We start from the raw sequence: 57,671 nt of genomic DNA, 5'->3' as shown, positions 1-57,671 counted from the left end.
CGAGATCCTCAACCTGCGCGCCAGCGCCTATAACGCGATGGAAGTCTGGGATCGCGATAGCTTCGGCAAAATAGCCTTCCGTGGTGACGAGTGCGGCTTCAGTCATCTCGGTCATATCATCGAGAACTCGGTGATCCAGCAGGCGTTGTGGAAACGGGCGGAAAGCCTGAGCGACGTTACGCTGATTACCCCGGCGGCGCTCAAGCAGGTAGCCTGGGGCGAAAACGACGCTTTTATCACCCTGGAAGATGGCCGCATGCTGACTGCCCGGTTGGTGATCGGGGCCGACGGTGCCCATTCCTGGCTGCGTCAGCATGCCGATATCCCGCTAACCTTCTGGGATTATCGCCACCATGCGCTGGTGGCCACTATCCGCACTGAAGAACCGCATTTGGCAACGGCGCGGCAAGTGTTCCACGGCGATGGCATTCTGGCGTTTCTGCCATTCAGCGATCCGCATTTAAGCTCGATCGTCTGGTCGGTGGCGCCGGAGGAGGCGGAGCGGCTCAAGCAACTGGAGCCGGAGCAGTTTAACCGCGAGCTGGCGATGGCTTTTGACCTGCGCCTCGGTGCCTGCACGGTGGAAAGTGAACGTCAGACCTTCCCATTGACCGGGCGTTATGCCCGCAGCTTTGCCGCGCACCGGCTGGCGCTGGTAGGCGATGCAGCACATACCGTGCATCCGCTGGCGGGTCAGGGGGTGAATCTGGGCTTTATGGATGCCGCCGAGTTGATCGCCGAACTGCGCCGTTTGCAACGCCAGGGCAAGGATATTGGCCAACATCTGTATCTGCGTCGTTACGAGCGTCGCCGCAAACACGGCGCGGCGGTGATGCTGGCCAGCATGCAGGGGTTCCGCGAACTGTTTGATGGCAACCATCCGGCGAAAAAGCTGCTGCGTGATGTCGGGTTACGCCTGGCCGATAGCCTGCCGGGCGTGAAGCCCAGATTGGTACGCCAGGCGATGGGCCTTAATGACCTGCCGGAGTGGCTGGCCTGACCGCTGTCTGAGAGAGGTGTCAGGCCTCTCTGCCTTATTTCCCCGAATTAACCTCGATCCCAAAGGCGCACCCCTGCGCCTGAGACCCATGGCTTTTCCTTATAAAACCCTTCATTTGAAAAAATCTAATTTCAGGTTGATTTTGTCATTAGTTTTTCTAATTCCATGTTCGGTTATCAAAAGTCGAAATTCCGTATCCTGGCTTGGGTTTGTTATATAACTTCGGATTTTTGGTGCTCTAATTGTTGGTTTTGTGCCTTAAAGCGCATTTTTCCAGTCAAAAACTCTGCACACTAGCCCGGCAATTTACTGGCTTTGAGCGACGCCAAACCTATTTTTACTTATGGTTAATGAGGTCGTTCGGTGATAACGTCAGGGTAAAGGTATCGTTTGCGTCGCGGCGGTTAGCCGCAGTTTTTGCACGTTTCGGCGCAGCGTTTCTGTTGGGCAGTCAGTGCACTATGCAATCCGGCCGCGAGCCATTATCTGATGTATTGCGTAGCAGCACCCTATCTTCAGCTTCTGAGTGAAATGAGGGAAAAGATGGCAAAGCAAACCCCACTGTACGACCAGCACGTGGCGTGCGGTGCGCGCATGGTAGATTTTCATGGCTGGATGATGCCGCTGCATTACGGCTCCCAGATCGATGAGCACCACGCCGTGCGTCAGGATGCCGGTATGTTCGACGTCTCCCATATGACCATTGTGGATCTGCGCGGTGCCCGCACCCGCGAGTTCCTGCGTTATCTGCTGGCGAATGACGTCGCCAAGCTCACTCAACCTGGCAAAGCGCTGTACACCGGTATGCTGAATGCGTCCGGCGGCGTGATTGACGACCTGATTGTTTACTTCCTTACCGAAGACTATTTCCGCCTGGTGGTGAACTCCGCCACGCGCGACAAAGACCTGGCCTGGATCGAAGAACACGCAGCCCCTTACGGCGTAGCCCTGACGGTGCGTGACGATCTGGCGCTGGTTGCGGTGCAGGGCCCACAGGCCAAAGAACGCGCCGCCACCTTATTTACCCCGGAGCAAAAAAACGCGGTTGAAGGCATGAAGCCATTCTTCGGCGTACAGGCCGGGGATCTGTTTATCGCCACCACCGGTTATACCGGTGAAGCAGGCTATGAAATCGCCCTGCCGAAAGAGCAGGTGGTTGATTTTTGGCAGAAACTGCTGGCCGCAGGCGTTAAGCCGGCCGGTCTGGGCGCACGCGACACCCTGCGTCTGGAAGCGGGTATGAACCTGTACGGGCAAGAAATGGACGAAGGTATTTCGCCACTGGCCGCCAACATGGGCTGGACCATTGCCTGGCTGCCGGAAGATCGTCAGTTTATCGGCCGCGAAGCGCTGGAAAAACAGCGTGAGGTGGGCACCGAACAACTGGTCGGCTTGATCATGACGGAAAAAGGCGTATTACGTAATGAGCTGCCGGTGCGTTTCACCGATGAAGCTGGCCAGACGCATGAAGGGATTATCACCAGCGGTTCATTCTCACCGACCCTGGGCTTCAGTATTGCCCTGGCCCGTGTGCCCGCCGGTATCGGTGAGCAGGCCATCGTACAGATCCGTAACCGCGAAATGCCGGTCAAGGTGACTAAACCAGGATTCGTTCGTGCCGGTAAGCCACTGACCAATTAATTTTTTGTTTATTGATTCTTTATTTCTTCGAAGGAGTAGCTGGCGATGAGCAATGTGCCAACAGAATTGAAATACGCATCTTCCCATGAGTGGGTGCGCGATGCAGGTAATGGCGAATACGTGGTAGGTATTACCGAACACGCGCAGGAACTGCTGGGCGATATGGTGTTTGTCGACCTGCCGGAAGCGGGCCGTGAAGTTGCCGCTGGCGAAGATTGTGCAGTAGCGGAGTCGGTGAAAGCCGCTTCCGATATCTATGCGCCAATCAGCGGCGAAATCATCGCCGCCAACGATGCGCTGGAAAGTTCCCCGGAGCTGGTCAACAGCGATCCGTACGGTGAAGGCTGGCTGTTCCGCATCAAGGCTTCCGACAGTGCCGAACTTGGCAAGCTGCTGGATGCCGGTGCGTATCAGGCTTCTATCGACGAGTAAGCGTTGCAACGCCCCGGGCCGATTGGCCGGGGCGTTTTAGTTATAGATCAGGCTATATCCCGTACCCCGTAAGCATTCAGGAATTTGTAGCAATGACTCAGACACTCAGCCAACTTGAACACAGCGAAGCGTTCATCGAACGCCACATCGGCTCTTCTGCGCAGCAACAGCAGCAGTTGCTGGAAGCGGTGGGTGCACGCTCACTCAGCGCGCTGATCCAACAGATTGTGCCGGCAGACATTCAACTGCCTGCGCCGCCGCCGGTGGGCGATGCGGCTACTGAACATCAGGCGCTGGCCGAACTGAAGGCGATTGCCTCGCAGAATCAGCGCTACAAATCCTATATCGGTATGGGCTACAGCGCGGTGCTGACGCCGCCGGTGATCCTGCGCAACATGCTGGAAAACCCAGGCTGGTACACCGCTTATACTCCTTATCAGCCGGAAGTGTCGCAGGGCCGTCTTGAGGCACTGTTGAACTTCCAGACCGTGACTCTCGATCTGACCGGTCTGGATCTGGCCTCCGCTTCATTGCTGGACGAAGCCACCGCGGCAGCCGAAGCGATGGCGTTGGCCAAACGCGCCAGCAAGCTGAAAGACGCCAACCGCTTCTTCGTGGCTGACGACGTGCATCCGCAGACACTGGACGTAGTACGTACCCGCGCCGCCACCTTCGGTTTTGAAGTGATTGTCGATAAAGCCGAGAAGGTGCTGGAACTGCAGGGCGTGTTTGGCGTGCTGCTGCAACAGGTTGGCACTACCGGTGAATTGCACGATTACAGCGCACTGCTGGCGGAACTGAAAAACCGTAAAATCGGCACCAGCGTGGCTGCCGACATTATGGCACTGGTGCTGTTGACCGCACCGGGCAAACAGGGCGCCGACGTGGTATTCGGCTCCGCGCAGCGCTTTGGCGTGCCGATGGGCTACGGTGGCCCACACGCCGCCTTCTTCGCCTGCCGTGACGAATTCAAGCGTTCGATGCCGGGTCGCATCATCGGCGTTTCCCGCGATGCCGCCGGTAACACCGCGCTGCGCATGGCGATGCAAACCCGTGAGCAACATATCCGTCGCGAAAAAGCCAACTCGAATATCTGTACCTCGCAGGTACTGCTGGCCAACATCGCCAGCCTGTATGCGGTGTACCATGGCCCGCAGGGCCTGCAGCGCATTGCCGGGCGTATCCATCGCCTGACCGACATTCTGGCCGCCGGGCTGCAACAGGCCGGGCTGCAATTGCGCCACAAAACCTGGTTCGACACCCTGACGGTGGAAGTGAAAGACAAGGCCGCAGTGCTGGAACGTGCGCTGAGCTTTGGCATCAACCTGCGCACCGACATTCACGGTGCGGTAGGTATCACGCTGGACGAAACCACTTCACGTGAAGACGTACAAACGCTGTTCGCCTTGCTGGCGGGCGACGATCACGGTCTGGACATCGACGCACTGGACGTAGCGGTAAGCAAAAACAGCCAGTCGATCCCGGCGGGCATGCTGCGTCAGGATCCGATCCTGACCCACCCGGTATTCAACAGCTATCACAGCGAAACCGAGATGATGCGTTATATGCACCGTCTGGAGCGCAAGGATCTGGCGCTAAACCAGGCGATGATCCCGCTCGGTTCCTGCACCATGAAGCTGAACGCCGCGGCTGAAATGATCCCGATTACCTGGCCTGAATTTTCCGAGTTGCACCCGTTCTGCCCGCCAGAGCAGGCAGCAGGTTATCAGCAGATGATCGGCCAGTTGTCACAGTGGCTGGTGCAACTGACCGGTTACGACGCGGTTTGCATGCAGCCGAACTCCGGCGCGCAGGGTGAATACGCCGGGCTGCTGGCGATCCGTCATTACCATGAAAGCCGTAACGAAGCCGGCCGTCATATCTGCCTGATCCCAAGCTCCGCGCACGGTACCAACCCGGCTTCTGCCCAAATGGCAGGGATGAGCGTGGTGGTGGTGGCCTGCGACAAGAACGGCAACATCGATCTGCACGATCTGCGCGTCAAGGCAGAGCAAGCGGGCGAAGAGCTGTCTTGCATCATGGTGACTTACCCGTCGACCCACGGCGTGTATGAAGAAACTATCCGTGAAGTGTGCCAAATCGTTCATCAGTTCGGCGGTCAGGTGTACCTCGACGGTGCCAACATGAATGCTCAGGTGGGCATCACCACGCCAGGCTATATCGGTGCGGATGTCTCACACCTTAACCTGCATAAAACCTTCTGTATCCCGCACGGCGGCGGCGGTCCAGGCATGGGGCCAATCGGTGTAAAAGCGCATTTGGCACCGTTCGTTCCAGGCCACAGCGTAGTGCAGATCGACGGTGTGCTTACTCAGCAGGGCGCAGTATCCGCTGCACCGTTCGGCAGCGCCTCGATTTTGCCAATCAGCTGGATGTATATCCGCATGATGGGCGCGGAAGGGCTGAAGCAGGCGAGCCAGGTGGCAATTCTTAATGCCAACTACATTGCGACCCGTCTGAAAGACGCTTACCCGGTGCTGTATACCGGTCGCGATCACCGTGTGGCGCATGAATGTATTCTCGACATTCGTCCGCTGAAGGAAGAGACCGGCATCAGCGAAATGGATATTGCCAAACGCTTGATTGACTACGGTTTCCATGCGCCGACCATGTCGTTCCCGGTAGCGGGCACGCTGATGGTTGAGCCAACCGAATCGGAAAGCAAAGTAGAACTGGATCGCTTTATCGACGCGATGCTGGCTATCCGCGGCGAGATTGATCGGGTGGCGAAAGGTGAATGGCCGCTGGAAGACAACCCATTGGTGAACGCGCCGCACATTCAGGCGGAACTGGTCAGCGACTGGCAGCATGCTTACAGCCGCGAACTGGCGGTATTCCCTATCGCCGGTGTGCGCGAGAACAAATACTGGCCGAGCGTTAAGCGTCTGGATGACGTGTATGGCGACCGTAACCTGTTCTGTTCCTGCGTACCGATGAGCGAATACGAATAAGCTCTACTGCAATTATATGTTCAAGAGGCAGCGCTTTATGCGCTGCTTTTTTTTGCCCGCCACGCCATATGCTTTTCTTGCTTATATATTTGATATATTGCTAATTATCTTATTTTTTGTGCAGCTCTCCGCAGTTTGTTTCCAATCGGGTTCAAGACGCTTTCCGGTATACATTCCGTTTAAACTCGCGTGGTTAAATTGACATCAGCAAAATATTTTGCAGGGAAAATTTACTCACAAGGAGTGTCCTATGAAAAGGTTGGCTATCGCAATCATTGCGGCTTTACCCTTCTGCTCCGCGCAGGCGGTTGAAAGTTATGAAGTGAGAAATAACAGCGGGCAAACGGTATTTAAACTGAATTTCTATACTCCCACCGATGACGGCTATTTTACTGATGAAGGTGTTCCCCAGCACTCATCCTGGGTATTGGACGAGGCGCAAAAGGCGCAGGTCATCAGCGCCGCACAGCGCTGGGCCGATATTATCAAGCCCAAGCCAGGCCAATTGCCGGGGGTGATCAACGTCGGTACTTTTGACGAAAAAAATGCCGGCGCGATGAGTCAAAACGTCAGTGACGACACCTTTAGTCTGACCCAACTTCAGGCCGTGCTGCAGGGGCAAGAAGCGGGCGAGTTGGACAGTGGTGCTCACGCCATCGTCCGCATTGGCAAGCTGGATTTTACTCCTTCACAGGCTTTACCAGCACAGATCCCGACCGATCACCGTACCGATCTGGAAGTCACCCTATTTCATGAAATTGCCCATGCGTTGGGAATTAGTAACGAGGCCGCGGTAGTCGATGGTGTGACCCAGTTCGGCCCGACGCAAGGGAGCTGGACATCGCATCTGTTTGACGACAACGGCAACCCTGCCCAGCCGGGGCAGGCTATTGTGTGCAAAGCTTGCGAGGGGCCGGACAATCCTTCCGCTTTTGACGTGCGCAAGGATCAGGGTTATTTCGCTGGCAGCCATGTCAAAGAGGTGCTGGAAGGTGCGATGCCAGGGGTTCCGGTGCGTATCCTCGACGTATTTGGCGATTTGGATGACGATTACATGTCCCACATCGAGCTGGATCGCAGCCTGATGAGCCACCAAAACTACCGCAATTACACCTCAATGATGGAAGCCGAATTGGCACTGTTGCAGGACATGGGGTACGACATCGACCGGCGTAACTTTTTTGGCCGCTCGGTTTATGGCAGTGGTCTGGATGTGGTTAACCAGCAAGGGTATTTCGCGCGTAACGCCGCAGGCACTGCGTATATCGATGGTGAAGCCAATACCGCAGCCCGGGGCGTCGGGTTGCATATCTACGGCAGTAACAATCGGATAGAGCAACGTGGCGACCTGCTGGCCGATGGCGTGGCCGCCGCCGGTATTCGCGTCGACGGTGCGGGCAATACGCTCAGCATCGCGCCGGGTACCCAGGTGCAGGCCAACGGTGACTACGGCACCGGCTTGTTGGTGGCTTACGGCGATCGGCACAATATTATTCAACGTGGCAGTTTGGAGGCGATCGGCAAAGAAGGGGTCGCTACGCGTCTGGATTTTGGCAACAACCTGTTGGGCAATGACGCCGAATACCGCGGCTCCTATATCTGGCAGTGGGGCGGGCTCGACTTGTCCAAATACCGGGCGGCACCGCTGGTGTCCAATTTTGATATCACCGGCTCGCTGAAGGGCAGTAAAGCGGCTATCTACCAGTCCGAGAATGCATTGGCCAGCGCAATCAACGTGATGCGCGGTGCCGATATTCAGGGCGATATCATTTCTGACTATGCCCAATGGGACGAAAATAATCAGGCGCGGCTTACCCGTTTAACCTTTGGTCTGCAGCCGGATGCGCTGGGGCAAGTGACCGCTGTGGCGGATAGCGGTTTTGATTTTACCTATAACGGCAATATTCGCGGTAAGGATAATTTGGCGCTGGTGGCCGAGGGCGGGAAAACCACTTTAAACGGCGATCATCAGGTGTATAGCGTGGACATTGAACCGGGCGCCCAGTTGGCGGGCAATAGCCGTTATGAGCTGTCGGATGCCGGGTTGTTCACCAATAACGGCTTGCTGACTACCGGTTCGCCTTTTGGCCTGGTTTCTATCATTGGTGATTACCTGCAGGGGCCACAGGGGCGTTTGCAACTGATGTTCGACAATCTCGGGCGTGGTGATCGGGTGCAAATCAGCGGAACGTCCAGTTTGGGGGGGACCTTGACGTTGATGCCGGTAACGGGCTGGTATGCATCCGACTGGAAGTTGAACAGCGCTTCTCTGCTGCAAATGGGGCAGGTCAGCGGTGAGTTCAGTCAAATCAGCGTGCAGACGCAATCACCGACGTTGAGCTTCAATGCAGCGCCGTTAGCGGCCGGGGAATATCAAATCAGTGCGACCCGCGGGGCATCTGCCTACAGCCAGTATGCGCAAAGTGCGAATGAGCGAAATGTCGGGCTGGCGTTGGCCCGCGCGGCGGCGACAGCGGGTGATGATATGCGTCCGTTGCTGACAGCGCTGGATTTCTCCACCCCTGATGGCAAGCAGGTTAACGGCGCTTTGGCGCAACTGGAGCCGTCGGCCTACAACAGCCTGATCCAGGCCTCTTTTGATCGTGAGCGTCAGTTAACCCGTGCGTTGACGGCGCCGGAACGTAATCTGACTTTGCCCCCGGTCGACGACGAGCAAGACTGGATAAGCTTTGCTCTGCCTTATGGGGGCGGGAACTGGCAGCGCAATGCGGGCAATATCACGGGTTATAACGCATCGCGTTATGGCGTGCTGTTTGGGGCAGAGAAACGCAACGTACTGGTTCCAGGGCTGACCACCGGTTTCCATGCGGCGGTTGGCGGGCAAACCGTCAATGCCAAAAGCGCCGATCGGGCGCGAACGCACAGCACGTCGTTTGATGTCGGTCTGCAGTTCAGCTTCGCGCAGGATCCCATGACCGGGCCGTTTGCCTATGGCCTGGGGCGTTTGGGGGCTGAGGATAATCATATGAAGCGTCAGTTTGATGTTGCCGGTATAAGCGGAACCAGCAAGAGTGACTGGACTGCCTGGAACGGTTCATTAACCCTGGGTGGCGGCTATCACTTTGCATTGACCGAGTCGTTTAGCTTCGGCCCGGTGGCGGCTTTGGATTATACCGCCACCAAGCATCGTACAATTAAAGAGTCCGGCTCTGGCACTGTGCCAATGCAGATGAAGGGCCGTTATGCCGATTCACTGCAAAGTACGCTGGGCGTTGAGGCGTTGTATCAGGGGACTCCGGCTTTGTCTGCCACCCTGCGTCTTGGTTGGCAGCATGAGTTGTTGAGCAACAATGTCACCCAACGTGCACAGTTCGCTGGTTATGACGCCTCTGCTTTTGATAGCAAAAGCACTTTGGCCGGGCGTGATGGGTTGGCGGCGCAGGCGGGTGTGCAATATCAGCTTACTAAAGATGTTTCTGTCGGGGCCGGCCTTTCCAGCGAGCTGTTCCGTCAGGGCAGCAATTCGTTAGAGGGCAATCTGTCCGTGAACTGGCGCTTCTGATTTCTTCAGCAGGTTGCCGCTGAGTAAAACCCCATAACACATTCGGCAAAGCGTGTTATCAAGGGACACTGCATGATGCTGTGTCCCTTTTTTATTGTCGCTGCATAGCAACCCACACGGAATAAGGAGCAATGATGAGAGCTGCAATAGTGAACGCGTTAGGTCAGGCACCGGTATTTGGCCATGCGGATGAGCCGCAAGCAAAAGAGGGGGAAACCCTGATAGAGGTGATTGTCGCCGGTATCAAACAGTTGGATCGTGCCATGGTAGCGGGAACCCATTACTCCAGCCCGAAAGTTTTACCCATCGTGCCCGGTACCGATGGCGTTGGCTATGCGCCGGATGGTCAGCGGGTTTATTTCGCCTCTTTCCGGCAGCCGCACGGTGCTCTGGCGGAGCGCACCGTCGCTTCCTGGACTGTGCCGGTGCCGAAGGGGGTGGATGACGCTACCGCTGCCGCATTGATTAACCCGGCATTCGCCGCCTGGCTGCCGCTGCACTGGCGTGCCGAGCTTCAGGCGGGCGAAACGGTGCTGATTATTGGCGCGACCGGCACCTCTGGCAAGCTGGCGGTGGCGGCGGCTCGTCAGGCTGGCGCAGGGCGGATTGTCGCTGCGGGCCGTCGTCAGAACGTGCTGGATGCGTTGGATGTCGATGCTACGGTGGACCTCAGTCTGGAAGGGGATGCATTGGTGCAGGCTTTTGCTGCTGCCGCAGGGCCAAAAGGCTATCAGGTGATTGTCGATTACATCTGGGGTACGGCGACCGAAGCGCTGCTGGCTACGCTGAGCAACCACGACCTGTCTTCCTATGCCGGGGGACGCGGCATTCGCCTGGTCAATGTAGGTTCAATGGCCGGGCCAGACATTCGCTTGCCGGCGGCAGTTCTGCGCAGCAACCAACTGCAGATTATGGGCAGCGGTACCGGCAACTTCCCGCCGGTGGCTGAGATGCAGAGATATGCCAGTGAGATCCTGGCGTTGGCGGCTACCGGGCAGATTTCGGTCGAAACACAGGAACACAACTTGTCCGAGATTGCCGAAGTGTGGGATCTGAACAAGAAAAGCGACGTGCGCTCGGTGATCCGCATTGCCGGATAGCTATTTTCTGTTAATGGGCAAATAGGATTTTGCCCATTAACTATGATTATTAAATCAATATGATAGCGCGGTGCTAACACGGGCGATGTTGGTTTAACTCTCCGATGACGCCAGGTAATTCTCCGGCAGATCAATAACGAACCCGATACCGCGTTCATCAAGCCCTTCGGCTACCCGCAGTTGCGCACCGATTTTATCCGCCAGATTTTTGGCAATCGCCAGCCCCAGACCGCTACCGATTTGCAGAGTACCGGGCACGCGATAAAAACGTTCGAATAACCGTTTATGGTATTCAGGGTTAATACCGGGGCCATTGTCTCGCAGAGTAATATAGCAACCCAGTGGCGATAGCGAACGGATGTTGGCTTCGATTCGGCCACCCTCAGGTGCGTACTTGATGGCGTTTTCCAACAGGTTGGTAAAAATGGTAATCAGTGAGTGACGATCGGTATCAATCATCACATTTTCACTGCCATCCAGCGAGAGTTCGACGTTCTTCTCCAGCGCATAGGGTACATGCTGGGCAATGCATTTACTGATTTCCGCGTGGATATTCACTGTTTCAATCTTCAGCGGGAAGTCTTCCGACTCCAGTTTGGCCAGGTCAATCAGCTGGCGCGAAAGCGATGCGGCGCGATCCAACCCCTGCTGCATGTCTTCAATGATTTCCTGCCGTTCGGTTTTATCCGCCACCTGGGTCAACAGGTGCAACTGTGCCAGCACGGCGGCGATCGGGGTGCGCAGCTCATGCGCCGCATCGGCCATAAAGCGCTTTTCACGTTGATTGGCAGCATCGATGCGCGCCATCAGCTTATTGATTTCCAAAACGATTGGCCGGATTTCTTGATATTGTTCGGCCGCATTGATTGGAGACAGCGTACCGGGCTTGCGATCAGAGATCATTCTGGCAATTTGCCGCAGTGGCCGCAGGCTGAAATAGGCGGTGAACAGCAAAGTGACAATGATGGCTGCCAGAGTGACCAACAGCGGGATCGCGGTGCTTTCTGCCGGGTTGCCGAAAATAGTGGTGCGGTTGTCAAAGGATTCGCCGACGATCACCCTAAATTGCTGTTTATCGCTCCAACTGCCGGCAATATGCCATTTCACATTGGCGTAGCTGATGGTGCCTGACAGCACTGATGGGGGCAGGAGCAGCGGTTTTTCCTGTGACGGTGAGGCGTAAAGCATCTGGTTGTTGCTATCGTAAACCACAAATAGCGGACGGTAGTCTATTTCGTCCTGCATGCCGTTTTTGATCGAGTCGATATACATGACTTCGATATCTTTAATCACCTCAAGATAACTGCGGTTGGTCACATCGGTCTTATCGAGAATATTGGCGATGCCGCGTGCGACAATGCGTTGCTGATTATCTAAATACTTTTCCGCGTCGGGGTAATATGAATATTTTACCCAACCTACTAATGCGGCCCAGAGCAGTAATATGGCTAAGACCTGAAAAATAATGGTGCGCATAAAAAAGGATTTAAAACTTATCATCCCAGAATCTCTTTTTTTAATAAATAGCCGATGCCACGCACGGTGATAATTTTTTCCTTGCCAATCTTGCGCCGCAAGTTATGCATATGCACCTCCAGAGAATTACTTTCAACGCTGTCGCCATGGCCGAACAGGCTCTGCTCCAGTGCGGTTTTACGCACCACGGTGCCGGCGCAGCGCATCAGTTCATGCAGCAGCCGGTACTCCTTTTTCGATAACAGCAGCAGTTCGTCATCCAGCGTCACCTGGTGATTGATGGGGTCCAGATACAGATTGCCCAGGCTCCAGGTTTGGGAGGCAAACCCGGCCATGCGGCGGTTAACCGCCTTCACGCGTGATATCAACTCGGGCAAGGCGAAAGGTTTGGCCAGAAAGTCGTCCGCGCCGGAGTCCAGGCTATTGACCAGGCTTTCGATACGGTCGCGGGCGGTCAGAATAATGATCGGGATATTTTGTCCGGCTGCTCGCCACTCGACCAGTTTTTTTAATCCATCCCCGTCAGGCAGGGTCAGGTCCAACAGCATTAAATCGAAACTGCCCTGTGAGAGCCTGGTTTGCGCATCATGCACCAGCCGCACCCAGCATAGCTCAAAGCCCGCCAGCTCTAATGCACGGCACAGGGCCTTGCCCAATTGCAGATCGTCTTCCACTAACAATATGTTCACGGGGTATCCGGTTTATGTCACGGCGCTGGCGGCTATATAACTACAACCATCATGGGAAGACAACGGCGTCATCCTTTTAGCACCATCGTTCTTAAGCAAACCTTAATCTGGGATTAATTTGGCGTTAAGGGAACGTCGATATATTTCGCGTACGCTGACTCCTGCATAAATCATCAGGGGAGGGAAACATGCGTGTCGACAACTTTTCAATGGTGGTTACCTGTACAGGCGCAATTTTATTGTTGGCGTTGGTCACTATGCCTGCCCACGTTGGCGCGCAAGGGGGGAATCATCCCACCCGAATTTCCTCGCCCTTGCCGCATATTCAGCATGCGGCATCCCTGACTTTTTATAAAAGCTTAAAACCACGAATTAAAAAACAACTGCGTCGTTGGGTGCAGTTATAAGGTTTATTTTAATAGGGAAACAAGTGGAAAATACCTTTGGATATTCTGCAGCATGAATATCTATACTCTGTTGGATAAGGTGGCTGAGCGTCAGCTATCGCTTTTGACTTCCCAACCAGAGAAAGGAACAGCATGACTAAAGTTGCATTGGTCACCGGCGCCAGCCGGGGTATTGGCCGCGCTACGGCTCTGCTGCTGGCCCGTCAGGGTTATGCAGTGGGCGTTAACTATCTGAAGGATGAAGTTGCAGCGCAACAGGTGGTCGCGGAGATAGCATCACTGGGCGGTCGGGCGCTGGCGCTGCGGGCCGATATTGGCGATGAAAACCAGGTGGTGGCAATGTTTAGCCAACTGGATGCTACCCTTGGCCCGATTGACGCACTGGTCAACAATGCCGGTATTCTGTTTCAGCAGTCGAGCATTGAGCAACTGACCGCCGAGCGTATCAACAAGGTCTTGACCACCAACGTCACCGGCTATTTTCTCTGTAGTCGTGAGGCGGTGATGCGTATGGCGCATCGTCATGGTGGACAGGGCGGGGCCATCGTCAACGTTTCTTCCGCCGCCGCTCGTTTAGGGGCTCCGTGGGAGTATATCGACTATGCCGCATCAAAGGGGGCCGTCGACACCCTGACCACCGGACTGGCGCTGGAGGTGGCGGCACAAGGTATTCGCGTTAACTCGGTGCGGCCGGGGTGCATTTACACCGAGATGCATGCCAGTGGCGGTGAGCCGGGGCGCGTTGACCGGGTGAAAGGCAACCTGCCGATGCAGCGCGGCGGCACCCCGGAAGAGGTGGCAGAAGCCATCGCCTGGCTGCTGTCCGATGCCGCTTCTTACGTCACCGGCAGCTTTATCGAGGCCGCTGGCGGCCGTTGACAGCGCATGCAGGGAAAGTACTGTGGGACGTACTTTCCCTATTTGCAGGACTTAACCAATAAATGCCGGCTCTTGCATGGTTTCGGTCGCCCCACTGATTTCAATTTTGGGAGGAGTATAGTGCGCAAGTTTAAGGGCGTCGTTGACGGCAATATTTCCCAGAGAGAAAACGATGTCGTCATGATCGAAAGAGTGATTAGCGTTGTTGTCGATAATGATAAAACTGCTTTGGCCGAGCTTCAGTATGCCAACGTCACTAAGGTGATCCTGGCTGGCGCCTTGCGTTGCAGCAGACAATGATTGACTAAACAAATCAAACGCGTTGGCAGTGGAGCCTAGATTTAATGAGGCAAATAACTCTGCAGCTTCATCTTGTTCCGAGTATTCACCGTAAAGGGCCATGACATGATCCCCCTGAGATGAGAATATCCACGGATTACTACTATCGCCGACGATGATTTTATCACCGACCCTGATAGTTGGGAGGGCACTGCCACCTGGATCGTTAGCATTTAATGTCACCATGCTGTTAATGGTGCTGTTTTTAAAAATGATGGTGTCGCTGCCGATCTGTTTTATGATATCTCGAGTGATGGTTGTGTTCCCCACAACGTTAATCGTGTCACTTTCAAGCGAGTCTGTAATTTTTAATTGATATCCTGATAACTCACTACGAATTGCCGAATATTGGCCGAAAGGCAATAGTTTGAATAATTCCCCACCGCCTGTTCCACCTTTTTCTGCTAACAAATTCAGTGAACCATGAGCACTCATTTCATTTCTGATCATGTATAAATGTGTGCTGAAGTCATCTTTGATAACCAGGTTTAATTTTTTGTCGCCGGAAATATCAATGGCTTCTATAGCATTTTGATCGCCAGTCAGCCGGAGCGTGTTTTCCGCCGAACCGGATGAGTCGATAGTAATAGCTTCAACAATTCCTTCATCGCTTCCATTTGGGAACTTTATGGCGAAACTGAGAGTGCCGGCATCAATTTTATCGATGTTCTGACCGTTGAATCGTATGTCCATTACCGGTGTTGTACGAGTATAACGGTCGTCTTCGATATAATCGAAATGAATTCGGCTGTTGGCTGTAGCATCTCCAAGCACATTTAACGTGCGGAACGAGTAAGTTGTACCCCAGTCATCAACTGGCATATTAATTACTGTAACGTTATCGGCAAAGCCTGTAAGAGCCAGCCCGGCATCGCCAGTTGCATAATTCCATGTGCTGCTCGGAGGCGGGGTAGCCTGTGTCAGGTGATCAACATTGGCGTAATCGGCATTATGAATACTGGCCACCTCACGGATGACCCCGAAATCAAATACGTTCTTCCCTTCAGTTGCTACCAGTTTCCCATCCAGGTAAATGGAACCCGTCCCTTTATAGTGGGCTAAGTCGATCATCGGAAAAAGTAAGAAGTTATTGATGTTACTTTCTATAACGCCATTTACTCCTCCATTTTCATTGGTCGTCAGATAAATATTTTTAGTCAGGAAATTTGCTGAAATTACATTGTTATGATTTTTGTCCTCAGAGTCATAATGCGCTGCAGCCGCTTTAAATTTATCACTGACAACGTTGGCACGATCAATTCCAGCATTGCCTTGCCAAAGTAACCAGTCATCACCCAGCCCCAGTTGAATTTGAGCCTCAGCATTTATCATATCGGCATTAGGCGCTATGATGACTCTATCGTCGCCGCTTGAACCAATAAAGGAAACAAGAGTATTTTCAATAATAACTTTTGTAGTGATATGAGGATACGCCGAGTTTGTTCCAAAATCAGTTGCGGAATTTTTACTAAAGTCTAATGTGGCTTTTTTATCACCCGTAATCCTCAGTGTCTCAAGGTTGGGGGTGAAATTTATTGTGATGTTGGCTTCATGATCGACTTTTATTTGAGCATTTCTCAGTGCGTAAATTTCGATATCGGAGAGTCTGTGAGCTGAGCTATGATTTATTTCACCAATTAACTCACCGGAATCATTGATGGTCAGGGTTGCATGGTCGGTGTATCCCAATATGTTGGAGATGGTGTCATAGCTTTTGGCATTATACGTCCAACCCCAGGCACGATCACTCTCTGGTTGTCCCCCATTTAAAAGTTTATCAATAATTAAACTGGTGGCTTGGTAAGCATCATTGCCGCTAAGTTTCCTGATATTATTTACATCGGAGGGGTACAGGAAATTATTCAATAAATTCTGGTAGGTTTGCTCCCAGTTCTGAGTATTGGAAAAAGCCGGTGCTGTTGCCAGTTGATGCAATAGGTCTGCCGTACTCATACCTGCAGCTAATTGTTTGCTATAAACGTCCAGAGCAGTAGCATCCACCTTATATCCAGCCACACCATAGAAAAGTGCTGCAACCGTTTCCTGGTACTTGTTTTCTGGCAATTCTCCTGGTTTATAGACATGAGTTGCTAATAGGAAGCTTTCTTTTGCCGAGGAGTTTTCGCTGGATGAGTCATTCCTGATATCATTTATCATATTGACGACAACATCGCCACGAGATTGCGAGTGATTATTTAAACCAATAATGTATTTATTTATATCACTTTCACTTGGTGGTTTTTTGAATGTCTGTTCAAATATGATTTTCACGAAATCTTGATTGTTTAATAGTGTTAAAGAAGCTTTATTTTTAACAAATGCATCGGCAATGTAATTTATTGTTGCCTGGGAAGTATCCAACTTGCTTCCCCAATAGTTAATGCCTTGCGGTACCATAGTCGAATGTAATACGTAATAAATTGCTTGTATGTCAGCAGCACCTGAATTTTCTGTAGGGCTTCCTGCATAGGATGGGAACAAGCTTTGCTGAATAGTGGTGTCCAGCACTGTCTGTTGCGACAGAATTTCGGTGTTATCTCCTTGATAGCTGCGTAATGTGTTGGTTAATTCGGCGGTAATCTGGCCCAGAGTCATCCCGTTATGGAGTTGGTCTATCAATACTGAAAGCTGTTCTTCGCTGGCATTGACACCATGGATATTATGATAAATATACTGGATTTTATTAGCGTCATCCAGGGCGGCCAACCGGTTTTGCCCATCCTGTGAATTTATGAAAAGGTCAGCCATATTACCGATAGAGAGCTTACCGTTCTGAAGGTTTTTTGCGAAGTATTCGAGAGCGGCTCTGTCTGCCTGTTTTCCTAAAACGCCATAGAAGATTGCCGCCACATCACGCTGCAATGTTATGAAATTCATGCTTTTTATCCCCAGAAAAAGAAATGTGCCAATCATTATTTAAGCTCAAAATAATAGGATGGCAAGAAGGCGGGTAAATATTTAATGGTATTGATAAAGCATTGGATAGCGGCAGAGGATCTGAAAGGCGTATATTATTTTATTTTTAATAATACAAATTGCACATAGTATTTATGTTTATGAGAGCAATAGACTGATAAATATATGAATAGTCGATTATTCGTATAATGATGCAAACGATCACGGGAAAGAGCGTTTGCATATCAAAGTGTTCGGTGTCAGCCATGCATGCAAGATAGGTATGTCAGCCCTCATGCAGCAGCGCACTGCGGAAAGACAGAATGTGCGCTTCTGCCGCATTGGCGGCTGCGTTGTCATCCTGTGCGGCCAGTGCAGCGATAATCGCCCGATGTTCTTCGATCACTTCTCGCATATGACCTTCGCGTGACAGCGTACTGGCCCAAAAGCGTTGCGCCCTGGCGTGCAGCACGCTCAGGATGTCCGCCAGCATATTATTCCCGGCGATCTGCGCCAGCTGCTGGTGGAACTGGTGATCCAGCGTCATCATCTGCACCCGATCGCGACGCTGGCTGGCGGCTTCGATTTGTTGATTGAGGGCCGTCAGTGCGGCAACCTGTGATTCGGTAATTCGCTTGCTTGCCAGCCGCATACACAGCATTTCATTGGCCAGGCGGACTTCAATCAGTTCCAGCGCGTCATCCATCGACAGCGGTGAGACCATCACCCCTTTACGCGGGATCACCTGTAGCAATCCCTCATTGGCCAGCCGGTGGATCGCCTGATTTATCGGCGTTCTGCCCATATCCAGCTCACTCATTACCTGCGCGGTATTGAGATATTCACCAGGTTTATAGCTTAACGTCACCAGTGCCTGCTTAAAGCGCCGGTAGGCCAGTTCATTCAGTGACATTCCGGCTTCCTCTGCCGTCGGGAGTTCCTGGCTCTCTGCGTCAAGGCTCATCACGTTCTGCTCCTGCAAGAAGAAAGTTTTTAGACATAGTACACAAAAACATGGCATGGAAATCGCTTATTTGGTAACTAAAGATATAGTGAAATTTCACAGTATTTTAACCAAAGAGGCACAAACGCCATGAGACTGACCTTCACTTTACCTGAATCCAGCGGTGCCGGGGTGCTGGATGTTGAGATTGACCATCTGGTGATCGCCGGCTGGACCGGTCGCGATCGCGAGGCCATCCTGCACCATATTAGGGAATTGGCGGAGCTGGGCGTGCCCCAACCCAGTGCAGTTCCGCTGTTCTATCGGGTAGCCGTTAATCAGCTCAGTCAGAGCGATTGCATAGAAGTGATCGGCAATGCCAGCTCCGGCGAAGCGGAGCCGCTGATCTTTACTCATCAGGGGGAACTGTTTGTTTCGCTGGCCTCAGATCATACCGATCGTCAACTGGAGGCGCATAGTGTCGCGCTATCCAAACAACTCTGCGTCAAACCGGTCGCTCGCGCCGCCTGGCCACTCCGGGAAGTGATTGCCCACTGGGATTCACTAATCCTGCGCTCCTGGATCAAAGAGAACGGTGAGTTCCGGCTTTATCAGCAGGGTTATCTTGCCAATCTGCGTACTCCCGACGATCTGCTGGATCATTATCTGAGTGGTCAGCAGGTGCCAGAGGGCGGGTTGACGGTTCCTCAGCCGCGAGATGGCCTGGCGATGGCCTGTGGCACGGTAGCGGCGATTGGCGGTATCCGTCCGGCGGCCGAGTTTCGTATGGAACTGGTGGATGAAGTGCTGGGACGTACCATCAGCCACGGCTATCGCAGCATAGAACTGCCGGTGGTGGCGTGATGAAAAAGCTGACTTTAACGCAGGTCACCACCGGTTTGGCCAGTGGTGAATTCACTGCTGTGCAACTGACCGCCACCGCGCTGGCGCAAATCGCCGACCCACAGGGGGAGGGCGCACGCACTTTTACTCATGTTTATAGCGACTGGGCACAGCAGCAGGCATTGGCGGCCGATCGGCGGCGTGCGGCGGGCACCCCTTTGTCGGCGCTGGACGGTGTGCCGGTATCGGTCAAAGACCTGTTTGATGTCGCCGGGGAAGCCACCGCTGCCGGTTCGCGGGTGTTGGCCGATGCGCCGGTAGCTAACACCCATGCCACCGTGGTGGCGCGCTTGTTGCAGGCTGGCGCAGTGGTGATCGGCAAAACCAACATGACCGAGTTTGCTTATTCGGGCCTGGGGATCAATCCCCACTATGGCACACCCGCCAACCCGTGGGATCGCCCAGCAGGTCGTATTCCCGGTGGTTCGTCTTCCGGTGCGGCGGTTGCGGTGGCCGATGGCATGTGCTTTGGCGCGATAGGCAGCGATACCGGCGGCTCGGTACGTATTCCGGCGGCCTTCTGCGGCCTGACCGGCTATAAACCCACTGCCCGGCGCATCAGCAGTCGTGGTTTGCTGCCTTTGTCACCCTCACTGGATTCGATTGGTGTGATTGCCCATGACGTTGCCGGTTGCATCGCGCTGGATGCGGTGATCGCCGAACAGCCGCTGCACCCGCAGCAGAAAGCGCTGAGTCAGGCGCGCTTTGCCGTGCCACAAACGCTGGTGCTGGATGGCCTGGATGATGAAGTCACCGCCGCCTTTCATCTCAGCGTCCAGCGGCTGGTGCAGGCCGGGGCACAGATTGAATCTATCCCCTGTCATGAGTTCGCCGAGCTGGCAGCGATCAACGCCGCCGGTGGTTTCACCGCACTGGAGTCCTGGCGCTGGCACCAGCCGCTGATTAGCGAGCATGCCGAAGACTATGACCCACGGGTGCTGTCACGTATTCGTCGCGGCCAGTTGCTCGATGAGCAGGATCTGCGGCAATTGTGGATGCAGCGTGCCGATTGGCAACGGCGGGTGAGCGCGGCAGTAGAAGGATTTGACGCGTTATTGATGCCAACCGTGCCCTTCGTTGCGCCGACCATTGCCGAACTGCAGGAGGATGAAGACGCCTATTTCCGTATCAACGGTGCCGCGTTGCGTAACCCTTCGGTGATCAACTTCCTCGATGGTTGTGCGCTGTCTCTGCCTTGCCAGCGGCCCGGTACGGCACCAGTGGGGCTGATGGTGGCCGGGCTACCGCTGCATGACGAGGCGCTGCTGGGTTGGGCGCTGGCGATCGAACGCTGCCTCGCCGAGGCGTGATTTTCCGGCGGGATGTCGCCCGCCTTACTTTGAGCTAACAGGAGAGTACCCATGACCGGTTCCCCAAACGGAATGCTGTTTGTCGCAACAGATGTCGCCGCGCAGGACGAGGCGGATTTCAATAAGTGGTACGACCGCGAGCACGTGGAAGAGCGAGTGCGAGTGCCTGGTTTCTTGTCGGGCACGCGTTATCAGGCACTACAGGGCGGGCGCAAATACCTCGGGCTGTATAAAACCGAATCCCTGGCCAGCTTTACCTCGGCGGCCTACCGCGCCGCGTTTACCGAACAGACCCCCTGGTCGGTGGCGAGTCTCGATAAAATGTGCGATCCGATGCGTCGTGTCTGCGCGGTGGAGGCGGTGATCGGTCAGGGCTGCGGCAGCCATCTGGCTATCCTTACCCTCGAACCGGCGGAGCCGCATGTGCTGAAGGCCTGCATCAATCATTTGGGGAGCCTTTTGGCGGAACAGCCCGGTTTTGTACGCAGTAGCCTGTTGTCACCGGACGCAGATCTCAGCTCGCCGCTGCCGAAAGAGTCGCGGGAAAACCGCCGGTTACTGCCGATGATGCTGATCGAAAGCAGCAGCGCCGAAGCCAGCCAGCGGCTGAGTGAGTTGGCTTGCAGCCAACTGAAAATCCCCGCCACCGATGCCCTGCATTATGCCCTTGGCTGGCAACTGACCACACAGGAGCTTTCATCATGAGCACTTCAACCACGGAAACACCGATCGCGGATGTATCTGCTGGCGATACTGCCGCCCATCCGCCGAATACCGGCAAGCTGGCGGCGGCCAGTTCGATTGGCACCGCGCTGGAATGGTATGACTTCACCGTCTACAACATCATGGCGGCGCTGATTTTCAACCACGTGTTTTTCCCCTCTTTCGATCCGCTGGTGGGCACCATTTTGGCGTTTTCCACTTACGCGGTCGGTTATGTTTCGCGGCCGATCGGCGGGATCGTCTTTGGTCATCTTGGTGACGTGCTGGGTCGACGTTTTGTGTTGGTGACCACGCTGGTGATCATGGGGGTGACAACCGCGTTGATGGGGCTGCTACCCGGTTATGCCAGTTGGGGGATTTGGAGCCCACTGCTGCTGGTGACACTGCGCTTTATCCAGGGGATCGCTTTGGGAGGAGAATGGGCGGGGGCAGTACTGTTGTCGATGGAGCACGGCAAGCCTCATCAGCGCGGGCGCAACGCCTCGTTTGCTCAGGTTGGCCCTTCCTGCGGAACGCTGATCGGCACCGGGCTTATCACGCTGGTGACGGTGGCGATGACGGCGGAGGATTTCCAGCAGTGGGGCTGGCGTATTCCCTTCCTGCTTAGTTTGGTACTGGTAGTGTTTGGCCTGTGGCTACGCCGTGGCGTGGGGGAAACGCCCGCGTTTCTGAAACTGGAGGCATCGAAGGACGTTACCCATTCCCCGATCCGCGAAGTTTTCACCCAGTATCGACGTCCGCTGCTGATCGCCGGCGGTTCGCGTATTGGTTCCGACGTGCTGTATGCGCTGGTGGTGGTTTTTACCCTGACTTACGTCACCACGGTATTGAATCTGCCGCGCCCGCTGGCGTTGGCCGCCACCATGTTGGGGGCTATCGGTAACGCGATTACCGTGCCGATGTTCGGCGCATTGTCCGATCGCTTTGGCCGTCGACCGGTGTATATCGGTGGGGCATTGGCGGCGATAGTTTGGGCATTTGTGTTCTTTATGCTGCTCGACAGCAGCCAGCCGGTGCTGATTTGTCTGGCGGTGGTGGTGGGGTTGTTGATCCATGCGGCAATGTATGGCCCACAGGCGGCTTTTATTACCGAACAGTTTCCAACCCGGGTGCGCTATGCGGGATCGTCATTGGCTTATACGTTGGCAGGGATTATCGGCGGTGGCTTTGCGCCGCTGATCATCGCCTCGTTGTTCAAGTCTTACGACAGCACGCTGGCGATCTCGGCCTATGTGGTGCTGGCTTTGCTCATCACGCTGTGGGCGGTGATTGCCGCCAGGGAAACGGCACACAAGCCGTTATGAATGGCGTGCCGGGTGAAGGGATCACCCGGCGTGTCACAAGAGCAACGGCGTTACTTCAGCCAGCCTTTGCGTTGTGCGTCATGCAGGTGTTGCAGCAGGTACTTCCACAATTCCGGCTGAACATCGGCGATGGTGGTGTTGCGCGCCAGTACCTGTTCCAGGCTGATACCGTTCTCGACCCAGCTTTGGCCCTGGTTGTGCAGGTTCATCAGCATTGGCATGGTGCGATCCAGTACCAGTGCAAAGCGCGCGTCGGCACTCTCGCCATCTTCATATTCCTGCCATAAAGCGGTGAAATACTCGCGCTGAGTGTCCGGCAGCATCCCGAACAACCGGCGTGCCGCCGCCACTTCCACATCATGGATCGCTGCGCGGGCCGCCAGATCGTAGACCAGTACGTCACCGGCATCGATCTCAACGATGTCATGCAGCAGCGCCATCTGGATCACTCGCTGGATATCTACGCCTTCACCGGCATAGGGGGCCAGGCTCATGGCAGCAATAGCAAAGTGCCAGCTATGTTCGGCGGAGTTTTCCTGGCGTTGGGTGCCCAGCACTTTGGTGCGGCGTTGCACGCTTTTCAACTTGTCGATTTCCATCAGGAACTGGATGACCTGGGTCATGGAGCCGAAATCTAACGCGGGTACAGCGGATGACATGGTGTAAACCTCAAGGTAGATGGGTTGAAGCCGAACGATTGTAGACCAGCGGGCGAGGGATTTCGATGGTTACACGCGCACACAGTTTTATTTTAGCGTACACGTGTACACTGAAATTATTCTCAGTTAAGCTGCTTTGCGGTAATTTCGAACAATGTTGGCTGTTTTGAGGGGTTGTGTGTAATGGGAAAAACGGGCGTAGTGAAAGCCGGTACTGAAAAAATGGCCACCACGGCCTATCCGTGGGCGGAAGAAATCGCGAACAGCATCAGTCACGGCATAGGGTTGGTTTTTGGTATTGTCGGCCTGGTACTGTTGTTGGTTCAGGCGGTAAATACCGGCGCTGACGTGACGGCCATCGCCAGCTACAGTCTTTATGGCGGCAGTATGATCCTGCTGTTCCTTGCCTCCACGCTGTACCATGCCATTCCCCACCAAAAAGCCAAGCACTGGCTGAAAAAATTTGACCACTGCGCCATTTATCTTTTGATTGCCGGTACCTACACGCCGTTTTTGTTGGTGGGGCTGAACTCGCCGCTCGCCAAGGGGTTGATGGCGGTAATTTGGGGTTTGGCACTGCTGGGTGTGCTGTTCAAACTGGCGTTCGCCCACCGTTTTGAAGCGCTCTCGCTGGTGACCTATCTGACCATGGGTTGGTTGTCGCTGATCGTGATTTATCAGTTGGCGACTCGTCTGGCGCTGGGCGGTGTGACGCTGCTGGCGGTCGGTGGCGTGGTTTATACCCTGGGCGTGATCTTCTATGCATCGAAGCGTTTCCGCTTCGGCCACGCGATTTGGCATGGTTTCGTGCTTGGCGGCAGCCTGTGCCACTTTATGGCGATTTATCTGTACGTCTGATATCCGCTGATATCTTTCACACTGCAGCGTTGTTGGCTGCGCGTGCCCACCCCAGGAACGATCTTGAGTAAGCTCCTGGGGATGTGCCCGTTTGCCGCCTAGCTGCAGTGCGAAATCTATTGCGGATAGATTAGGAAGTTCTGACGGCTCCCACTTTTTATTTTTCTTCCGCCAGTGAATATGGCAGCGGTTTGATGGCCAGTTGGCTGGCGGCATCGTCGCGAACCCGCAGCTTGCTGTCGGCATCCAGATCGTTATTGAGCACCACTTGTACCCACAGCGTGCCGTCGGCCAACCTGGCGGCGCTCAACACCGTACCGGTACGGCGCCAGTTTTCACCCAACTGCAACTCCACGTCCTCAGCGGCCTGCGGCACTCGCCCGGCCTTGCCTTCCAGCCAGTACAATGCCCGTTTGTTGGCCCCGCGGAACTTGGCGCGCGCCACCATTTCCTGACCGGTGTAGCAGCCTTTGCTGAAGCTGATGCCATCCAGCGCCTGCAGGTTGGTGGCCTGTGGGATCAACTGTCCGCTGTTGGCGGCGTCAATCACCGGGTAGCCGGCTTCGATATCCAGCGTCAGCCACTGCTGGCTGTCGTTCAGTTCGGCCTGTTCGTGCAGTTTGCCAACCAACTGTTCGGCAACGGCGGCGGTGGTGACCAACAGAAAACGTTCTGCCGGTAGCGAGAAGTGCAACAGGGTTGTTTCACCGTCCTGCACGACCTGATGTTCAGCATCCGGCAGGCTATTGAAAACGCCAGCCAGCGCCGCGCGTGCCTGAAAACCGGCCACGCCCAGCAACACCGCTTCGTTGTCGGCGGCAATGGTGAGTTTGGAGAATACCGCGTACTTCTTGATTTCGGCCAGTTGGCTGTCCAGCACGCTGCGGCGTTCCAGATAGGCAAAGCCTTCACCGCGATGGAATAAACGCAGATTGCTCCACATTTTGCCCTTGGCGTCGCAGTGACCGCACAACACGTGGCTATCGGCCGGCAGCGCTTCGATATCGGCAGTCACCTGACCCTGAAGGTATTTCACCCGGTCCGGCCCGTTCAATGTCACCAGCGCCCAGTCTTCCAGAGAGATCAGGGTCAGGGGCAGATGGGAGGAAGCGGAAGGTTGACGGGGTGGAAATGGAATTTTATACGCCATAGTAAGATCCTGCTTAACGTTTAGCTTACCTGAAGGTGTGTTGGCCCCATGGTAAAAGAGGTGGCGGCCTTTGCAAACTGTTATTCACGCTTGCCTCCCTGACAGCGCTTTTTTTGACATTTAGCGCTTTATTACGCTTTACACAGAGAACGTCCTTCCCGGCGAGTATGTCAAATTGTTACTCTATAGCCTTGCGGCCAAAGGTAACCCTTGCAGACAGATCTTTGGCTGATGGAATTATATCGCGCCGGTGTTGCCATACAGTGTGTCAGTTGAACCCTGCGATGGCGTTGCCACGCTGAAAAGAGGTTAGTCATAACAACATGGATATTAATAATAAAGCACGTATCCACTGGGCTTGTCGCCGCGGTATGCGTGAGCTGGACATCTCCATCATGCCCTTCTTCGAGTATGAATATGACCTGTTGAACGATACAGACAAAGCGCTGTTTATTCGTCTGCTGGAGTCTGACGATCCCGATCTCTTCAATTGGCTGATGAATCATGGCGCTCCGCAGGACAGTGAACTGCGGAGAATGGTGACACTGATCCAGACGCGAAATAAAGACCGTGGCCCAGTGGCGATGTGACGTCCGTATTTCCTGGCGCACCCAGTTATTTTCGCTGCTGACACATGGCGTATTGATCCTGCTGATCCTGATTTCACCCTGGCCGGAAGGCTATGGCCCGATCTGGCTGGTGTTACTGACGCTGGTGGTGTTTGAGTGCATTCGCAGCCAAAAGCGTATTGCGTCGCGGCAGGGCGAGTTGCGCCTGCTGGAGAACCAACGCCTGGGTTGGCATGGGCAGGAGTGGCAACTAGTAAAGCAGCCCTGGATGCCACGTTACGGCATTTTGTTGACGTTACAGCCGGTGGGGGGCAAAAAACGCCGTCGGCTGTGGCTGGCTTCCGACTCTATGGCTAAAGCCGACTGGCGGCATTTGCGCCAACGGTTGCTGTATCCGCCCGCCAGTGATGACGAGGAACTTTGATGAAGCCGACGCTCTGGCTGGTGGAAGATGAACCCAGCATTGCCGACACGCTGATTTATACTCTGGAGAGCGAAGGCTTTCAGGTGCGCTGGTTCGAACGCGGTGAACCGGCATTGCAGGCGTTGGCGCAAGGGGCACCTGCGCTGGCGATCCTCGATGTGGGTCTGCCGGACATCAATGGTTTTGAACTCTGCCGCCGGTTGTTATCGCAGTCGGCGGATTTGCCTATTTTGTTCCTCACCGCCCGCAGCGATGAGCTTGATCGCCTGATTGGGTTGGAAATCGGTGCCGATGATTACGTCGCCAAACCCTTTTCCCCGCGAGAAGTCAGCGCCCGGGTGCGCACTATTCTGCGCCGTTTGCAAAAACAGCAGCGTCTGCAGCAACCGGCACTGTACCACTTCGGCCCTTTTAGCCTGGATGAACAGGCCGCAGCCATCCATTACCATCAGCAGCCGTTGCTGCTGACCCGTTACGAGTTTTTGCTGTTGAAAACGCTGTTGCTGGCCCCCGGCCGGGTATTTTCACGCCAGCAACTGATGGAAAGCGTCTGGGCGCTGGCCGAAGAAAGCCTGGATCGCACCGTCGACACCCATATCAAAACGCTGCGTGCCAAGCTGCGCGCCATCAATCCCGCTGAACCCCCGATCCACACTCATCGCGGCCTCGGCTACAGCGTGAGTCGCCAGCCATGAGAATAGGCCTGCGCCTGCTGTTGGGGTACTTCCTGATTGTGGCGGTGGCGGGCTATTTCGTACTGAGCATTTTCGTACAGGAAGTGAAGCCCGGTGTGCGGCGCGCGACCGAAGGCACACTGGTGGATACCGCCAATCTGCTGGCGCAGATTGCGCGTCTGGACATGCAACGCGCCGATGTGGCGCATGGGCAACTGGCTCAAGCTTTCTCTCAACTCAATCAACGCCCCATTGGTGCCAATATTGGCGGTATCCGTAAGGATCGCAGCGAATATCACGTTTATCTTACCGATCAAAACGGCAAGGTCATTTTTGATTCCAGCGGCAAGGCGCTCGGCCAGGACTACTCGCGCTGGAATGACGTTTATCTGACGCTGCTTGGTCAGTACGGCGCGCGCAGCACGCGCAGCGATCCGCAGGATGAAAACAGCTCGGTGATGTACGTTGCCGCACCCGTAATGGAGCAGGGGAAAATCATCGGCGTGCTTAGCGTCGGTAAACCCAACAGCACCATGACACCGGTGATCAAGCGCAGCGAGCGCCGTATTCTGTGGGCCGGTGCGCTGCTGTTGGGCATTGCCTTGCTGATCGGCCTGGGCTTTGTCTGGTGGATCAACCGCTCGATTGGGCGGCTGGTGCACTACGCTGACGGCGTGGCGCAGGGCGAAAGCCTATCGTTGCCGAAAATGGGCGGCCACGAATTGACCCAGTTGGCACAGGCGCTGGACAGCATGCGGGTGAAGCTGGAGGGCAAAGCCTACATTGAGCAGTACGTACATACCCTGACCCATGAACTGAAAAGCCCGCTGGCGGCGATCCGCGGTGCGGCGGAACTGTTGCAGGAACAACCACCGGCGGCCACTGCCCAGCGTTTTCTGACCAATATCGAACAGCAGAGCGCACGCATTCAGCAACTGGTGGATAAACTGCTGGTACAGGCGCGGCTGGAGAGCCGGCCAGTCCTGGAACGGGTGCCGCTGGCAATGGCGACGCTGGTGCGTCAGGCCGTGGCAGGCAAAGAGGCGCAGGCAGTGCGGCGTGGCGTTTTGCTACAGGTTGAGGCAGTGGAAGATATCACCCTGAGCGGCGATGGGCTGCTGATTAGCCAGGCGTTGACCAACCTGCTGGACAACGCACTGGACTTCACCCCAGCAGGCGGCACCATCAAGGTGCGCGGTGAACGCCACGAAGGCCACTACCAGGTCACCGTCAGCGACGACGGCAGCGGCATTCCGGATTATGCACTGGAAAAAGTGTTTGAACGTTTCTATTCGCTGGCCCGTTCGGATAAGCCGAAAAGCAGCGGTCTGGGGCTGAATTTTGTGCAGGAAGTGGCACGTTTACACCGTGGCAGCATCCAGTTGAGCAACCGTCAGCCGCACGGCGTGACGGCTATTTTTACCTTATCGCTCTGACTTCACCGTCCCTTCACATAACCACATCCTGTTTTCACTTGAGACTTTTATCGTGACTTCATTAACTACATGGAGCGCGCGATGATGAAATCGGTACTGTTTTGGAAAATAACCACTCTGCTGGGATTAATGATTTTAATGATCATCCCGGTAACGATGTTGATGAATGTGATTGATGAGCGCAGCGGTTATCGCCAGAGCGTGGTCGGGCAGGTCAGCGAAAGCACCAGCCGGGCACAGCGCATTTTGGGGCCGTTGATCGTCATCCCTTACAGCGAGCGGGAAGAGAAGACGGACGACAAGGGGCAGAAGGTGGTGCAGATAGTTCGGCATCATCGCTATCTGCTGCCCGAGACTTTGCAAGTCAGCGGCAAGCCGAACGTGGAGGTGCGCAAGCTGGGCATTTACCAGACTCAGGTCTATCAGGGACCGTTGCAGTTTAAGGTGAAGTTTGGCCAGCCGGATGTGACAGACTTGCAGCGCAGCAACGTGACTATGGGTCAGCCGTTTCTGCTGGTTTCGCTGAGCGATTCACGCGGCATCAAGAGCATCTCGCCGCTTGGCAGCGCAGAGTCTCAAACGGTGTTTGAGCCGGGTACCCAGGTAAACGTGTTACCTCAGGGTATTCATGCGCCACTAGCGCTGACCACATTGCAAAAAGCGGGGCTGGATGCCGAGTTCACCCTGACGCTGGCCGGCACCAGCAGCCTGTCACTGGTCCCGCTCGGGCGTAGCAGTGAATTGACGTTGCAGAGCAATTGGCCACACCCGAACTTCCTCGGTAACTTCTTGCCGGACGAACGCAAGGTGACGGAGAAAGGCTTCAGTGCCCGCTGGCGCAGCACCTGGTTTGCCAACAACATCAACAGCGCTTTCCATTACGACGACGAAATTCTTGGCGAAGACAAGCTGCCCACCTTCAGTACCAGCCTGATTGAACCGGTCGATCACTATCAACTGACTGAACGCGCGGTGAAGTATGCGGTGCTGTTTATCGGCCTGACGTTTATGGCGTTCTTCCTGTTCGAAACCCTGACCGGTTTGCGGGTGCACCCGATTCAGTACCTGCTGGTTGGCGCGGCGCTGGTGCTGTTCTACTTGATATTACTGGCATTCTCCGAGCATTTTGGCTTTGGCACCGCTTATCTGCTGGCCAGCATCGCCTGTAGCGGACTGATCGCCTTTTACCTCAGTGCGGTACTGCGCGGCAGGTTGCGGGCGGCGCTGTTCGCGGCCAGTCTGTTGATGTTGTATGGCGTGCTGTATCTGTTGCTGCAGTCGGAAGATAATGCGTTGGTGCTGGGGGCAGGGCTGCTGTTCGCAATTTTGGCGGGAATTATGCTGCTGACGCGTAAATTGGACTGGTATCAGGTGGCCGATCCGGCGCGCATGAACGGCGAAACGCCAACCGGCGAAGGTGAGAAACGCTTCCGGTTGTGGAAATAAGCATCGGATTGGGCGCGGTCACCGCGCCCATGGGCACTACAGCAGCGGTTCCATCTCCAGCAGGATCTGTTCGCACCATTGTTGCAGCCGCTCTTCACTCATGTCGTATTGATTCACATCATCCAGCGCCAGGCCGACAAAGTGTTTGCCGTCGGCGCTTAGCGGTTTCGGGCTGGTGAATTCGAAGCCGTCGATCGGCCAGAAGCCAATAAACTGGACGCCCAGCGGGGCAATGTGATCGTGCAGCATGCCGAGTGCATCGAGGAACCATTCACCGTAACCGAGTTGATCGCCCATGCCATACATGGCGACGATTTTCCCCTGGAGATCCAGCGTGGTCAACTGTGGCCAAATCGCTTCCCAGTCTTCCTGAAGCTCACCGAAATCCCAGGTTGGCATGCCGAGGATCAGGATGGAATAGTCTTCCATCAGCTTGGGGGAAACGTCTTTCAGGTTGTGCAGGTCGACCAGGTCTTCACCTAAAATCTCACGGATTTTTTCTGCCGCCATTTCGGTGTAGCAGGTGCTGGAGCCGTAAAACAGACCAATCTTCATGTTTAAACCGTTTATATTGCCGTAGGTAGAATTGCAGCGAGTATACCCGATTTGTCCCGGCTTAAGGCATAATGCCTGTGGCATAAACGTAACAAAGAGAGGACCGCGTGCAACAGCAAGAGAGTGCGTTGATTGAGCAATTCCTGGATGCGCTGTGGCTCGAACGTAATCTGGCAGAAAATACGCTGGCCTCTTACCGATTGGATTTGCAGGCGCTGGGCGCCTGGCTGAATCAGAAAAATAGCTCGCTGTTACAGGCACAGGCGCTGGATTTACAGGCGTTTCTCGCCGATCGGGTGGAAGGGGGCTATAAAGCGACCAGCTCCGCTCGTTTGCTGAGTGCCATGCGCCGTCTGTTCCAATACCTGTATCGCGAAAATATGCGTAGCGACGATCCCACGGCACTGCTGGCTTCGCCGAAGCTGCCGCAGCGCCTGCCGAAAGACTTGAGCGAAGCGCAGGTCGATGCGTTGCTGAAGGCACCCTGTGTCGATCAGCCGCTGGAGCTGCGTGACAAGGCGATGCTGGAAGTGCTGTACGCTACCGGGCTGCGCGTCTCCGAACTGGTCGGGCTGACCATCAGCGATGTCAGCCTGCGTCAGGGCGTGGTGCGGGTGATAGGTAAAGGCAACAAGGAACGACTGGTGCCGCTGGGTGAAGAAGCGGTGTACTGGATAGAAAACTACCTGGAGCACGGCCGCCCGTGGATGGTCAACGGTCAGGCGCTGGACGTGTTGTTCCCCAGCAACCGCAGCCAGCAAATGACCCGACAGACATTCTGGCATCGCATCAAACACTATGCGATCCTAGCGGGCATTGACAGCGAGCGGCTGTCACCGCACGTGTTGCGCCACGCGTTTGCCACCCATTTGCTGAACCATGGGGCCGATCTCCGTGTCGTACAGATGTTATTGGGGCATAGCGACCTCTCGACCACACAAATTTACACGCATGTAGCGACCGAAAGACTTAAACAGCTACATCAACAGCACCACCCGCGTGCCTGACACGCCGGGTTCAAAAGGATTGGAAGAATGAAGAAAGGTTTAATGCTGCTCTCTATGCTGGTGGCTTCAGTGACCGGCGCGGCCCATGCCGACGACGCGGCAATCCAAAAAGCACTGGGTAGCCTGGGCATTCAACAGGCGGACGTGCAGCCTTCACCGGTAAACGGCCTGAAAACCGTGCTGACCGATAACGGCGTGCTGTATGTGACCGAAGACGGCAAACACATTCTGCAAGGCCCGTTGTACGACGTCAGTGGCAAAGAGCCGGTTAACGTCACCAACCAACTGCTGACCGGCAAGCTGGAAGCGCTGAAAGATCAAATGATCGTCTACAAAGCGCCAAAGCAGAAACACGTGATCACCGTGTTTACCGACATCACCTGTGGCTATTGCCACAAGCTGCACCAGCAGATGAAAGAATATAACGATCTGGGCATTACCGTCCGTTATCTGGCGTTCCCGCGTCAGGGGCTGAATTCCCAGGCCGAGAAAGACATGCAGTCAATCTGGTGTACCGCCGACAAGGCCAAGGCCTTCGATAGCGCCATGAAAGGCGACGCGGTTTCTCCGGCGACCTGTAAAACCGACATCAGCAAACACTATGCGCTCGGCGTGCAGTTCGGTATTCAGGGCACCCCGGCGATCATTCTGGAAAACGGCATGATGATCCCAGGGTATCAGGGGCCAAAAGAGATGGCCGCCATGCTGGACGCGCATCAGACCGCAACCAAAACCGGTGGTTAATCGCCGGTGAGCATCAAAACACAACTACGCCGCCGTGCGACGGCGGACGACAGCCATCTGCCAGCCAGCCTGCACCCGCTGTTGCGCCGTTTATATGCGCTGCGTGGCGTTCAGGCCGAGCAGGAATTGGAACGCAGCGTCAAAGGCATGCTGCCGTGGCAGCAGTTGGATGGCATTGACGCCGCCGTGGGCATTCTGCAACAGGCGCTGGCCGAACATCGCCGCATCATGGTGGTGGGAGACTTCGACGCCGATGGCGCCACCAGTACCGCGTTGACGGTGCTGGCGCTGCGCAGTATGGGCGGCAGCGCGGTCGACTATCTGGTACCGAACCGCTTTGAGGACGGCTACGGCCTGAGCCCTGAAGTGGTTGAGCAGGCGGCAACGCGCGGTGCGGAATTGATCCTGACGGTGGATAACGGCATCTCTTCCCACGCGGGAGTGGACGTGGCCCACGCCAAAGGCATGCAGGTGCTGGTGACCGACCACCACCTACCGGGGGAAACCCTGCCGGCGGCGGAAGCGATCGTCAACCCGAACCTGCGTGGTTGTGAGTTCCCTTCCAAATCCCTGGCCGGTGTCGGCGTGGCTTTCTATCTGATGCTGGCGTTGCGTGCCCGCCTGCGTGACAGCGGCTGGTTCGAACAACGTGCGTTGGCGATGCCGAATCTGGCAGAACTGTTGGATCTGGTCGCGCTCGGTACGGTAGCCGACGTAGTACCGCTCGATGCCAACAACCGCATTCTGGTGTACCAGGGCCTGAACCGTATCCGTGCCGGCAAATGTCGGCCGGGCATCAAGGCGCTGTTGGAAGTGGCTAATCGTGATGCACGTCAACTGGCAGCCAACGATCTCGGCTTTGCGCTGGGGCCACGGCTCAATGCCGCCGGACGACTGGATGATATGTCGATCGGCGTGGCGTTGTTGTTAAGTGATGACATCGCGCAGGCGCGTATGTTGGCTAACGATCTTGATGCGCTTAACCTGACGCGGCGTGAGATTGAGCAGGGCATGCAGGTTGAAGCTCTGCAGCTGTGCGACGAACTCGAGCGCAGCAGCACCGCCTTGCCATACGGGCTGGCGATGTATCATCCGGAGTGGCATCAGGGCGTGGTGGGGATTTTGGCTTCGCGCATCAAGGAGCGCTTTCATCGCCCGGTGATCGCCTTTGCCCCGGCAGGTGAGGGCATTCTTAAAGGTTCCGGGCGTTCGATAGCCGGTCTTCACATGCGTGATGCGCTGGAGCGGTTGGATACGCTGAATCCGGGGTTGATGATGAAGTTCGGTGGTCATGCCATGGCGGCCGGGCTGTCGCTGGAAGAGAGTAAATTCGACGAGTTCCGCCAGCGCTTTGGCGATCTGGTGGGCGAATGGCTCGATCCGGCGATGCTGGAAGGGGTGATTTGGTCCGACGGCGAACTGGCGATGCAGGAACTTTCGCTGGAAACGGCGGAGCTGTTGCGCGAAGGAGGCCCCTGGGGGCAGGCCTTCCCGGAGCCGACCTTCGACGGCACATTCCGCATTCTGCAGCAGCGGTTGGTGGGCGAGAAACACCTGAAACTGATGGTGGAACCGCTTGGCGGCGGCCCACTGCTGGACGGTATCGCTTTCAATGTCGACACCACCCTGTGGCCCGACAGCAGCGTGCGCGAAGTGGAACTGGCCTACAAGCTCGACGTCAACGAGTTCCGTGGCAACCGCAACGTGCAGTTACTGATCCAACATCTCTGGCCGCGTTGATTTGTGGCTGCTTTATCCCGGGGTTTGCTCTGCCAAACCCCGGCATGTTTTCTTCCCCCACAAAAACTAACCAACCGGCTATAAACTGACGCCTGGATCCGCTAGAATTACCGGTTCCAATGGCATTTCGCCATCGACGACATCAACGTAAAAGAACGCAAAAAACATGTTTGAAATTAACCCGGTAAAAAACCGAATTCAGGACCTGTCCGTGCGGACTGCCGTTCTTAGGGGGTATCTTTGACTATGATGCCAAGAAAGAACGCCTAGAAGAAGTTAACGCAGAGCTGGAACAACCTGACGTTTGGAACGAACCCGAGCGCGCACAGGCGCTGGGTAAAGAGCGCGCGGCGCTCGAAGCCATCGTTGAAACCATCGATCAGCTGGAGCAGGGGGGCGAAGACGTCTCTGGCCTGCTGGAATTGGCGATTGAAGCCGACGATGAAGAAACCTTTAACGAAGCCGTCGTTGAGCTTGATCAACTGTCTGCCAAGCTGGAACAATTAGAATTCCGTCGTATGTTCTCTGGTGAATACGACAGTGCTGATTGCTACCTGGATATCCAGGCGGGTTCCGGCGGCACCGAAGCACAGGACTGGGCCAGCATGTTGCTGCGCATGTACCTGCGCTGGGCCGAGGCCAAAGGCTTCAAGACCGAAGTGATTGAAGAGTCCGACGGCGACGTAGCAGGGTTGAAGTCCGCCACCATCAAGATTATCGGCGATTATGCGTTCGGCTGGTTGCGTACTGAAACCGGCGTGCATCGCCTGGTGCGCAAGAGCCCGTTCGATTCCGGCGGCCGTCGTCATACCTCGTTCAGTTCGGTGTTTATCTACCCGGAAGTGGACGACGATATTGATATCGACATCAACCCGGCGGACCTGCGAATCGACGTTTACCGCGCCTCGGGTGCGGGTGGTCAGCACGTGAACAAAACTGAGTCGGCGGTGCGTATTACCCACTTGCCGACCAACATCGTAGTGCAGTGTCAGAACGACCGTTCTCAGCATAAGAACAAGGATCAAGCGTTTAAACAGCTGCGAGCCAAGCTGTACGAGTTTGAGATGCAAAAGAAAAATGCTGATAAACAGATGATGGAAGACAACAAGTCCGATATCGGGTGGGGCAGCCAAATCCGCTCTTACGTGCTGGATGATGCCCGAATCAAGGATTTGCGCACTAACGTTGAAACGCGCAACACGCAGGCCGTATTAGATGGCGACCTGGATAAATTCATTGAGGCAAGTTTGAAAGCCGGGTTATAAGGAACAGAAATGTCTGAGCAACAACCACAAGGCGCCGAACAGGCGCTGGATCTCAATAACGAGTTGCAGTCACGCCGTGAAAAACTGGCTGCGCTGCGCGAGAACGGCATTGCGTTCCCGAATGATTTCCGTCGCGACACCACGTCCGACAAGCTGCACGCTGCGTACGGCGATAAAGACAACGAAGAGCTGGAAGCACTGGGTGTAGAAGTCACCGTTGCCGGCCGTATGATGACCCGCCGTATCATGGGCAAGGCATCCTTTGTCACGCTGCAGGACGTTGGTGGCCGCATCCAGTTATACGTCGCCCGCGACGATCTGGCGGAAGGCGTTTACAACGAAGAATTCAAGAAGTGGGACCTGGGTGACATCCTTGGCGCACGCGGCAAGCTGTTCAAAACCAAGACCGGTGAACTGTCCATCCACTGCACCGAACTGCGCCTGCTGACCAAGGCACTGCGCCCGCTGCCGGACAAGTTCCACGGCCTGGCCGATCAGGAAACCCGTTATCGTCAGCGCTACCTGGATCTGATTGCCAACGACGAGTCGCGCAAGACCTTCCAGGTGCGTTCTCAGATCATGGCGGCAATGCGTAACTTCATGGTGGAACGCGGCTTCATGGAAGTCGAAACCCCTATGATGCAGGTGATCCCGGGCGGGGCTTCTGCTCGTCCATTCGTGACTCACCACAATGCGCTGGACATCGATATGTACCTGCGTATTGCCCCAGAGCTGTACCTGAAGCGTCTGGTGGTAGGCGGCTTCGAGCGAGTGTTCGAAATCAACCGTAACTTCCGCAACGAAGGCGTTTCTCCGCGTCATAACCCAGAGTTCACCATGATGGAACTCTATATGGCTTACGCGGATTACAAAGATCTGATCGAACTGACCGAGTCGCTGTTCCGCACCCTGACCCAGAACGTGTTGGGCAATACTCAGGTGCAGTACGGTGATGAAGTGTTCGACTTCGGCAAGCCGTTCGTGAAGCTGACCATGACCGAGGCGATCAAGAAATACCGTCCGGAAACCGATCTGGCTGACCTGGCTGATATGGGTAAAGCGGTGGCTATCGCTGAATCCATCGGCATCAAGGTTGAGAAGAGCTGGGGTCTGGGCCGCGTAGTGACCGAGATCTTCGAAGAAGTGGCGGAGAGCCATCTGATTCAGCCGACCTTCATCACTGAATACCCGGCAGAAGTTTCGCCTCTGGCGCGCCGTAACGACGTTAACCCGGAAATCACTGACCGTTTCGAGTTCTTCATCGGCGGCCGTGAAATCGGCAACGGCTTCTCCGAGCTGAATGACGCAGAAGACCAGGCGCAGCGTTTTGCTGACCAGGCTAATGCGAAAGACGCAGGTGATGACGAAGCGATGTTCTACGACGAAGACTACGTTACCGCGTTGGAGCACGGCCTGCCACCAACCGCAGGTCTGGGCATCGGTATCGACCGTATGGTGATGCTGTTCACCAACAGCCACACTATTCGCGACGTGATCCTGTTCCCGGCAATGCGCCCACAGAAATAACTTCGCAGTAATGAATATCAACCGGCGCAGGTATCTGTGCCGGTTTTTTTTCGTCTGATGAGCGAGGATAGAGCCTATTACCGCTAACTGCTTAAAACATCAGCAGTTACGCGTTATCTCCGCTTGCCCGCCGAGGATAACCGGTTATAATGACAGCCGCACACCGATGCGGGTGTAGTTCAATGGTAGAACGGCAGCTTCCCAAGCTGCATACGAGGGTTCGATTCCCTTCACCCGCTCCATTTCCGCCATATTCCCTGCTGATTACCGACATCCCTGTCCCATTACCGACGTATTAAATTTGCCCTATTGCCGCTTGTTTCCGAGCTAAAGTCAGTTCGCTGGCGAGCACCTCAAACAGCATGTCAATTTCCTGCTGAGTATTGTAATGCATCATCCCGATGCGCAGCACGCCGCCGCTGTCTTGCAGGTTCAAACGTCGAATTAACCCCAGTGCATAGAAGTGTCCGCTGCCGGCGCAGATATTGTGCTGGCCAAGTCGACGGGCGATCTCCTCAGGCGCATGGTTGCTGAAGGTCAGGGCAAAAGTCGGAGTGCGACGGTGAATGTCTGCCTGCGGAGTACCGTAGAGCTGCACGCCGTCGATTTGCTGTAAGCGTTGCAAAAAATACCGACACAGATTCTCTTCATGGCGGTGATAGCTGGCAAAACTTTCCTGCAAACGCTGCCTTAAAGGAGCGCCTGGCGTGCCCCATTGCGCCAGGTAGTCAATCGCCGCCGTGACACCGGCCAACCCTTCGAAGCTTTGGGTGCCGGTCTCAAAACGGCCTGGGCCAATGTCGGTGGCTGGCTCGACTTTATAGGGCTGCAGCCGTTGCAGCCATTGCGGCGCGATATAGGCCATGCCGATATGCGGGCCAAAGAACTTATAGGCAGAACACACCAGAAAGTCGCAACCCAGCGCTTGCACATCGATCAGGTTGTGCGGGGCATAATGCACTGCATCGACGTAAACCTGTGCGCCGACCCTGTGGGCGGCTTCGGTGATGGCTTTAATATCGGCAATGCTGCCCGTAACATTAGACGCATAGCTGACGGCGACCAGGCGAGTTTTGGCGGTAATCTTTTCGCACAGCCGGGCGGTATCCAAAGAACAATCCGATAGTTGCAGGGGGATTTGATGCACGGTGACCTGTTTGTCATTGGCCGCCTGCTGCCAGCTGGAGACATTGGCGTAGTGATCCAGCTCGGTAACGATGATCTCGTCCCCGGCTTGCCAATCACGACTAATAATGCGGCTGAGGTGGAACGTCAGCGAGGTCATGTTCATGCCAAAAACGATATTATCGGGCGAGGGCGCATTCAAGAAAGTGCGTACCGATTCCCTCGCATTACTCATCACCTCGGTTGTTTTATGGCTGGAAAAATAATGTCCGCCCAGATTGGCGTTATATTTCCCCAGATAGTGGGTCATTTTCTCCAGCACGCCTTGCGAAACCTGAGAACCGCCAGGCCCATCGAAAAAGATAACGGGTTTGTCATCATAGCGCTGGGTCAGCGCACTAAACTGGGCGCGGGCGAGTTCGGGAGTAAATGTCATGCTTTTTCTCCCCGCGCGGTCAGGACAAACAGATCAAGATGCCCCTCTTGTTCCGGGACAACGGAGCTGATCGGCGTGGCGTTATGCCATAGCTTACTGTCCGCCAGCAAAACGGCTTCACCGTCCGCCAACACTTTTTTAAAGAACGGAGGCTGGTGATTATCGGCATATAACATGATCTCGCCGCCGACAATATTTTGCCGATGGATACCAATCATCGCGATATGATCAAAACCATCCTGATGGATCCCTTCCGGCGCTACCTGCGTTTCATTATCAATAGCGACAACGCGCATCTGATGGATTTCTATTTCCGTTCCTTCAGGTAAATCATTGCTTTCAGCAAACAGATTGCACATTTCTTCCATGCCGGCGCTTTGCAATACGGCTTCGTCAATCGGCTCGAAATGGCGCACCACATTGCCCTGAAAGTGGTTGATTTCATCCGACTGAACGAAATTGCGCGGGCCAATCTCAACCACATGACCATCGAGATGTTTGACGACCGAATAGCGACGTAAGCGGTACTTGCCGTCGGCATGCTGGGTATGGGGCAATCCAGAAAATGACGGCATTAATTGTTGGGTGGCCTGGTGGCTAAGTGCAGTCATACTTATTACGTTTTCGTGTTTATGTAACATAATCACCTCAAATATGAATCAAGACTGACTTTGTAGGGAGGTATTTCGATTGAATTGTAGTCGACACTATTGCCAACGCAATTTTTAGCCAGCGCCGACTACCTTCAAGCTATATGTTGCTGTAAACAAGAATGAACGCAGGCAGTATTAGCCATCGGTTGAACGGCTGACAGTTTCCCAGGCATCGATATCGCTGTTCATTTGGTGCAGTTTTTCTCTGACATACATCAGGGCATCGCTGCCCAGCAGCAGTAATGCCGGTGGCTCAGGGGTATTGATGAGTTGCAGGATGGCTTGGGCTGCCTTCATCGGATTGCCCGGTTGATTGCCGCTGTATTTTTCGCGTGTTTCACGGATGGGCCCGAAGCTCTGATCGTAATCGCTGATGCTACGCGCTGATCGTACCATCGAACGTCCTGCCCAGTCGGTTCGGAAAGCTCCGGGCTGAATGGCGGTGACTGCAATATTAAAGGGCTTTAGCTCTTTGGTCAGCGTTTCGGAAATACCCTGCAAGGCAAATTTGCTGCCGCAATAGTAGCTGATCCCCGGCAGGGTAATGAAGCCGCCCATGGAGGTCACATTGAGAATATGGCCGGCCCGACGCGCCCGAAAATAAGGCAGGAAGGCTTTAATTACGGCTACCGCACCGAACACGTTGACCTCAAACTGGTGGATAGCATCAGTTAACGGCGACTCCTCCATAGTCCCTTCGTGGCCATAACCGGCATTATTGACCAGTACGTCAACGGCTCCCAGTTCCTGTTCTACGGTATTGACCAGAGGGGCAATCGCAGCGAAATGAGTGACATCGAGAATGCGGCCAAAGCTGCGGCCCGGTGCCAGGGCTTCGAATTCATCTTTGGCCTGCTGGTTGCGTAATGTTCCCACCACGCGGTGTCCTGCTTTCAGCGCTTCTTCGGCCAACGCACGGCCTAAACCGCTGCTGACCCCGGTGATGAAAAATAATTTTGAATGATTCATGACACTCTCCTCTGTAATGTGGAGAAGCAGAATAGGGGGGACAGGATAAAATCCGTAGCCCGGATCCTCTCTGATGTTTGCCTATTCCTCTGAGTTGTCTGGACGGCTCTGACGCTGAGTGTCACACTTCGTTCACTTTCAGCCTCTTTTGGCAGGTGCTTATGACCATTCCCCCTCCGACGATTAGCGGCCAGATGGCTGAGCTTTTGGATCGGTTAACCCCGTGTGAAGGCTACAATCTTACGGCTCTGGCGGACGTGCGCTTTTTACGTTCCAACCGTCCGCTGATGCGCACGCCGGTTTTATATGAACCGGGGATCGTCATTGTGGTGCAGGGGCGAAAACGTGGTTTTTTAGGAAGTGATGTCTATTTGTATGATGCGCAGCATTATCTGATGGTCTCGGTGCCGGTGCCCTTTACCATGGAAACGGATGCCAGCGCTGCCGAGCCGATGCTGGCGATTTATATGCGGCTGGATTTCAGTTTGGCGGCGGAGCTGATGTTGCAACTCGACGATCGCGGTCCGACGCTCAGCGAGCCTCCACGAAGTATGGTCTCCAGCCCGATGGATGACGCTATCAGCCGTTCGGTTTTACGTTTTCTGCAGGTCATGGCTTCACCGCTGGATGCCGAGATATTGGGGCCGGCGATGATGCGGGAAATCTATTACCGCGTAATGACCGGGGCGCAGGGGCAGATGTTGCGAAATGCGCTGACCACCCAGGGTCAGTTTGGCAAAGTGGCGAAAGCGCTGCGAAAATTGCACGCCGAATATGATTCGCATCTGGATGTGAATGCGCTGGCGAAAGAGGCGGGCATGAGCCTGCCAACATTCCATAGCCATTTCAAAACCGTGACCAACACTTCGCCGATGCAATATTTGAAGTCTACGCGACTACATCAGGCCAGATTACTGATGCTGCGAAATAATCTTTCCGCCTCGGCGGCCTGTGTGCGGGTGGGGTATGAAAGCGTTTCTCAGTTTAGTCGTGAGTTTAAACGCCTGTTCGGGCTAACACCGCTTAATGAAGTTGAACGTATGAGGCACAACTTTTCGCTACCTGCGCCAGTGACCCCTTCAGATTTTATTTCCTCTCACTGACCCGGAGCCTGCGCTTCACGAAATGACGACCAGAGCACCGATGATGGCGATCAACAGGATCCAAAACCATTTGGAGGTTTTTAGGTGTAACTCCTAATTATAGCGCTGTCTGTCCACCTTGATCATCCATAGCCCCAGCCATAAATTTGCTACGGGAATCCCGGATCTCAGGCATGTTTGACAGGACCCATTCCCACATTGGCAGCATATTAATCAGCACGCCCTCACCGATTGGGGTTAATTGATATTCAACGTGAGGATGCGGGTATTTTTGTTGGTAGTCGTGACGAGTAATCAATCCGTCACGCTCCAAATGGCGCAGCGTTCTTGTCAGCATGCGCTGTGTGACACCGGATAGCGCCCGGCCGAGTTCCGCATGACGTAAAGGCCCATGGGTGCCCAGCGTATAGATGATACTCAGAGACCAACGATTGCCGGTATGCGCCAGCACTTCACGTTTTAAGCTGTCATCTTCATCGCTGAGCGCACTGCATATCGCGGCAAATTTTGTTTTTTGTTCGTCGTTGAGTTTCATTTCATCCTCGCAGTATCAACGGTGTACCTGATTGATCCCCTGTTATCAGGCTGACAGGATAGGTCGACCAATACAGCAGGAGAGAGTATGAGCATCTCAAATAGTCGTCAAATATCTAATATTCTGATTCTGGGGGCCGGCGAGCTTGGCATGGCCATGTTGAACGGATTTGTGAAGGAGAAAGAACGGCGGCCTGATGTCGAATTGACGGTACTGCTGCGGCCATTATCACCTGGCAATAGCTCGCAGGAAAACCTGTTGCGTCGAAGGCAGCTCGAGGCATGGGGGATTGATATCGTTACCGCCGATTTTAGCCTACAATCGGAGCAAGAACTGGCAACGGTTTTTGCCAGGTATGATGCCGTCATAAACTGTAGTGGATTTGTCGGCGGTAAAGGAACACAGCTTAAAATTACTCGTGCGGTTCTGTTAGCCGGAGTCGCCCGTTATTTCCCCTGGCAGTTTGGCGTTGATTACGATCGTATCGGCATGGGAAGCGGTCAACCGGTATGGGATGAACAGCTTGCCGTGCGGAGTCTGCTACGTGCGCAGCAGAGGACAAATTGGGTCATCGTATCGACCGGAATGTTCACCAGCTATCTTTTCGACCCTGGCTTTGGGGTGGTTGAGCGGGAACTCTACAGGGTTAATGCACCGGGTATTGCTGACTATTCGGTCACCCTGACCACGCCCGAAGATATTGGTCAGCTGACGGCGAAGATTTTCTTCCAGCGGCCACTGATCGACAATGAAATTATTTATATCGCAGGGGACAGCATTACTTACCGTCAGTTGGCTGAACTGCTTGGTGAGCATGACCGATGTCCTTATACGCTGGTGGTCGAGGATCATCAGGCTTTGCAGGATGCTGTGACTGCAAAGCCTGAAAGTCTCACCGCGGCCTACCGACTGGCGTTTGCCCGTGCTGATGGTGTTTCCTGGGATAAAGCGAAAACCTACAATGCTCGGCAGGGTATTGAGGTGACGGATGTTCGCGGATGGCTGAAACAACATTGCTCCGAAGTTTAATTAATCACTGCCGGCATTGTCGGCAGTCTTAAGGGAAATTTACAGCTATATTTATTTACCGAGATTGATGATAATTAATTTCCATTTTTTTACAAAACAAACATAATAATAACCGTATTTAAACAAACTGATTTCCACTTGATTATCTGGCCTTTTTTTAACTAAAAAAACCATCTATCTGTGATCGCTATCCCTCAATGAAAATGAAAAGAAGTTAATTATTAAGCTTCTTAACAATAATAATGAGGTTAGCATGTTATTTACCATTCAACTTATTGTCATACTTATCTGTCTATTTTATGGGGCCAGAAAAGGTGGAATTGCACTGGGGCTGCTCGGCGGTATTGGATTAATCATCCTGGTTTTCGTTTTTCATTTACCCCCCGGAAAACCGCCGGTGGATGTCATGCTGGTTATCATCGCCGTGGTGGCCGCATCCGCGACGCTGCAGGCATCAGGTGGGCTTGACGTGATGCTGCAGATTGCCGAGCGTATGCTGCGCCGCAATCCTAAATATGTCTCCATCGTTGCTCCTTTCGTGACCTGCATCCTGACCATTCTTTGCGGTACCGGCCACGTGGTATACACCATCTTGCCGATTATTTATGATGTGGCGATCAAGAATAACATTCGTCCGGAAAGGCCGATGGCGGCCAGTTCTATCGGGGCACAGATGGGCATTATAGCCAGCCCGGTATCCGTCGCGGTGGTATCGCTGGTCGCCATGCTGGGTAATTTTACCTTCAATGGTAAACACCTCGAGTTTCTCGATTTGCTGGCCATTACTATTCCCTCAACCCTGTGCGGCATTCTTGCTATCGGTATCTTCAGTTGGTTCCGGGGTAAGGATCTGGATAAGGATGAAAAGTTCCAGAGCTTCATTTCAGACCCGGAAAACTATAAATACGTTTATGGCGACACGGCAACCTTACTGGATAAGAAATTGCCTACCAGCAACTGGGTAGCCATGTGGATTTTTTTGGCTACCATAGCCATTGTTGCGCTATTGGGCGCTTTTTCTGAACTGCGGCCATTAATTAATGGAAAACCACTTTCCATGGTATTGGTTATCCAGATGTTTATGCTGTGTGCAGGTGCAGTAATTATTATCGCGACCAAAACGAATCCGGCCAATATCTCTAAAAACGAAGTTTTCCGTTCCGGAATGATTGCCATAGTGGCGGTTTACGGCATTGCCTGGATGGCCGAAACCATGTTTGGCGCGCATCTGGAAGAGATAAAGTCTGTACTGGGAACTTTGGTGAAAGAGTATCCCTGGGCCTACGCTATCATTTTGCTGCTGGTTTCCAAGTTTGTTAACTCCCAGGCCGCTGCACTTGCAGCAATCGTACCTGTCGCGTTGGCTATCGGTGTTGACCCAGCCTATATCGTGGCCTCTGCCCCTGCCTGCTATGGCTACTATATATTACCTACCTACCCAAGCGATTTGGCGGCCATTCAGTTCGATCGCTCTGGAACAACCAACATCGGGCGGTTCGTCATTAACCACAGCTTCATCATGGTGGGTTTGATCGGGGTTTCCGTATCCTGCGTGATGGGTTGGGTGCTGGCGGCGGCATACGGCTTCTTGTAACGGGGTGGGGCACAGCGCTGGATAATGCTGTTTGTTGATGAATCGCTCTTTTTCTTGGATGTGAAATGCAAAAAAACCGCTCAAAGCGGGTTTTTTTATCACTAATGCTTAACTGCTCAGGCTGGTGCCTTCATCGCTATCGTAAGTCTTAGTGAGATTATCGGCGATTAAAGCGCGATAACATTAACAGCAGATGGGCCTTTAGCGCCGTTCTCAATTGAGAACTCTACTTTCTGACCTTCATCCAGGGTTTTAAAATCGCTGCTCTGGATGGCGGAGAAATGTACGAAAACATCTTTGCTGCCATCTTGTGGAGTGATAAAGCCGAAGCCTTTGTCAGCGTTAAACCATTTTACTAAACCAGTCATTTTGTTAGACATAGATATATCCTTTTCATTTTTTGAGCCACTCAACGTGGCGAACATGGCCTGTTTTGCAGATTTTTACTTATGGGGCACTTAGGAGGAGGCTCATGAAGAAGGGTATCTAGAGATAACGCTTGAACTGAGAACTGCTTTACTAAAACTGCTTTCATAAGGTCTGTGTTCCAAACCGATGCCGCCATAGTAGGCCTGGTTTGATTTATTAAGCAAGGATTAATTTTTTTAATGTCATTGGCAGGCCAATATTGCCTTGGCACCGCATGAGGGATAATGACAGGGCTCAGGCTGGGTGGTGGGCATCTTTTTATCGTCATGTGGCTGATGCATAAAAGATAAAAGCCCTGACAATGGTTGCCAGGGCTTTTAAGGTACTATCGACTTCAAATTTAACATTAATGAACTTACTGATTTGTTACTACTAAGCTTCTATCGTTAAATGTACAGGTTTATCGCAGATAATATTGGGCGAACTAAAACCTCCCCTATATTTACCAGTTTACGTTTATCATCAATCTTAATAGATATTCAAAGATTGATGGCTTAACCAGGTACATCTCCCCTCGCGATATAGACTCTTTGATGCGTGGCCTCACCTCTATTGCGATCTGTTGCACTAAACTGAAAAATCGCAAACAAAAAACAATTAGAACATGGCCTTACATCATCGCGTGTTGGTACACACCCTGCGATTGTAGGTACTGACTACATGGCCTGAAAGCGTCATCAATAGAGAATGTTGCTTATCTCGATACTGATGCCCATACAAAAAATACTTCGTGGCCTTTATCGCAAAAATAACTGTAACAACTTACCTTTAATACTTTTACCATTATCAACAAGCTATTATTACGCTGTTGATGATTACTAATCTACTGGTTTTTTAAGGGGTGTCAATACTGTTTTTAATAACATGTTTTTAATGACATGTCTTTATTAACAGTATTCATAATAATCATCGACTAAGCATCATCTAACGCTTATTTTTAGCCCGGAATCTGGAGTCTCGGGGGAATTTATTGTGCTCAAAATTTGTTCGCTCAGGGCAGGGTGAAACTTATTTTTTTATTAATTAAGGAAAACAAAATTATAGCTGGGGCAACAGAGAAAGGCAGTCCCTGACATAGCCCGCCGCCGAAGCAACGGGCGGGTTTTAACCCTATCAGGGCTTAGCGATGAAGCGGGCGAGCCGTTGATGCAATTGGCTGTTTTCTTTACGCAGATGTTCAATCTCTTCCAGCAGCGTCAGCGTTACCGCAATACCGGGCCAATCCAGAGCCAGCTCGCGGTGCAACTGCTCAGCGCGATGGAAGGTGATTAATGCACGATCGTCAAAGATCCACTCTTCAGTTGCGGGATCGCGTGGTTGAATCACACCGAGCCCGACAATTTCCGTTAGCTCATCCTGTGAAACGCCGGTGTGCAGGCAAAACTCGGTAATGGTGAAAGTTACTTTTACGTTAGCCATTTTGCTTACTCCACTCTTTGCGCGGATCGAAGGTCTGCTGGGCTTCTGCCAACTGTTGCCACAGCGCGGCGCTTTTTTCGTCCGGCTTCGGTGGCATCATGACTTTGATCACGGCATACAAATCCCCGGTTTCTTTTTTGCCGACCAGGCCTTTTCCCTTGATGCGCAAGCGCTGCCCGGTTTGGCTACCGGCAGGAATGGTCAACAGGATACTGTCTTTCAGAGTGGGTACCGGTACTTTGGCACCGAGCGCCGCTTCCCATGGGGCGACGGGCAGCACGATCTCCAGATTGTGTCCGACGATGTCGAACAGTGGATGCGGAGCAATGCGGATGATCAGATAGAGATCGCCGCTGGCGCCACCGTCAGTTCCTGGTCCGCCCTGGCCTTTCAGACGAATGCGCTCACCATCGCCAACGCCGGCGGGGATTTTCACATTAAGGGTTTTAGGGATTTCCTGCTCCACCATGCCGAAAGCGTTATACACCGGCAGGCTATAGCGAATGGTACGGGTTTGCTCGGCCTGGGTTTCTTCCAGGAAGATAGCCACTTCCATTTCAACATCCTGGCCGCGCATGCCCTGACGCCGCTGACGATGTTGCTGAGCACGGGCATGTTCGCCAAACATGGAGGAGAAAATATCGGAAAAATCTTCGGCGTTATGGGCACTGCCATGCTGTGTCTGGCGGCCAAAATTGGGATCGTTACGGTGCTCCCGCAGTTGATCGTATTCGGCGCGGCGTTCGTCGTCTTTCAGCACTTCATAGGCTTCGGCGACCAGTTTGAACTGTTCCTCGGCATTCGATTCGGTGCTGACGTCGGGGTGATACTTTCGTGCCAGTCGGCGATAGGCAGTTTTGATTGCCTTGAGATCGTCCGCTGGTTTAACCCCTAAAATGGCGTAGTAGTCCTTGAATTCCATAGCGTTATCATCTCACTTCAATCTTTCATCAGGGGGATAGTTGAACCTGTATTGGGTGAAACTTTACTCTTAGTCGGGCCGTTTGTCGTTGACGTACCGATGTAATCAGGCGGTTTGGCAACCAAAAAGCGGAGCCGAGCGGCTCCGCAGCGGTATCACGCCCGTTTCAATAGTCGGGCAACCTGGAACAGGCTGAAAGAACTGAACAGCATTTCAATGCCGACAATGGTGGTGACCAACACCACCGACGTCGCGGGATCGGCGCTAAGCAGCAGCCAGGCAATCGCCAGATCCAAAACGCCAATCACCAGTTGCAACCAGCTGCCTTTAACTTCACGCAGCTTATAGCCGGCAATCAGCCGGACAATCCCGCCCAGCGCAAACAGGGCAGCGAGATAAATCGCCATGGCGAAAATGCCCACTGCCGGGTGGGTGATAAAGACGTAGCCGATAATAAGGTAAGCCACCCCGAGCAGAATGCCGCCGATCATCGGCCAGGTATTTTGCAGTCGGTTGGCAACCATGGCGAAAATCAGCCCGAATCCGCTCAGCAACAAGAAAATCCCCACAACCATACTGATTGCCGCGCCGGAGGCAAAGGGGCTGAATAGGCAGAAAAGGCCGCCCAATAACAGCAGTAGCGAGATGATTAACAGCGGGGTGCGTTGTTTCTTTAGGCTCTGTTCGTCGATGTTCAGCGAATGAAGATGATTCATATTAAGCATGATGTAACTCCCTTGTTGTGAATGTCCTGTACTGTTCACCACTGAGTATAGTGGAACACGCCACCTTGAGGATGATGTATGGCTGCGGTGTATTTCTTCCCGTACCAAAAAGAGCCGTCCAGGTGGATTAGGTAAGGTTTTTCATGGCATACGTGCCAGAATAGAGATAAAACCGATGCCGCTATGCTGAGCGAGATAATAGATATCCGATGATGGCTCCTTCCCGTTTGCTGAAATTCCTGCTGCCTTATCTTTGGCCTAAAGATAACCCCAAACTGCGTTATTACCTGGTTATCGCCTTTGCTTTCATGGTGATTTCCAAGGTCAGTATCACGCTGGTGCCGCTGGCATACAAAGCGATGATCGACGCCCTGAGTGGCGAAACCGCCAAAATGCTGGCCATTCCCCTGGGGTTGATTCTGGCCTATGGCGTTGCCCGTATCGGCGGGGCGTTATTTGAAGAATTACGCAACGTGATGTTTGTGCATGTCAGCCAGAATGCAACCCGATTACTGGGGCTGCGGGTTTTCAGGCAGTTGCACGCGTTGAGCCTGCGTTTTCATCTGGAGCGCCAAACAGGCGGGTTATCGTTATCGATTGAACGCGGCACTCAGGCGGTGGCAACCGTGCTATCGCGGTTGCTGTTCTCCATTTTCCCGATCCTGTTCGAAATCACCCTGGTTGCGGTGATCATGTGGCATCTGTTAAGCGGCTGGTTTGCGCTGGCCATTTTGGCGACGGTCGGCTGTTATATCCTGTTTACCGTGATGGCGGTCAGTTGGCGTAGCCGTTTTCGGCGCGAGCTGAATCAGGCGAATGCCGATGCCAACACTAAATCTATCGACAGCCTGCTTAATTATGAAACGGTAAAATACTTCGGTAACGAAGACTTCGAGGCCGAGCGTTTCAATATGTCGCGCCGCTTGTATGAATATGCTGCCATCAAGAACCAGTTCAGTTTTACCGCCCTGAACCTTGGGCAAACGGCCATTATTTCCATCGGCCTGATTGTGATGATGGCGATGGCGGCGCAGGGCATTGTGCAAGGGCGCATGACGATTGGTGACTTTGTATTGGTGAATGCTTACCTGCTGCAACTCTATCAGCCGCTGAATTTCTTTGGCTTTATTTATGCCGAAGTCAGACAGGCGCTGATCGATATGGAAAACATGTTCGATTTGTTGCAGGAAGAGCAGGAGATCGTCGATCGGCCGGATGCGAAGGCGCTGCAGCTGACTGCCGGCGAGGTGAGTTTCGACTCGGTCAGCTTTGGCTATGATGCGCGCAGGCCGATCCTGAAAAACGTCAGCTTCACGATTCCGGCCGGTAACACGGTCGCGGTGGTCGGTGCTTCGGGGGCGGGCAAGTCCACGCTGTCCCGGCTGCTGTTTCGTTTCTATGACGTGAGCGGTGGCTCGGTCTCGATTGACGGCCAGGATATCCGCAGCCTGAAACAGGCCAGCCTGCGCGCGGCGATCGGCATCGTGCCGCAAGACACCGTATTGTTTAACGATACGTTGGGCTACAACATTGGCTACGGTAAAACCGGCTCGAGCCAGGAAGAGATCGAGCGGGCCGCCAGGTTGGCGCATATCCATGAGTTTATCGTCAGCCTGCCCGACGGCTATCAAACCCGGGTGGGGGAGCGTGGGCTTAAGTTGTCCGGCGGCGAAAAGCAACGGGTGGCGATTGCCCGCACCATCCTGAAAAACCCGGCGATTTTGGTGTTTGACGAAGCGACAAGTGCATTGGATACCCAGACCGAACGCGAAATCCAGTCGCATTTGCGTGAAGTGAGCCGCGACCACACCACGCTGGTGATTGCGCACCGTTTATCGACGGTGGTGGATGCCGATGAAATTATCGTGCTGGAGGCCGGTGAAATCGTTGAGCGTGGACGGCATGAAGCCTTGCTGGCAGCCAACGGCCGCTATGCCGCGATGTGGCAAAACCAATATAACGATGAGCAGCAGCCCTGAGGGCGTTTAACCCCAGGCGGTAGATAACGCCTGGGGGATCGCCGGTTAAAGATCGCCGGTCAGATACTGCGCCACGCCGTTGGCGAAACTCCAGTCACCTTTGTCGTTAGTGGTGACAGACACCATCAGGTCACTGCCTTCAATCCCACAACTCTCCTTCAGCTCACGGCTGAGATCGGCATAAAACCGCTGTTTCTGTTGCTCGGGTCGCGGGCTGGTAATCACCCTCACCACCACCAAATCGCGGGTGCGCGTCAGGTTCAGGCCGGTGTCTTCAATCACCATATGATGAGCTTTGTTTTCATGAACAATCTGGTAGCGGTCACGTGGTGGCACATCGAAGGCGCTGAGCACCGCACGGTGGGCGGCATCGAGCAGGGTTTTCAGTTCGGCTTCGCTGCGGCCCTCAATGACTTCAAAGATAAGTAATGGCATTTTTATAATCCTGTCAGTGGGTTAATCTCGATATAAGGCAGCGAGTTATCTTCGCCCTGGAGAACCTATCTTAGCTAAGCGCCGACAGGGGAAGAAGCGCTATACTTGAACTCATTGTTTATAAAAATGAACAGTCGACGATGAAAAACCCAAATGTAGAAACCCTGTGGACCCATTTGCACTGGCTTACCGTGTTGGCTGAGCAGGGGAGTTTTACCCGTGCGGCGGAACGGTTGGATGTCAGCAAAGCGGCGATGAGTCAAAAAATCAAAGAGATTGAAACGCTGGCCGGGGTGCCTCTGGTACAGCGCACGACTCGCAGCGTCAGGCTGACCGATGCCGGGCTGCGGTTGGTGGAAGAACTGCGCCAGCCTTTCGCGCAGATAAAGCAGAGCTTTTCCGGCATTTGCGATTCGACCGGGCCGCTGCGTGGCTCGGTACGGGTGACGGCCCCGGTGGCATTTGCCCGCCAGCAGTTGGTGCCGCGTATTACCGGTTTTTTGCGTGCCAACCCAGAGGTGCGGGTACAGCTTGAGGTGTCCGATCGGCTGGTGTCGTTAACCGGCGAAGGGTTCGATTTGGCGATCCGCCACAGTGACCACCTGCCCGATACCCACGTTGCCTGGCGACTTTGCCCAACCGCCACCCTGGCGGTGGCGTCGGCGGACTACGTGCAACGGCAAGGCATGCCGGTTTCGCCGGCGGATCTGCAACGGCATCAGTGTCTTTATTATCCCCGCAGCAGTGAACCCCCGAGCTGGAGCTTTGTCGCCAAACAGGCAGCGCAGGGCAAGACAGAAAAGATTCGGGTACCGGTCAGCGGCCCGTTTGCCACCAATAACAGCGAATCGATACGCGATGCGGCAGCGGAAGGCTTGGGCATTGCCCTGTTGCCAGACTTTAGCGCGCAGCAGGCATTGGCGGACGGCAGATTGATCGAGGTATTACCGTCCTGGCGGCCGATCGATGCCTTTGCTGACAGTCTGTATGTGGTACGCCCTTACGCGCCCCAGGTCTCGCGGGTCGTGGCGGAATTCAGCCGTTATCTGCGCGGTGCCTTTGCCGAGGGCTTTTCGCCCACAGGGCGTTGAGATTAGAGTAACGCAGCGGTAAACAGCCCCGGTGAAGAGGCTGTTGCAGGGTTAGAAAAAACCATTATTGCGGTTGATGAAACTCCGGCAGCACAAACTGGCCGATCTCACTGAGAGTTTCATCCAGTGGGCGCTGGTTGCGGCGAAAGTGCAACCCAATGTGGTTTACGCCGGCGGCCTGCATGGCGTTCAACTCCTGAATCAAGCCGTTACGTCCGGTTTTAATCCCAAAGTGGTGACGCCGGATCGGTGCATTGGCATCATCAGTCAGGTCCAAGTGAATAAAACTGATATAAGGCTTTTCTCCAGCTACCTGTCGCCACAGCTTCACGCGGGAAATATGATCGGCAGGCGTGCCTGGGTACGACAACCAGCCGTCCATATTAGCGCCCACCCATTGTGGCGATTGTTGCGCGAGACCGGCGACCAGTAGCGGTGGCGTTGGCCGCTCCGGCAGCAGTTTTTGTCCAGGCTGGAGCTGGCCGTCGACCGCCCCCTTCAGGATCTCTACGCCTTTCCTGAAAGTCTCGCCACGACTGGCATAATCCTCACCAAACAGCGGGTATTCCGTCGGACGATCGCCACTGGCAATGCCGAGCAACAGGCGATCCTGGCTCAATACCTGTACCGTTGCCGCTGCCTTTCTCACCAACCACGGCTGGCGCAACGGCAGTACCACGGCGGCAGTGCCCAGCAGAATGTTTTGTGTCAGGCTGGAGAGATAGCCCAGGTAGGTGAAGATCTCAAATACCTGAGCGGCATCGCCAAAGCCAGGGTCATACAGCGGTACATCACGCACCCAGGCGGCGCGAAATCCCAGTTCATCGGCCTGTTTGATCAACGCGGCGTGCTGGGTCATATCAGGTACGCCGAAAGGGCGATGATCGCGTTGACGTTTCAGCTCACCGCCGGTGGACCAGTCATTATCCAGAGGGAGTTCAACCCCGATAGAAAGCGGATCCTGCATAAGTTTGCTGATGCTCATCATTGACTCCATTAAGGGGATTTACCCCTATGATTGATGAGCCTAATTCTTGCATGCCGATTAATTGCAATAAATAACACCAATGGCAATTTATAATTGCTATTTCAGCATTAGTTATATAGGGAATACGATTAACGCAACCCCTGGACCAGCGAGTCGGCGCTGATGTCCGCAATGGTTTTCGCGCCGATCAGCGTCATGGCAACGCGCATTTCTTTATCGATCAGCTCGAGCAGGTTGGCGACACCGGCCTGCCCGGCGGCGGCCAGCGCATAGGCAAAGGCGCGGCCCAGCAGTACGCCGTCGGCACCCAGAGCAATCATGCGCACCACGTCCAGCCCGTTGCGAATGCCGGAGTCCGCCAGCAGGGTAATATCGCCTTTTACCGCCTCGGCAATCGCCGGCAGCGCATGGGCAGTGGACAACACGCCATCCAATTGGCGGCCGCCGTGGTTGGAAACCACAATACCGTCGGCACCAAAGCGCACCGCATCCTTGGCGTCTTCGGGATCCAAAATGCCTTTGATGATCATTGGGCCTTGCCAGAACTCGCGGATCCAGTCCAGATCCTTCCACGAAATAGAGGGATCGAAGTTGGCACCCAGCCAGCCGATATAGTCTTCCAGACTGGTGGGTTTGCCGCGATAGGCCGAAACATTACCCAGATCGTGCGGCTTACCACACAGCCCAACGTCCCAGGCCCATTGCGGATGGGTCATAGCCTGCAGTATGCGGCGTGCGGCGGCATTGGGGCCACTCATGCCGGAGTGGGCGTCGCGGTAACGCGCACCGGGCACCGGCATATCGACGGTGAATACCAGGGTTTTCACCCCGGCCGCTTTGGCGCGTTCAAGCGCATTGCGCATAAAACCCCGGTCTTTCAATACGTACAGTTGGAACCACATTGGCCGATCGATTGCCGGTGCCACTTCTTCTATCGGGCATACCGAGACCGTCGACAGGGTAAAAGGGATGCCTTTCTGCGCGGCGGCTTTGGCTGCCTGAACTTCACCGCGGCGAGCGTACATACCGGTCAACCCGACCGGGCCGAGGATCACCGGCATTGCCAGTTTTTCACCGAACAGGCTGGTTTCCAGGCTGAGGTCGGACATATTGCGCAGTATGCGCTGGCGTAGCGCGATGCCCGCCAGGTCTTCCGTGTTGCGCCGCAGCGTATGCTCCGCGTAGGCCCCGCCGTCAATATAGTGAAACAGAAAAGGCGGGAGCTTAGCCTTTGCGGCGGCCCGGTAATCGGTGGAAGCGGAGATAATCATATTTTTACCTTATTTCTTTACGCTCAGAGAATCATGATCTGCGCCATCACTGCGGCGATCCCCCCGTACACCAGCAAGGGTAATACGGTCTTTTTAATAATTTTTCCTTCGGCGTTGCCGATCCCAAGAATTGAGCAAACGGCGATAATATTGTTCAGGCATACCATGTTACCCATGGCACCGCCAACGGACTGCAGTGCCAGCGTCAGGTTGACGTTTAGCCCGCTGCTCAGGGCGATCGAATGCTGAATGCCGCCGAATGTCAGATTGGAAACGGTATTGGAGCCTGAAAAGAACGATCCCAGGGCGCCGAGGAAGGATGAGAACAGCAGCCAGCTTTCTCCGGTAAGTGAGGCCAGTGTCTTGCCAATAAGGATCACCGGAGCTTTGTCGCCGCCCAGCATCATCAGATTGACCATCACCAGGGCACCAAACAGGGCGATAAAGGGTTTGGCTATGCGCCCACCGGTTTCTGCGAACATTTGTTTTACCTGCCTGCCGTTCAGTCGGAACAGGGGAATGCACAGCAATACCACCAATAAAAAAGGAATTAATGCAGGGACATACAGTGTTTTGTAGCTGGCGGCGGCGGAAGTGCCTAACACCTGCTGCAATTCAACGATCAGGGCATTGCTGACGCGTAACTCGCCCAACCCGCTGAGCTTGCCCTGCCATAAAGGCGTGCTGCTGTTGAGTAGTGCCTTAATCCCCAACTGGTGAATACGCGTCACTATCAAAATAGCAATCAGCAGCAGAGTTGGCGTCATTGCTTTTATTACTTGAATGAATTCCACCGGTTGGGAATCGGTTTTGCCTTCGCAGCGGGTCAGGCCAACGCCGGTACGCGCCAACAGAACCGACAGCATCAGGCCAATGGCACCGCCCACCAGAGCCGGAAATTCATAATTAACCTGCGCCAGCAACAGATAAGGCACCGTACAACTTAAGACGCTGAGTAAAATAAAGGGCAGATTGAGGCGAATTTCACGCCAGGAAACGATAAAGCGCAGTGCCAGTAATGGAATAACAAATCCGGCGACAAAGTGGATCAACGCAGTCTGACGGCCAATTTCCAGCAGGCTGGCGTCGGACAAGCCCAAGTTGGCAAAGCCGAACCAGGTAGGGGTACCGACGGCACCGAATGAGACGGGAACCGAGTTCATGACCAGCGTCAGCAGCGCTACGCGCAGGGGGTTAAAGCCCAGCCCAACCAGAATGGGCGCGGCAATGGCGGCTGGGGTGCCAAACCCGCTGGCACCTTCAATCATAAAGGCAAATGCCCAGCCGATGATCATTAACTGGGCTACAGGGTTGGGGCTGATATTTTCCAGCCAACGGCGAACCACATTTTCCGCACCGCTGATTTGCATCAGTTTATTGAGCAAGATCGCACCGGCAATGATGGTTATCGGGGTGAAAACCGATACCAGTGCGGTGATGATATTGGCGTGCAGCAGCAGTGGCAGACTATCGAACCAAAACATCTGTACGGCATATACGGCGGCGGCGGTTAAGGGCAGCGCGATATAAGAGGGAACACCGTGTTTTTTGGTCATCATCCAAATCAGCAGGACGATGGGCGCAATACTGAAAAGTAGGGACATAGAAGCCTCAGCGTTATTATTGTTATTTGTGGAGGTATGTAGCCGAAAGGTTAATTACCGCAACATTTTCATTCTAATCACAACGCTGGCTAATGTTCTATTCTGCAATTTTCCAAAATGGAGAGGTGGGGCGATATAGCGACTTTTCGGAACCTTTCTTTATCGAGGGAGGCGTTTTTATTGTATTAAAAATCAGATGGATAGAATAAGTTATTGTGTGATGAATGTGTAGGATCACATTGATTACACAACAATTATCAATGGATTATATTCAAATGTGGGGTAATCCCGTCGGCTCGCTCACGAGCCGGGCAGAATAATTATGTGACCTACTTCAAAAATAGTGGCTGATATTTTTATAGGACGTGATGATATGTTCGATCAGCAGTCGGGTTTTTAACGGCAAATTGCGGGTATAGGGGTAGACTGCGTAAATACCTAATACTTTTCCGCAGTGGCCGGGCAAAATTTCCACCATGGCACCTTCTTGTAAATCCTCATACACCATGCAGCGTGGCACCATGGCAATGCCATAACCGCCGATCACCGCTTTGCGGATCGCCCGGGCGTTATTGGCGGACAGATTGCCATTAACCTGCAGTTCGTAAATCTCGCTGCTGCCCGGCTGCTTCATCAGCCAGTTGTCGGTGCCACTTTCCTGATAGGTATAGGTCAGGCAGTTATGCTTGAGCAGGTCGTCTGCTGACTGCGGTTCAGAATATTGTTGCAGATAGCTGGGCGAACAAACGATCACCCAGCGGGAATCCAGGATCGGACGGGCAATCAGGCTGGAGTCCGGCAGGGTGCCGGTACGGATCGCCAGATCGATCCCTTCATTGACCAAATCGACGAAGCGGTTCTCCAGCCGCATTTCCACCTTCAGGTTCGGATGAAGGGCACAAAATTCCGCCACGCTTTCACTCAGCAGCAGTTCGCCTGAAATGGTCGGCACCGACATGCGGATCACGCCGGTCAGGTCATCGCTGTTTTCACTGATGACGTTCAGGGCTTCCTGAGTTTTTGCGCTGATTTCTTTGGCCTGTCGATACAGGCTTTGGCCGTTTTCGGTTAGCGTCAGGCTGCGGGTGGTGCGGTACAGCAGGCGCGCGCCGAGGGATTTCTCCAGGCGGCCGATGCGCTTGCTGACCACCGAACTGGTGATACCGGCGGTTTCAGCGGCTTTGCTGAAAGAACCGCAGTCAACAATCAGGGCGAACAGGATCAGGTCGTTGGCATATTCATGTGTGGGCAACATCGGTGGGTATTTTCCTCGTCCCGGAGTAACCGCCAGTGTAAATCCTCAGGTTCAGGAAGCCAACGCCGGCGACAAAATGAGAATTGTTATTGATATCACTTTTTGGCCGCTTACAATGCCAGCCATCTCAAGATTTCAGGTTAAGGGTTCTTCATGGAGTTGCTACGGGTGGTCTACCACCAATATCGCTGGCCGTTTCTGGCGGTAATGGCGTTGACCATGGCCAGTGCGGCGCTGGGTATAGGCATCATCGCCTTTATAAATTTGCGGCTGATGACGGTGGCGGGCAACCCTCTGGCCGTATTGCCGGAGTTCCTCGGGCTGCTGGCGTTGCTGATGGCGGTCACGCTGGGTTCGCAGTTGGCGCTGACCACGCTCGGCCACCATTTTGTGTTCCGTTTGCGTGGCCAATTGGTGAAGCAGATCCTGGATACCGATATTGAGCGGATAGAGCAACTGGGCAGCGCCTCGCTGTTGGCGAGCCTGGCCAGTGATATACGCAATATCACCATTGCCTTTGTTCGCCTGCCGGAGCTGGTGCAAGGGGTGATATTGACGCTGGGGTCGGCGGCCTATCTGGGCTGGCTATCTCCGCAGATGCTGGCGGTCACCGCCGTTTGGGTCGCGGTGACGGTATTGGGCAGCGGGTGCCTGGTGTCGCGGGTATATCGTCATTTGACCAGCGTGCGAGAGGCCGAAGAGCGCCTCTATGAACACTATCAGTCTGCGATTGACGGCCGCAAAGAGCTGGCATTGAACCGCGATCGTGCAAAAGCGCTGTACCGGCAGGCCTACCAGCCGGATGCAGAAGATTATCGACAGCACATTATCCGCGCCGATACCTACCATCTCAGCGCGGTGAACTGGTCGAATATCATGATGCTGGGTGCGATTGGTTTGGTGTTTTATATGGCCAATAGCCTGGGCTGGGCCAATACCACCGTTGCGGCAACTTACTCCCTGACGTTGCTGTTCCTGCGTACCCCGTTGCTGCAGGCGGTGGGGGCATTCCCTACGCTGATTGCTGCCGAAGTCGCCTTCGGCAAGGTCAAAGCGCTGCGGCTTGCCGATTATCAACCCGAGTTTCCTGCGGTGGCGGCCAAAGCCTGGCAAACCCTGGAGCTGCGCGATGTGATGTTCCACTATGGTGCGACGGAGCAAAAAGCGGGGTTCGCCGTTGGGCCGATCAACCTGAGGTTGCAACGCGGTGAACTGGTCTTCCTGATTGGCGGCAACGGCAGTGGCAAATCGACGCTGGCAATGTTGTTGACCGGGTTATATCAGCCGGTCAGTGGACAAATCTTGCTGGATGGCGTTGTGCAAACTGCGGCTGATATGCCCGACTACCGCCGCTTGTTTTCCGCCATTTTTACCGACTTTCATCCGTTTCACCATTTGCAGGGGCCTGAAGGCGCACAGCCGGACGCCGAACTGGTGGAAAGCTGGCTTAACCGATTGAACATGAAAAGCAAATTGCAATTCGATGGCCTGCGGGTAACCAATCCGCAGTTGTCGCAGG

49 protein-coding genes and 1 tRNA gene (2 of these 50 cut by a window edge) are annotated in these 57,671 nt (G+C 54.2%); 30 read left to right on the top strand and 20 right to left on the bottom strand.

Features of this window, described 5'->3' with window-relative positions:
• The 6 genes from ubiI to FCL49_RS22990 all read left to right on the top strand — a co-directional run.
• Positions 1-1,000: the 3' portion of an FAD-dependent 2-octaprenylphenol hydroxylase gene (gene ubiI, locus FCL49_RS23015; RefSeq protein ID WP_174355281.1), read on the top strand. Its footprint begins 203 nt before the window's first position; only the last 1,000 of its 1,203 coding nucleotides appear in the window; the start codon falls outside the window, past its left edge; the stop codon is at positions 998-1,000.
• A 543-nt stretch (positions 1,001-1,543) separates the two neighbouring features.
• Positions 1,544-2,641, top strand: a complete 1,098-nt coding sequence (gcvT, locus tag FCL49_RS23010; RefSeq protein ID WP_174355280.1) for a glycine cleavage system aminomethyltransferase GcvT — start codon at positions 1,544-1,546, stop codon at positions 2,639-2,641.
• A gap of 45 nt (positions 2,642-2,686) precedes the next feature.
• Positions 2,687-3,073 carry a glycine cleavage system protein GcvH gene (gcvH, locus tag FCL49_RS23005; protein WP_174355279.1) on the top strand — a complete coding sequence of 129 codons (387 nt, stop codon included), beginning with the start codon at positions 2,687-2,689 and terminating at the stop codon, positions 3,071-3,073.
• A gap of 92 nt (positions 3,074-3,165) precedes the next feature.
• Positions 3,166-6,045: an aminomethyl-transferring glycine dehydrogenase gene (gcvP, locus tag FCL49_RS23000; protein WP_174355278.1), complete on the top strand. Its 2,880-nt coding sequence runs from the start codon at positions 3,166-3,168 to the stop codon at positions 6,043-6,045.
• 250 nt (positions 6,046-6,295) lie between these two features.
• Positions 6,296-9,568, top strand: a complete 3,273-nt coding sequence (locus tag FCL49_RS22995; RefSeq protein ID WP_174355277.1) for an autotransporter outer membrane beta-barrel domain-containing protein — start codon at positions 6,296-6,298, stop codon at positions 9,566-9,568.
• A 134-nt stretch (positions 9,569-9,702) separates the two neighbouring features.
• Positions 9,703-10,668, top strand: coding sequence for a zinc-binding alcohol dehydrogenase family protein (locus FCL49_RS22990; protein WP_174355310.1), 966 nt, complete (start codon positions 9,703-9,705; stop codon positions 10,666-10,668).
• A gap of 93 nt (positions 10,669-10,761) precedes the next feature.
• Here the strand turns inward: FCL49_RS22990 and FCL49_RS22985 are convergent, their stop codons facing one another.
• A complete protein-coding gene (locus FCL49_RS22985) occupies positions 10,762-12,168 on the bottom strand; it encodes a sensor histidine kinase (protein ID WP_174355276.1) in 1,407 nt (468 codons plus the stop codon).
• Positions 12,165-12,833, bottom strand: a complete 669-nt coding sequence (locus FCL49_RS22980) for a response regulator (RefSeq protein ID WP_174355275.1) — start codon at positions 12,831-12,833, stop codon at positions 12,165-12,167. Before FCL49_RS22980 ends, FCL49_RS22985 begins: the two co-directional genes overlap by 4 nt.
• A 188-nt stretch (positions 12,834-13,021) precedes the next feature.
• Between FCL49_RS22980 and FCL49_RS22975 the strand changes: the two genes are divergently transcribed.
• Positions 13,022-13,240 (top strand): hypothetical protein, encoded by a 219-nt coding sequence (locus tag FCL49_RS22975; protein WP_174355274.1) that lies wholly within the window; start codon positions 13,022-13,024, stop codon positions 13,238-13,240.
• A gap of 132 nt (positions 13,241-13,372) precedes the next feature.
• Positions 13,373-14,119: an SDR family oxidoreductase gene (locus FCL49_RS22970; protein WP_174355273.1), complete on the top strand. Its 747-nt coding sequence runs from the start codon at positions 13,373-13,375 to the stop codon at positions 14,117-14,119.
• Positions 14,120-14,170: 51 nt separating this feature from the next.
• Here FCL49_RS22970 and FCL49_RS22965 read toward each other — a convergent pair whose 3' ends face one another.
• The gene (locus tag FCL49_RS22965; protein WP_174355272.1) at positions 14,171-17,335 is read right to left on the bottom strand and encodes a hypothetical protein; all 3,165 of its coding nucleotides are present in this window, start codon (positions 17,333-17,335) and stop codon (positions 14,171-14,173) included.
• Between the two features lie 304 nt (positions 17,336-17,639).
• Positions 17,640-18,317, bottom strand: a complete 678-nt coding sequence (locus tag FCL49_RS22960; protein WP_174355271.1) for a GntR family transcriptional regulator — start codon at positions 18,315-18,317, stop codon at positions 17,640-17,642.
• A 129-nt stretch (positions 18,318-18,446) separates the two neighbouring features.
• On the opposite strand from FCL49_RS22960, the gene FCL49_RS22955 reads away from it, so the two are divergent.
• From FCL49_RS22955 to FCL49_RS22940, 4 genes are read left to right on the top strand one after another with little or no spacing between them, the layout of a single operon-like run.
• Entirely contained in the window at positions 18,447-19,160 is a 714-nt protein-coding gene (locus tag FCL49_RS22955) for a DUF2848 domain-containing protein (protein WP_174355270.1), read from the top strand.
• Positions 19,160-20,509 (top strand): amidase, encoded by a 1,350-nt coding sequence (locus FCL49_RS22950; protein WP_174355269.1) that lies wholly within the window; start codon positions 19,160-19,162, stop codon positions 20,507-20,509. The genes FCL49_RS22955 and FCL49_RS22950 overlap by 1 nt, the downstream gene beginning before the upstream one ends.
• Before the next feature lie 51 nt (positions 20,510-20,560).
• The gene (locus FCL49_RS22945) at positions 20,561-21,214 is read left to right on the top strand and encodes an antibiotic biosynthesis monooxygenase family protein (protein WP_174355268.1); all 654 of its coding nucleotides are present in this window, start codon (positions 20,561-20,563) and stop codon (positions 21,212-21,214) included.
• Complete coding sequence (locus FCL49_RS22940) at positions 21,211-22,536, top strand: MFS transporter (protein WP_174355267.1); 1,326 nt, start codon at positions 21,211-21,213, stop codon at positions 22,534-22,536. The genes FCL49_RS22945 and FCL49_RS22940 overlap by 4 nt, the downstream gene beginning before the upstream one ends.
• Before the next feature lie 50 nt (positions 22,537-22,586).
• On the opposite strand, the gene FCL49_RS22935 is transcribed toward FCL49_RS22940, so the two are convergent.
• Positions 22,587-23,195, bottom strand: a complete 609-nt coding sequence (locus FCL49_RS22935; RefSeq protein WP_174355266.1) for an HD domain-containing protein — start codon at positions 23,193-23,195, stop codon at positions 22,587-22,589.
• A gap of 183 nt (positions 23,196-23,378) precedes the next feature.
• On the opposite strand from FCL49_RS22935, the gene trhA reads away from it, so the two are divergent.
• Positions 23,379-24,053 carry a PAQR family membrane homeostasis protein TrhA gene (gene trhA, locus FCL49_RS22930; RefSeq protein WP_174355265.1) on the top strand — a complete coding sequence of 225 codons (675 nt, stop codon included), beginning with the start codon at positions 23,379-23,381 and terminating at the stop codon, positions 24,051-24,053.
• Between the two features lie 157 nt (positions 24,054-24,210).
• Here trhA and ygfZ read toward each other — a convergent pair whose 3' ends face one another.
• Complete coding sequence (gene ygfZ, locus FCL49_RS22925; RefSeq protein ID WP_174355264.1) at positions 24,211-25,203, bottom strand: tRNA-modifying protein YgfZ; 993 nt, start codon at positions 25,201-25,203, stop codon at positions 24,211-24,213.
• 323 nt (positions 25,204-25,526) lie between these two features.
• On the opposite strand from ygfZ, the gene sdhE reads away from it, so the two are divergent.
• The 5 genes from sdhE to creD all read left to right on the top strand — a co-directional run bounded on the left by sdhE (position 25,527) and on the right by creD (position 29,752).
• Positions 25,527-25,793: an FAD assembly factor SdhE gene (gene sdhE / locus FCL49_RS22920; RefSeq protein WP_174355263.1), complete on the top strand. Its 267-nt coding sequence runs from the start codon at positions 25,527-25,529 to the stop codon at positions 25,791-25,793.
• The gene (locus tag FCL49_RS22915) at positions 25,774-26,196 is read left to right on the top strand and encodes a protein YgfX (protein WP_174355262.1); all 423 of its coding nucleotides are present in this window, start codon (positions 25,774-25,776) and stop codon (positions 26,194-26,196) included. Before sdhE ends, FCL49_RS22915 begins: the two co-directional genes overlap by 20 nt.
• Complete coding sequence (gene creB, locus FCL49_RS22910) at positions 26,196-26,891, top strand: two-component system response regulator CreB (protein ID WP_174355261.1); 696 nt, start codon at positions 26,196-26,198, stop codon at positions 26,889-26,891. Before FCL49_RS22915 ends, creB begins: the two co-directional genes overlap by 1 nt.
• The gene (gene creC / locus FCL49_RS22905) at positions 26,888-28,306 is read left to right on the top strand and encodes a two-component system sensor histidine kinase CreC (protein ID WP_174355260.1); all 1,419 of its coding nucleotides are present in this window, start codon (positions 26,888-26,890) and stop codon (positions 28,304-28,306) included. Before creB ends, creC begins: the two co-directional genes overlap by 4 nt.
• A gap of 81 nt (positions 28,307-28,387) precedes the next feature.
• The gene (gene creD, locus FCL49_RS22900; RefSeq protein ID WP_174355259.1) at positions 28,388-29,752 is read left to right on the top strand and encodes a cell envelope integrity protein CreD; all 1,365 of its coding nucleotides are present in this window, start codon (positions 28,388-28,390) and stop codon (positions 29,750-29,752) included.
• Between the two features lie 36 nt (positions 29,753-29,788).
• Here creD and fldB read toward each other — a convergent pair whose 3' ends face one another.
• Entirely contained in the window at positions 29,789-30,307 is a 519-nt protein-coding gene (fldB, locus tag FCL49_RS22895; protein WP_174355258.1) for a flavodoxin FldB, read from the bottom strand.
• Between the two features lie 107 nt (positions 30,308-30,414).
• Here fldB and xerD point away from each other — a divergent pair, with 107 nt between their 5' ends.
• From xerD to FCL49_RS22865, 6 genes are all read left to right on the top strand, one after another.
• Positions 30,415-31,314, top strand: a complete 900-nt coding sequence (xerD, locus tag FCL49_RS22890; protein WP_174355257.1) for a site-specific tyrosine recombinase XerD — start codon at positions 30,415-30,417, stop codon at positions 31,312-31,314.
• 27 nt (positions 31,315-31,341) lie between these two features.
• Positions 31,342-32,058 (top strand): bifunctional protein-disulfide isomerase/oxidoreductase DsbC, encoded by a 717-nt coding sequence (dsbC, locus tag FCL49_RS22885; protein ID WP_174355256.1) that lies wholly within the window; start codon positions 31,342-31,344, stop codon positions 32,056-32,058.
• 6 nt (positions 32,059-32,064) lie between these two features.
• Positions 32,065-33,798 (top strand): single-stranded-DNA-specific exonuclease RecJ, encoded by a 1,734-nt coding sequence (gene recJ, locus FCL49_RS22880; RefSeq protein ID WP_174355255.1) that lies wholly within the window; start codon positions 32,065-32,067, stop codon positions 33,796-33,798.
• Between the two features lie 166 nt (positions 33,799-33,964).
• Positions 33,965-35,063, top strand: a protein-coding gene (gene prfB / locus FCL49_RS22875) for a peptide chain release factor 2 (RefSeq protein ID WP_112363199.1) whose coding sequence is annotated in 2 segments (ribosomal slippage) — positions 33,965-34,039 and positions 34,041-35,063 — 1,098 coding nt in all. Because the reading frame shifts where the segments join, the coding sequence is not laid out codon by codon here.
• A gap of 9 nt (positions 35,064-35,072) precedes the next feature.
• Complete coding sequence (gene lysS / locus FCL49_RS22870) at positions 35,073-36,590, top strand: lysine--tRNA ligase (RefSeq protein WP_012146591.1); 1,518 nt, start codon at positions 35,073-35,075, stop codon at positions 36,588-36,590.
• A gap of 168 nt (positions 36,591-36,758) precedes the next feature.
• Positions 36,759-36,832 (top strand) — tRNA-Gly (locus tag FCL49_RS22865).
• Between the two features lie 53 nt (positions 36,833-36,885).
• Here the strand turns inward: FCL49_RS22865 and FCL49_RS22860 are convergent.
• The 3 genes from FCL49_RS22860 to FCL49_RS22850 form a co-directional block, all read right to left on the bottom strand.
• Positions 36,886-38,151: a cysteine desulfurase-like protein gene (locus tag FCL49_RS22860; protein WP_174355254.1), complete on the bottom strand. Its 1,266-nt coding sequence runs from the start codon at positions 38,149-38,151 to the stop codon at positions 36,886-36,888.
• Entirely contained in the window at positions 38,148-38,762 is a 615-nt protein-coding gene (locus tag FCL49_RS22855; RefSeq protein ID WP_254611135.1) for a 2OG-Fe dioxygenase family protein, read from the bottom strand. Before FCL49_RS22855 ends, FCL49_RS22860 begins: the two co-directional genes overlap by 4 nt.
• Before the next feature lie 177 nt (positions 38,763-38,939).
• Complete coding sequence (locus tag FCL49_RS22850) at positions 38,940-39,773, bottom strand: oxidoreductase (RefSeq protein ID WP_174355252.1); 834 nt, start codon at positions 39,771-39,773, stop codon at positions 38,940-38,942.
• A 161-nt stretch (positions 39,774-39,934) separates the two neighbouring features.
• On the opposite strand from FCL49_RS22850, the gene FCL49_RS22845 reads away from it, so the two are divergent.
• Positions 39,935-40,876: an AraC family transcriptional regulator gene (locus FCL49_RS22845; protein ID WP_174355251.1), complete on the top strand. Its 942-nt coding sequence runs from the start codon at positions 39,935-39,937 to the stop codon at positions 40,874-40,876.
• A 97-nt stretch (positions 40,877-40,973) separates the two neighbouring features.
• On the opposite strand, the gene FCL49_RS22840 is transcribed toward FCL49_RS22845, so the two are convergent.
• On the bottom strand, positions 40,974-41,411 hold the full coding sequence (locus tag FCL49_RS22840) for a winged helix-turn-helix transcriptional regulator (protein WP_174355250.1): 438 nt from the start codon (positions 41,409-41,411) through the stop codon (positions 40,974-40,976).
• An 87-nt stretch (positions 41,412-41,498) separates the two neighbouring features.
• On the opposite strand from FCL49_RS22840, the gene FCL49_RS22835 reads away from it, so the two are divergent.
• Both FCL49_RS22835 and FCL49_RS22830 read left to right on the top strand, forming a co-directional pair.
• Positions 41,499-42,440 carry an aromatic alcohol reductase gene (locus FCL49_RS22835; RefSeq protein ID WP_174355249.1) on the top strand — a complete coding sequence of 314 codons (942 nt, stop codon included), beginning with the start codon at positions 41,499-41,501 and terminating at the stop codon, positions 42,438-42,440.
• 253 nt (positions 42,441-42,693) lie between these two features.
• Positions 42,694-44,034 carry an anaerobic C4-dicarboxylate transporter gene (locus FCL49_RS22830; protein WP_135317806.1) on the top strand — a complete coding sequence of 447 codons (1,341 nt, stop codon included), beginning with the start codon at positions 42,694-42,696 and terminating at the stop codon, positions 44,032-44,034.
• A gap of 167 nt (positions 44,035-44,201) precedes the next feature.
• On the opposite strand, the gene cspE is transcribed toward FCL49_RS22830, so the two are convergent.
• The 4 genes from cspE to FCL49_RS22810 all read right to left on the bottom strand — a co-directional run bounded on the left by cspE (position 44,202) and on the right by FCL49_RS22810 (position 47,529).
• Complete coding sequence (cspE, locus tag FCL49_RS22825) at positions 44,202-44,414, bottom strand: transcription antiterminator/RNA stability regulator CspE (RefSeq protein ID WP_012146565.1); 213 nt, start codon at positions 44,412-44,414, stop codon at positions 44,202-44,204.
• Between the two features lie 1,162 nt (positions 44,415-45,576).
• Positions 45,577-45,882 carry a chaperone modulator CbpM gene (gene cbpM, locus FCL49_RS22820; RefSeq protein WP_174355248.1) on the bottom strand — a complete coding sequence of 102 codons (306 nt, stop codon included), beginning with the start codon at positions 45,880-45,882 and terminating at the stop codon, positions 45,577-45,579.
• The gene (cbpA, locus tag FCL49_RS22815) at positions 45,875-46,804 is read right to left on the bottom strand and encodes a curved DNA-binding protein (protein ID WP_174355247.1); all 930 of its coding nucleotides are present in this window, start codon (positions 46,802-46,804) and stop codon (positions 45,875-45,877) included. Before cbpA ends, cbpM begins: the two co-directional genes overlap by 8 nt.
• A gap of 155 nt (positions 46,805-46,959) precedes the next feature.
• The gene (locus tag FCL49_RS22810; RefSeq protein WP_135317803.1) at positions 46,960-47,529 is read right to left on the bottom strand and encodes an HdeD family acid-resistance protein; all 570 of its coding nucleotides are present in this window, start codon (positions 47,527-47,529) and stop codon (positions 46,960-46,962) included.
• A gap of 212 nt (positions 47,530-47,741) precedes the next feature.
• On the opposite strand from FCL49_RS22810, the gene FCL49_RS22805 reads away from it, so the two are divergent.
• A complete protein-coding gene (locus FCL49_RS22805; RefSeq protein ID WP_174355309.1) occupies positions 47,742-49,508 on the top strand; it encodes an ABCB family ABC transporter ATP-binding protein/permease in 1,767 nt (588 codons plus the stop codon).
• Between the two features lie 45 nt (positions 49,509-49,553).
• Here FCL49_RS22805 and FCL49_RS22800 read toward each other — a convergent pair whose 3' ends face one another.
• Positions 49,554-49,943: a tautomerase family protein gene (locus FCL49_RS22800; RefSeq protein WP_174355246.1), complete on the bottom strand. Its 390-nt coding sequence runs from the start codon at positions 49,941-49,943 to the stop codon at positions 49,554-49,556.
• A 140-nt stretch (positions 49,944-50,083) separates the two neighbouring features.
• On the opposite strand from FCL49_RS22800, the gene FCL49_RS22795 reads away from it, so the two are divergent.
• Positions 50,084-51,034, top strand: coding sequence for a LysR family transcriptional regulator (locus FCL49_RS22795; protein ID WP_174355245.1), 951 nt, complete (start codon positions 50,084-50,086; stop codon positions 51,032-51,034).
• A gap of 64 nt (positions 51,035-51,098) precedes the next feature.
• On the opposite strand, the gene FCL49_RS22790 is transcribed toward FCL49_RS22795, so the two are convergent.
• The 4 genes from FCL49_RS22790 to FCL49_RS22775 form a co-directional block, all read right to left on the bottom strand.
• Positions 51,099-52,019 (bottom strand): TIGR03571 family LLM class oxidoreductase, encoded by a 921-nt coding sequence (locus FCL49_RS22790; RefSeq protein ID WP_174355244.1) that lies wholly within the window; start codon positions 52,017-52,019, stop codon positions 51,099-51,101.
• A 131-nt stretch (positions 52,020-52,150) separates the two neighbouring features.
• Entirely contained in the window at positions 52,151-53,293 is a 1,143-nt protein-coding gene (lldD, locus tag FCL49_RS22785; protein ID WP_174355243.1) for an FMN-dependent L-lactate dehydrogenase LldD, read from the bottom strand.
• Between the two features lie 23 nt (positions 53,294-53,316).
• On the bottom strand, positions 53,317-54,897 hold the full coding sequence (locus FCL49_RS22780; RefSeq protein WP_174355242.1) for an L-lactate permease: 1,581 nt from the start codon (positions 54,895-54,897) through the stop codon (positions 53,317-53,319).
• A 334-nt stretch (positions 54,898-55,231) separates the two neighbouring features.
• Complete coding sequence (locus FCL49_RS22775; RefSeq protein WP_174355241.1) at positions 55,232-56,152, bottom strand: LysR family transcriptional regulator; 921 nt, start codon at positions 56,150-56,152, stop codon at positions 55,232-55,234.
• A 153-nt stretch (positions 56,153-56,305) separates the two neighbouring features.
• Here FCL49_RS22775 and FCL49_RS22770 point away from each other — a divergent pair, with 153 nt between their 5' ends.
• On the top strand, positions 56,306-57,671 hold the 5' portion of the coding sequence (locus FCL49_RS22770) for a multidrug ABC transporter permease/ATP-binding protein (RefSeq protein WP_174355240.1). Its footprint extends 287 nt past the window's final position; 1,366 of the gene's 1,653 nt are visible here — the first part of the coding sequence; it begins with the start codon at positions 56,306-56,308; its stop codon lies beyond the right edge, outside the window.

The organism is Serratia proteamaculans (assembly GCF_013337185.1).
Lineage (GTDB): Bacteria > Pseudomonadota > Gammaproteobacteria > Enterobacterales > Enterobacteriaceae > Serratia > Serratia proteamaculans_D.
This window is presented reverse-complemented; position numbering and strand designations above follow the sequence as displayed.

Bases quoted from the DNA above. Each gene is read 5' to 3' on its own strand.
- gcvT (WP_174355280.1), top strand. From the start codon at position 1,544: ATGGCAAAGCAAACCCCACTGTACGACCAGCACGTGGCGTGCGGTGCG.
- gcvH (WP_174355279.1), top strand. From the start codon at position 2,687: ATGAGCAATGTGCCAACAGAATTGAAATACGCATCTTCCCATGAGTGG.
- gcvP (WP_174355278.1), top strand. From the start codon at position 3,166: ATGACTCAGACACTCAGCCAACTTGAACACAGCGAAGCGTTCATCGAA.
- FCL49_RS22995 (WP_174355277.1), top strand. From the start codon at position 6,296: ATGAAAAGGTTGGCTATCGCAATCATTGCGGCTTTACCCTTCTGCTCC.
- FCL49_RS22990 (WP_174355310.1), top strand. From the start codon at position 9,703: ATGAGAGCTGCAATAGTGAACGCGTTAGGTCAGGCACCGGTATTTGGC.
- FCL49_RS22985 (WP_174355276.1), bottom strand. From the start codon at position 12,168: ATGATAAGTTTTAAATCCTTTTTTATGCGCACCATTATTTTTCAGGTC.
- FCL49_RS22975 (WP_174355274.1), top strand. From the start codon at position 13,022: ATGCGTGTCGACAACTTTTCAATGGTGGTTACCTGTACAGGCGCAATT.
- FCL49_RS22970 (WP_174355273.1), top strand. From the start codon at position 13,373: ATGACTAAAGTTGCATTGGTCACCGGCGCCAGCCGGGGTATTGGCCGC.
- FCL49_RS22965 (WP_174355272.1), bottom strand. From the start codon at position 17,335: ATGAATTTCATAACATTGCAGCGTGATGTGGCGGCAATCTTCTATGGC.
- FCL49_RS22960 (WP_174355271.1), bottom strand. From the start codon at position 18,317: ATGAGCCTTGACGCAGAGAGCCAGGAACTCCCGACGGCAGAGGAAGCC.
- FCL49_RS22955 (WP_174355270.1), top strand. From the start codon at position 18,447: ATGAGACTGACCTTCACTTTACCTGAATCCAGCGGTGCCGGGGTGCTG.
- FCL49_RS22950 (WP_174355269.1), top strand. From the start codon at position 19,160: ATGAAAAAGCTGACTTTAACGCAGGTCACCACCGGTTTGGCCAGTGGT.
- FCL49_RS22945 (WP_174355268.1), top strand. From the start codon at position 20,561: ATGACCGGTTCCCCAAACGGAATGCTGTTTGTCGCAACAGATGTCGCC.
- FCL49_RS22940 (WP_174355267.1), top strand. From the start codon at position 21,211: ATGAGCACTTCAACCACGGAAACACCGATCGCGGATGTATCTGCTGGC.
- FCL49_RS22935 (WP_174355266.1), bottom strand. From the start codon at position 23,195: ATGTCATCCGCTGTACCCGCGTTAGATTTCGGCTCCATGACCCAGGTC.
- trhA (WP_174355265.1), top strand. From the start codon at position 23,379: ATGGGAAAAACGGGCGTAGTGAAAGCCGGTACTGAAAAAATGGCCACC.
- ygfZ (WP_174355264.1), bottom strand. From the start codon at position 25,203: ATGGCGTATAAAATTCCATTTCCACCCCGTCAACCTTCCGCTTCCTCC.
- sdhE (WP_174355263.1), top strand. From the start codon at position 25,527: ATGGATATTAATAATAAAGCACGTATCCACTGGGCTTGTCGCCGCGGT.
- creB (WP_174355261.1), top strand. From the start codon at position 26,196: ATGAAGCCGACGCTCTGGCTGGTGGAAGATGAACCCAGCATTGCCGAC.
- creC (WP_174355260.1), top strand. From the start codon at position 26,888: ATGAGAATAGGCCTGCGCCTGCTGTTGGGGTACTTCCTGATTGTGGCG.
- creD (WP_174355259.1), top strand. From the start codon at position 28,388: ATGATGAAATCGGTACTGTTTTGGAAAATAACCACTCTGCTGGGATTA.
- fldB (WP_174355258.1), bottom strand. From the start codon at position 30,307: ATGAAGATTGGTCTGTTTTACGGCTCCAGCACCTGCTACACCGAAATG.
- dsbC (WP_174355256.1), top strand. From the start codon at position 31,342: ATGAAGAAAGGTTTAATGCTGCTCTCTATGCTGGTGGCTTCAGTGACC.
- lysS (WP_012146591.1), top strand. From the start codon at position 35,073: ATGTCTGAGCAACAACCACAAGGCGCCGAACAGGCGCTGGATCTCAAT.
- FCL49_RS22860 (WP_174355254.1), bottom strand. From the start codon at position 38,151: ATGACATTTACTCCCGAACTCGCCCGCGCCCAGTTTAGTGCGCTGACC.
- FCL49_RS22855 (WP_254611135.1), bottom strand. From the start codon at position 38,762: ATGACTGCACTTAGCCACCAGGCCACCCAACAATTAATGCCGTCATTT.
- FCL49_RS22850 (WP_174355252.1), bottom strand. From the start codon at position 39,773: ATGAATCATTCAAAATTATTTTTCATCACCGGGGTCAGCAGCGGTTTA.
- FCL49_RS22845 (WP_174355251.1), top strand. From the start codon at position 39,935: ATGACCATTCCCCCTCCGACGATTAGCGGCCAGATGGCTGAGCTTTTG.
- FCL49_RS22840 (WP_174355250.1), bottom strand. From the start codon at position 41,411: ATGAAACTCAACGACGAACAAAAAACAAAATTTGCCGCGATATGCAGT.
- FCL49_RS22835 (WP_174355249.1), top strand. From the start codon at position 41,499: ATGAGCATCTCAAATAGTCGTCAAATATCTAATATTCTGATTCTGGGG.
- FCL49_RS22830 (WP_135317806.1), top strand. From the start codon at position 42,694: ATGTTATTTACCATTCAACTTATTGTCATACTTATCTGTCTATTTTAT.
- cspE (WP_012146565.1), bottom strand. From the start codon at position 44,414: ATGTCTAACAAAATGACTGGTTTAGTAAAATGGTTTAACGCTGACAAA.
- cbpM (WP_174355248.1), bottom strand. From the start codon at position 45,882: ATGGCTAACGTAAAAGTAACTTTCACCATTACCGAGTTTTGCCTGCAC.
- cbpA (WP_174355247.1), bottom strand. From the start codon at position 46,804: ATGGAATTCAAGGACTACTACGCCATTTTAGGGGTTAAACCAGCGGAC.
- FCL49_RS22810 (WP_135317803.1), bottom strand. From the start codon at position 47,529: ATGCTTAATATGAATCATCTTCATTCGCTGAACATCGACGAACAGAGC.
- FCL49_RS22805 (WP_174355309.1), top strand. From the start codon at position 47,742: ATGGCTCCTTCCCGTTTGCTGAAATTCCTGCTGCCTTATCTTTGGCCT.
- FCL49_RS22800 (WP_174355246.1), bottom strand. From the start codon at position 49,943: ATGCCATTACTTATCTTTGAAGTCATTGAGGGCCGCAGCGAAGCCGAA.
- FCL49_RS22795 (WP_174355245.1), top strand. From the start codon at position 50,084: ATGAAAAACCCAAATGTAGAAACCCTGTGGACCCATTTGCACTGGCTT.
- FCL49_RS22790 (WP_174355244.1), bottom strand. From the start codon at position 52,019: ATGAGCATCAGCAAACTTATGCAGGATCCGCTTTCTATCGGGGTTGAA.
- lldD (WP_174355243.1), bottom strand. From the start codon at position 53,293: ATGATTATCTCCGCTTCCACCGATTACCGGGCCGCCGCAAAGGCTAAG.
- FCL49_RS22780 (WP_174355242.1), bottom strand. From the start codon at position 54,897: ATGTCCCTACTTTTCAGTATTGCGCCCATCGTCCTGCTGATTTGGATG.
- FCL49_RS22775 (WP_174355241.1), bottom strand. From the start codon at position 56,152: ATGTTGCCCACACATGAATATGCCAACGACCTGATCCTGTTCGCCCTG.